47 protein-coding genes (1 of these 47 cut by a window edge) are annotated in these 57,671 nt (G+C 60.8%); 33 read left to right on the top strand and 14 right to left on the bottom strand.

What is annotated here, in order from left to right; all coding sequences use genetic code 11:
* The 9 genes from recG to O2N64_RS11235 all read left to right on the top strand — a co-directional run.
* Positions 1-534: the final stretch of an ATP-dependent DNA helicase RecG gene (gene recG / locus O2N64_RS11195; RefSeq protein WP_271077676.1), read on the top strand. It extends 1,536 nt beyond the left edge of the window; the window shows 534 of its 2,070 coding nt (coding positions 1,537-2,070); its start codon lies beyond the left edge, outside the window; the stop codon is at positions 532-534.
* 72 nt (positions 535-606) lie between these two features.
* Positions 607-1,305 (top strand): hypothetical protein, encoded by a 699-nt coding sequence (locus O2N64_RS11200; protein ID WP_271077677.1) that lies wholly within the window; start codon positions 607-609, stop codon positions 1,303-1,305.
* 64 nt (positions 1,306-1,369) lie between these two features.
* Positions 1,370-3,139: a DUF885 domain-containing protein gene (locus O2N64_RS11205; RefSeq protein ID WP_271077678.1), complete on the top strand. Its 1,770-nt coding sequence runs from the start codon at positions 1,370-1,372 to the stop codon at positions 3,137-3,139.
* Positions 3,140-3,401: 262 nt separating this feature from the next.
* Entirely contained in the window at positions 3,402-4,643 is a 1,242-nt protein-coding gene (locus tag O2N64_RS11210) for a lipoprotein-releasing ABC transporter permease subunit (protein ID WP_271077679.1), read from the top strand.
* Complete coding sequence (locus O2N64_RS11215) at positions 4,636-5,310, top strand: ABC transporter ATP-binding protein (RefSeq protein WP_271077680.1); 675 nt, start codon at positions 4,636-4,638, stop codon at positions 5,308-5,310. The genes O2N64_RS11210 and O2N64_RS11215 overlap by 8 nt, the downstream gene beginning before the upstream one ends.
* 11 nt (positions 5,311-5,321) lie before the next feature.
* Positions 5,322-5,858, top strand: a complete 537-nt coding sequence (locus tag O2N64_RS11220; protein ID WP_271077681.1) for a hypothetical protein — start codon at positions 5,322-5,324, stop codon at positions 5,856-5,858.
* A gap of 48 nt (positions 5,859-5,906) precedes the next feature.
* Entirely contained in the window at positions 5,907-6,248 is a 342-nt protein-coding gene (locus O2N64_RS11225; RefSeq protein WP_271077682.1) for a hypothetical protein, read from the top strand.
* 61 nt (positions 6,249-6,309) lie between these two features.
* A complete protein-coding gene (dnaE, locus tag O2N64_RS11230; protein ID WP_271077683.1) occupies positions 6,310-9,777 on the top strand; it encodes a DNA polymerase III subunit alpha in 3,468 nt (1,155 codons plus the stop codon).
* Positions 9,778-9,785: 8 nt separating this feature from the next.
* Entirely contained in the window at positions 9,786-10,622 is an 837-nt protein-coding gene (locus O2N64_RS11235; RefSeq protein WP_271077684.1) for a helix-turn-helix domain-containing protein, read from the top strand.
* Positions 10,623-10,722: 100 nt separating this feature from the next.
* Here O2N64_RS11235 and O2N64_RS11240 read toward each other — a convergent pair whose 3' ends face one another.
* The 5 genes from O2N64_RS11240 to O2N64_RS11260 all read right to left on the bottom strand — a co-directional run bounded on the left by O2N64_RS11240 (position 10,723) and on the right by O2N64_RS11260 (position 16,386).
* Positions 10,723-11,850 carry an OmpA family protein gene (locus O2N64_RS11240; RefSeq protein ID WP_271077685.1) on the bottom strand — a complete coding sequence of 376 codons (1,128 nt, stop codon included), beginning with the start codon at positions 11,848-11,850 and terminating at the stop codon, positions 10,723-10,725.
* A gap of 123 nt (positions 11,851-11,973) precedes the next feature.
* Positions 11,974-13,053 (bottom strand): PA0069 family radical SAM protein, encoded by a 1,080-nt coding sequence (locus tag O2N64_RS11245; protein ID WP_271077686.1) that lies wholly within the window; start codon positions 13,051-13,053, stop codon positions 11,974-11,976.
* A 75-nt stretch (positions 13,054-13,128) separates the two neighbouring features.
* Positions 13,129-13,656, bottom strand: coding sequence for a molybdenum cofactor biosynthesis protein B (moaB, locus tag O2N64_RS11250; RefSeq protein WP_271077687.1), 528 nt, complete (start codon positions 13,654-13,656; stop codon positions 13,129-13,131).
* Positions 13,656-15,404: a transglycosylase SLT domain-containing protein gene (locus O2N64_RS11255; RefSeq protein WP_271077688.1), complete on the bottom strand. Its 1,749-nt coding sequence runs from the start codon at positions 15,402-15,404 to the stop codon at positions 13,656-13,658. The genes moaB and O2N64_RS11255 overlap by 1 nt, the downstream gene beginning before the upstream one ends.
* A gap of 22 nt (positions 15,405-15,426) precedes the next feature.
* On the bottom strand, positions 15,427-16,386 hold the full coding sequence (locus O2N64_RS11260; protein ID WP_271079696.1) for a uracil-DNA glycosylase family protein: 960 nt from the start codon (positions 16,384-16,386) through the stop codon (positions 15,427-15,429).
* On the opposite strand from O2N64_RS11260, the gene O2N64_RS11265 reads away from it, so the two are divergent.
* The 7 genes from O2N64_RS11265 to O2N64_RS11295 all read left to right on the top strand — a co-directional run bounded on the left by O2N64_RS11265 (position 16,292) and on the right by O2N64_RS11295 (position 24,304).
* Positions 16,292-17,887 (top strand): electron transfer flavoprotein-ubiquinone oxidoreductase, encoded by a 1,596-nt coding sequence (locus O2N64_RS11265; RefSeq protein WP_271079652.1) that lies wholly within the window; start codon positions 16,292-16,294, stop codon positions 17,885-17,887. The two genes, O2N64_RS11260 and O2N64_RS11265, sit on opposite strands and share 95 nt — an antisense overlap.
* A gap of 4 nt (positions 17,888-17,891) precedes the next feature.
* Positions 17,892-18,704, top strand: coding sequence for a 4-(cytidine 5'-diphospho)-2-C-methyl-D-erythritol kinase (locus O2N64_RS11270; protein WP_271077689.1), 813 nt, complete (start codon positions 17,892-17,894; stop codon positions 18,702-18,704).
* The gene (locus O2N64_RS11275) at positions 18,701-19,429 is read left to right on the top strand and encodes an N-formylglutamate amidohydrolase (RefSeq protein ID WP_271077690.1); all 729 of its coding nucleotides are present in this window, start codon (positions 18,701-18,703) and stop codon (positions 19,427-19,429) included. The genes O2N64_RS11270 and O2N64_RS11275 overlap by 4 nt, the downstream gene beginning before the upstream one ends.
* A gap of 96 nt (positions 19,430-19,525) precedes the next feature.
* A complete protein-coding gene (ilvD, locus tag O2N64_RS11280) occupies positions 19,526-21,388 on the top strand; it encodes a dihydroxy-acid dehydratase (protein WP_271077691.1) in 1,863 nt (620 codons plus the stop codon).
* The gene (locus tag O2N64_RS11285; RefSeq protein WP_271077692.1) at positions 21,385-21,714 is read left to right on the top strand and encodes a hypothetical protein; all 330 of its coding nucleotides are present in this window, start codon (positions 21,385-21,387) and stop codon (positions 21,712-21,714) included. Before ilvD ends, O2N64_RS11285 begins: the two co-directional genes overlap by 4 nt.
* A 2-nt stretch (positions 21,715-21,716) precedes the next feature.
* Positions 21,717-23,111, top strand: coding sequence for an NAD(P)H-hydrate dehydratase (locus O2N64_RS11290; RefSeq protein WP_271077693.1), 1,395 nt, complete (start codon positions 21,717-21,719; stop codon positions 23,109-23,111).
* Positions 23,108-24,304: a class I SAM-dependent RNA methyltransferase gene (locus O2N64_RS11295; protein ID WP_271077694.1), complete on the top strand. Its 1,197-nt coding sequence runs from the start codon at positions 23,108-23,110 to the stop codon at positions 24,302-24,304. The genes O2N64_RS11290 and O2N64_RS11295 overlap by 4 nt, the downstream gene beginning before the upstream one ends.
* Here the strand turns inward: O2N64_RS11295 and O2N64_RS11300 are convergent.
* Genes O2N64_RS11300 through O2N64_RS11315 form a run of 4 tightly spaced genes read right to left on the bottom strand, consistent with a single transcriptional unit; the run spans position 24,301 to position 27,064 of the window.
* Positions 24,301-25,083 (bottom strand): hydrolase 1, exosortase A system-associated, encoded by a 783-nt coding sequence (locus O2N64_RS11300; protein ID WP_271077695.1) that lies wholly within the window; start codon positions 25,081-25,083, stop codon positions 24,301-24,303. The two genes, O2N64_RS11295 and O2N64_RS11300, sit on opposite strands and share 4 nt — an antisense overlap.
* Entirely contained in the window at positions 25,080-25,730 is a 651-nt protein-coding gene (locus tag O2N64_RS11305) for a hypothetical protein (RefSeq protein ID WP_271077696.1), read from the bottom strand. Before O2N64_RS11305 ends, O2N64_RS11300 begins: the two co-directional genes overlap by 4 nt.
* A 5-nt stretch (positions 25,731-25,735) precedes the next feature.
* Complete coding sequence (locus tag O2N64_RS11310) at positions 25,736-26,065, bottom strand: acyl carrier protein (RefSeq protein WP_271077697.1); 330 nt, start codon at positions 26,063-26,065, stop codon at positions 25,736-25,738.
* 12 nt (positions 26,066-26,077) lie between these two features.
* Positions 26,078-27,064, bottom strand: coding sequence for a GNAT family N-acetyltransferase (locus tag O2N64_RS11315; protein ID WP_271077698.1), 987 nt, complete (start codon positions 27,062-27,064; stop codon positions 26,078-26,080).
* A gap of 25 nt (positions 27,065-27,089) precedes the next feature.
* Between O2N64_RS11315 and O2N64_RS11320 the strand changes: the two genes are divergently transcribed.
* The 12 genes from O2N64_RS11320 to O2N64_RS11375 all read left to right on the top strand — a co-directional run bounded on the left by O2N64_RS11320 (position 27,090) and on the right by O2N64_RS11375 (position 42,714).
* Positions 27,090-28,592 (top strand): acyl-CoA ligase (AMP-forming), exosortase A system-associated, encoded by a 1,503-nt coding sequence (locus O2N64_RS11320; protein WP_271077699.1) that lies wholly within the window; start codon positions 27,090-27,092, stop codon positions 28,590-28,592.
* On the top strand, positions 28,589-29,815 hold the full coding sequence (locus O2N64_RS11325; protein WP_271077700.1) for a pyridoxal-dependent decarboxylase, exosortase A system-associated: 1,227 nt from the start codon (positions 28,589-28,591) through the stop codon (positions 29,813-29,815). The genes O2N64_RS11320 and O2N64_RS11325 overlap by 4 nt, the downstream gene beginning before the upstream one ends.
* A 196-nt stretch (positions 29,816-30,011) precedes the next feature.
* Entirely contained in the window at positions 30,012-30,656 is a 645-nt protein-coding gene (locus O2N64_RS11330; RefSeq protein ID WP_271077701.1) for an XrtA/PEP-CTERM system exopolysaccharide export protein, read from the top strand.
* A 13-nt stretch (positions 30,657-30,669) separates the two neighbouring features.
* On the top strand, positions 30,670-32,187 hold the full coding sequence (locus O2N64_RS11335; RefSeq protein ID WP_271077702.1) for an XrtA system polysaccharide chain length determinant: 1,518 nt from the start codon (positions 30,670-30,672) through the stop codon (positions 32,185-32,187).
* 10 nt (positions 32,188-32,197) lie between these two features.
* Positions 32,198-33,223 (top strand): AAA family ATPase, encoded by a 1,026-nt coding sequence (locus O2N64_RS11340; RefSeq protein WP_271077703.1) that lies wholly within the window; start codon positions 32,198-32,200, stop codon positions 33,221-33,223.
* Positions 33,223-34,860 (top strand): preprotein translocase subunit YajC, encoded by a 1,638-nt coding sequence (locus O2N64_RS11345; RefSeq protein ID WP_271077704.1) that lies wholly within the window; start codon positions 33,223-33,225, stop codon positions 34,858-34,860. The genes O2N64_RS11340 and O2N64_RS11345 overlap by 1 nt, the downstream gene beginning before the upstream one ends.
* Positions 34,861-34,882: 22 nt before the next feature.
* Positions 34,883-36,037, top strand: coding sequence for an XrtA/PEP-CTERM system-associated ATPase (locus O2N64_RS11350; RefSeq protein ID WP_271077705.1), 1,155 nt, complete (start codon positions 34,883-34,885; stop codon positions 36,035-36,037).
* A 13-nt stretch (positions 36,038-36,050) separates the two neighbouring features.
* Positions 36,051-36,971, top strand: a complete 921-nt coding sequence (locus O2N64_RS11355; protein WP_271077706.1) for an XrtA system polysaccharide deacetylase — start codon at positions 36,051-36,053, stop codon at positions 36,969-36,971.
* A complete protein-coding gene (locus O2N64_RS11360) occupies positions 36,968-38,026 on the top strand; it encodes a FemAB family XrtA/PEP-CTERM system-associated protein (RefSeq protein WP_271077707.1) in 1,059 nt (352 codons plus the stop codon). Before O2N64_RS11355 ends, O2N64_RS11360 begins: the two co-directional genes overlap by 4 nt.
* Positions 38,023-39,261, top strand: a complete 1,239-nt coding sequence (locus O2N64_RS11365) for a TIGR03087 family PEP-CTERM/XrtA system glycosyltransferase (protein WP_271077708.1) — start codon at positions 38,023-38,025, stop codon at positions 39,259-39,261. The genes O2N64_RS11360 and O2N64_RS11365 overlap by 4 nt, the downstream gene beginning before the upstream one ends.
* Positions 39,251-40,807: an exosortase A gene (gene xrtA, locus O2N64_RS11370; protein WP_271077709.1), complete on the top strand. Its 1,557-nt coding sequence runs from the start codon at positions 39,251-39,253 to the stop codon at positions 40,805-40,807. Before O2N64_RS11365 ends, xrtA begins: the two co-directional genes overlap by 11 nt.
* Before the next feature lie 11 nt (positions 40,808-40,818).
* Positions 40,819-42,714, top strand: coding sequence for an XrtA/PEP-CTERM system amidotransferase (locus O2N64_RS11375; RefSeq protein WP_271079653.1), 1,896 nt, complete (start codon positions 40,819-40,821; stop codon positions 42,712-42,714).
* Here O2N64_RS11375 and zapE read toward each other — a convergent pair.
* Positions 42,711-43,817 carry a cell division protein ZapE gene (zapE, locus tag O2N64_RS11380; RefSeq protein ID WP_271077710.1) on the bottom strand — a complete coding sequence of 369 codons (1,107 nt, stop codon included), beginning with the start codon at positions 43,815-43,817 and terminating at the stop codon, positions 42,711-42,713. The genes O2N64_RS11375 and zapE overlap by 4 nt on opposite strands.
* 4 nt (positions 43,818-43,821) lie before the next feature.
* Positions 43,822-44,604 (bottom strand): succinate dehydrogenase iron-sulfur subunit, encoded by a 783-nt coding sequence (locus O2N64_RS11385; RefSeq protein WP_271077711.1) that lies wholly within the window; start codon positions 44,602-44,604, stop codon positions 43,822-43,824.
* Between the two features lie 264 nt (positions 44,605-44,868).
* On the opposite strand from O2N64_RS11385, the gene O2N64_RS11390 reads away from it, so the two are divergent.
* The gene (locus O2N64_RS11390) at positions 44,869-45,588 is read left to right on the top strand and encodes an SDR family NAD(P)-dependent oxidoreductase (protein WP_442866732.1); all 720 of its coding nucleotides are present in this window, start codon (positions 44,869-44,871) and stop codon (positions 45,586-45,588) included.
* An 87-nt stretch (positions 45,589-45,675) separates the two neighbouring features.
* On the opposite strand, the gene O2N64_RS11395 is transcribed toward O2N64_RS11390, so the two are convergent.
* From O2N64_RS11395 to O2N64_RS11405, 3 genes are all read right to left on the bottom strand, one after another.
* Entirely contained in the window at positions 45,676-46,695 is a 1,020-nt protein-coding gene (locus O2N64_RS11395) for a D-alanine--D-alanine ligase family protein (RefSeq protein WP_271077712.1), read from the bottom strand.
* 68 nt (positions 46,696-46,763) lie between these two features.
* Entirely contained in the window at positions 46,764-47,594 is an 831-nt protein-coding gene (locus tag O2N64_RS11400; protein ID WP_271077713.1) for an NTP transferase domain-containing protein, read from the bottom strand.
* Between the two features lie 26 nt (positions 47,595-47,620).
* Positions 47,621-50,284 carry an Rne/Rng family ribonuclease gene (locus tag O2N64_RS11405; RefSeq protein WP_271077714.1) on the bottom strand — a complete coding sequence of 888 codons (2,664 nt, stop codon included), beginning with the start codon at positions 50,282-50,284 and terminating at the stop codon, positions 47,621-47,623.
* Between the two features lie 480 nt (positions 50,285-50,764).
* Between O2N64_RS11405 and O2N64_RS11410 the strand changes: the two genes are divergently transcribed.
* From O2N64_RS11410 to O2N64_RS11425, 4 genes are all read left to right on the top strand, one after another.
* Positions 50,765-51,637 (top strand): N-acetylmuramoyl-L-alanine amidase family protein, encoded by an 873-nt coding sequence (locus tag O2N64_RS11410; RefSeq protein WP_271077715.1) that lies wholly within the window; start codon positions 50,765-50,767, stop codon positions 51,635-51,637.
* Positions 51,638-51,738: 101 nt separating this feature from the next.
* Complete coding sequence (locus O2N64_RS11415) at positions 51,739-54,276, top strand: penicillin-binding protein 1A (protein WP_271077716.1); 2,538 nt, start codon at positions 51,739-51,741, stop codon at positions 54,274-54,276.
* Positions 54,277-54,378: 102 nt separating this feature from the next.
* Complete coding sequence (gene prfB / locus O2N64_RS11420; RefSeq protein WP_271077717.1) at positions 54,379-55,506, top strand: peptide chain release factor 2; 1,128 nt, start codon at positions 54,379-54,381, stop codon at positions 55,504-55,506.
* A gap of 55 nt (positions 55,507-55,561) precedes the next feature.
* On the top strand, positions 55,562-57,658 hold the full coding sequence (locus tag O2N64_RS11425) for a beta-propeller domain-containing protein (RefSeq protein WP_271077718.1): 2,097 nt from the start codon (positions 55,562-55,564) through the stop codon (positions 57,656-57,658).
* The last annotated feature ends 13 nt before the right edge of the window (positions 57,659-57,671 follow it).

A 57,671-nucleotide genomic window follows, 5' to 3' on the forward strand; every position in this document is an offset into this window, starting at 1 on the left:
CAGCTCGCACCTGAATTGAAAGATGCCGGCATGGCGCGCTTTGCGAGCGGCGATGCGAGAATCCTTGTCGCGACCACGGTGATCGAGGTCGGCGTCGACGTGCCCAACGCCACGCTCATGGTGATCGAGCAGGCTGAGCGCTTCGGCCTTGCCCAGCTGCACCAGCTGCGCGGCCGGGTGGGGCGGGGCAGCGAGAAATCGACCTGCCTGCTCCTGCGCAGCAATGAACTCAGCGAGACCGGCAAGCAGCGCCTCGCCCTGATGCGCGAGAGCCAGGACGGTTTCCATCTCGCCGAGGAAGATCTGAAACTGCGCGGCGGCGGTGAACTGCTCGGCACCAAGCAGTCCGGCGAAGAAGGCTTCCGCATCGCCAGCCTCGAACAGGTGACCAAGTATATCGACATGGCAAACGCCGATGCAAAATTGTTGGTCGAACAGGAAGGCGGGCTTGAAAGCGCACGCGGGCAAGCGGCGAGGCTGGTTCTCTATTTGCTCGAACGCGATTGGGGTGTGCAGACATTGCGGTGCGGATGATGGCCCCAGTTTTGAGCCTTACGCACGCTGTGGTATCAGAACGCTTTCGGGCATTTGCATTGGGGGGAATGCATGAACGATATCAGGCTATTCGCACCGGATCCGATCGATTTTTCTGATCCTTCGCCTTACAGCTTGCTGGAATATCAGGGTCACATCATAATCGGTGTGATCTGGTTTGTCGCAGCGATTGTCGCCTTCTTTGCGCGCAAGGGAAGCACGCTGCACATTCGTGCAGGGCAGATTTGTATTGTCGGCGTATTCATTGTCGCGATAACCGCGATCATTATGCTTGTGGCTGAGTTTGTTCCTCCGCTCGCTCTTAATGCTATCACTTCCAGCTATGCTGTGGCGACTGCCTGGCTCGCGCTGCAACCGGCGAGCGGGCGCGTGCGCGGGGCCGAGTATGCGCTGACGGCGTTTGAAATCGCTGCGGTCGGTATTTTCATCCTGGCCTCCCTTCCAAATGTGCTGTCAGGCGTCGTCCCGATAATCGGCCCGGGGATCGTGCTGCTCGTGCCACTCATCCTGCTGGCTGGAGACATCAATTGGTACCTGAAGCCAGACCAGCGCAAGCGCCTGCGCATTGCGCGGCATCTGGCGCGAATGGTTTGGGCCTTTGTAATCGTGCTTCGCGCGCCGCTGGTGGAATTTGAAACCGCCGGGTTCTACGATCTGCCCGATCCGTTGCTCGTCGCTGGGCCAGTGCTGCTCGGTGTTGTGATGCTGCTTTACTTCCGCAATAAATACCCGGCACGCGCGCCCACCTGATCGCTTGCGTTCACCGCCCACAAGCCTAGTCTCTCGCGAAACCAATTTTTCGGGAGACCCCACAATGACCCGCACATTCCTCGCCACCACTGCAATCGCTTTGGCTGTAGCTATGCCGCAGGCTGCTTTCTCTCAGGATGCGGAGGCGCAATTCGTCCAGCTGCGCGAGGATGTGTGGCAGAATGCCCTCGACCAGTCGCCATGGCTTTCCGAAGGTGTGGGGGACCGGCGCAATGATGGGTCGTTGGGCGACCCCTCTATGGACGGCTACGACAGATCGCTGATGCAGACGCGCGAATTCAACGTGCGATTGCAATCGATCGATGTCGACATGCTGCCGGAAAATCTGCGCATCGATTACGCCCTGCTGGCGCGCAGCTTCAACGATCAGCTCGAAGCGGCCGAGCACGATCACAGCCGCTACATCACTTTCACCAATCGCGGTGGCCCCCAAAGCGCGATCGCGAGCCTGCCGTATTCAAGCCCGCTTTTCACCGCCGCTGATTATGATAGCTATCTGACCCGGTTGGAAAGCTTTCCCGATTACATTCAGGCCTTTATCGATCGGAGCGAAGGCGCAATCGAGCGTGGCCTGACGCAGCCTTGCGAGCCAATGCAAGGGTATGAGAACTCGATCAGCGGCTTCATCACCGACAGCCCTGAGGAATCGGTCTGGTGGCAGGCTTTCGACGAACGTCCGGCCACTATTTCGGAAGAGGACTGGGCAGCTATCGAGGATCGTGGACGAACCGCCATCACCGAAGGCGCTTTCGCCGGTCTCCAGGCCTTCCGCGACTATTATGTGCAGGATTTCGCTCCGGCATGCCGCGCCGATGAGGCACCGGGTATCGGCGGGACGCCTGGCGGTGAGGCATATTACGCCTATCGCGTGCGCAGCTTCACAACTACCGACATGACGCCGCAGCAGGTGCACGATCTTGGTCTCTCAGAAGTCGCGCGCATTCGGGCCGAGATGGAGGCCGTCGCGGCCGAAGGTGGCTTCGACACGCGCGAAGCCTTTATCGAGCATCTGCGCACCGACCCGCAATATTATCCCGAAGATGAAGAGAGCTATCTCGAATATACGCGCGCGCTCGCCAAGGAAATCGACGGGTGGATGCCGCGCCTGTTCGGCCGCCTGCCTCGCCTGCCATATTCGGTTGAGCCGATCCCCGCAGCTGTCGCTCCCGGCAATACCACCGCCTATTACGAGCGCGGATCGATGGCCACCGGGCAACCCGGCATCTATCGCCTGAACCTGACCGAACTCGATCAGCGCCCGCTGTGGGAATTGCCCGCGCTTGGCGTTCACGAGGCGGTGCCGGGGCATCATCATCAGATCGCGCTGCAGCAGGAACTCGACATGCATCCGCTGCGTGCCAACGGCAGCTTCTTCACGGCTTTTGTGGAAGGATGGGGCCTCTATTCCGAACGGCTCGGCATCGAGATGGGCCTTTACGATACGCCAGCCAAGGAAATGGGGCGTCTGAGCTATGAAATGTGGCGCGCGACCCGTCTGGTCGTCGATACCGGTATTCATGCGATGGGCTGGACCCGCGACGAAGCGGTTGCCTACATGCTGGACAATACCGCGCTTTCAGAAGGCAATATCAACGCCGAGGTCAATCGCTACATCACCTGGCCGGGGCAGGCGGTTGCCTACAAGATCGGCGAGCTTAAAATTCGCGAATTGCGAACCCGTGCAGAGGAGGCGCTGGGGGCCGATTTCGACCTGCGCGACTTCCATGACACGGTGCTCGAAAACGGTGCAGTTCCGCTGAACGTGCTGGAAGCGCATGTCGATGCGTGGATTGCGAGGGAACTGGCCGAATAGGCTTTCCTACAAAACTATGGATACAAGATGAGGCGGGGATGATTTCCTCGCCTCGACTTTTTCTGCAGCGCCAGATGTTTAGAGGCCATTCGTGGGCACGGGAGTTTTTGCTCCAGAACACTGTCACACCTGTCACACCCTCGCTGCTTCGGCGCGCGAGAATCGGGGGTGAACGCGCCTTTTGGGCTTGCGATCACGCTTCATCGCAGCGAAAGGAGGGCGCACCTAGTGCAGCCATGAACCAATCCGGAAAACCGCTCTCGTGATCCTCACTCCCTTCGAATGGTCCATCGCCAAACGCTACATGCTGCCCGGGCGCAGCGAAGCCGTGATTGCGCTGGTGGCCGGTATCTCGATCACCGTGGTCGCACTCTCGGTCGCCATGCTCGTGATCGTCATGAGCGTGATGAACGGCTTTCGCGGTGAGCTGATCGACCGCATCACCAATCTGAACGGCCATGCCGTGGTGCAGGCCTACGGCGGCAGGCTGGAGAATTGGGAAGAGGTGCTCGCCGAGATCGAGTCCGCCGAGGGTGTGACGGCCGCGTCTCCGCTGATCGAACAGCCGCTGCTCGCCACCTATAACGGCCGCGCAGAAGCGGTGTTCGTTCGCGGGAATACGGCTGAGGATATCGACCGCTATCAGGACAAGATGGTGGCGGGTGATCTCAGCACTATCACGCCTGGCGAGAAAAATGTCGCCATCGGTGCGGCCTTGCAGCAGAACCTCGGCATTCGCCTGGGGGATACGATCACGATTATCAACCCGCAGGGACGCACGACGCCCTTCGGCACCGTCCCGCGCCAGGTCGGCTACACGGTCACTGCGGTGTTCTCCGTCGGCCTCATCGACTTTGACGAGCGCTTCGTGGTGATGCCGATCCCGACGGCGCAAACGCTCACCATGACGGGTGAATCCATCAGCATGATCGAAGTTCAGGTGGAGGATCCGGAGCGGGTGAACGAGATACTCGAGCCCGTCGCGCGCAAGCTCGATGGCCGGGCTGTCGTCACCAGCTGGCAGAGCATGAACGCATCGCTGTTCGAGGCATTGCAGGTGGAGCGCGTCGCCATGTTCTTCGCCCTTTCCATCATCGTGCTGGTGGCCGCGTTCAACATCCTCTCCTCACTGGTGATGCTGGTGCGCAGCAAGACCCGCGATATCGCCATCGTCCGCACAATGGGAGCAACGCGCCGGAGCCTGATGAAGATCTTCGTCACCACCGGCTCGGTTGTCGGGCTTGTCGGCACGCTGACCGGACTTGCGCTGGGCTTCCTTGTGCTGTTCTTCCGCGGCCCCATTGTCACCGGGCTCAGCACCGCATTCGGCGTCGAGCTGTGGGACCCTCAGGTCCGCTTCCTTACCGAATTGCCATCGCGCACCGATCCGGTGGAAGTGCTGGCGATTGCCGGAATGGCGCTGGGTCTCAGCTTCCTCGCGACGCTGTATCCCGCCTATCGCGCCTCCAATACCGATCCTGTCGAGGTCCTGCGCTATGAGTAGTCCGGTCGTCCGCCTTGCCGGCCTCGCCCGCAGTTTCGAGCAGGGTGATGTCACCATCGAAGTGCTGCGCGGCGTAAACATGGAGATAGCGCCCGGAGAGATCGTGGCGCTGCTCGGTCCGTCGGGGTCGGGCAAGTCCACTCTGCTGCAAGCGGTCGGCCTGCTCGAAGGCGGGTTCGAAGGCACCATCGAAATCGCCGGACAGGACGCGAGCGCGCTCAACTCTGCTGAGCGCACGACTCTGCGCCGCGATCATCTGGGCTTCGTCTACCAGTTCCATCACCTGCTGCCGGATTTCACCGCGATGGAGAATGTGATCCTGCCGCAGCTCCTGCTCAACGTGTCGCGCGCCGATGCGAAGGTGCGGGCGGAGCATCTGCTCGGCGCGCTTGGCCTATCGCATCGCCTCGAACACCGCCCGAGCAAGCTGTCCGGCGGTGAACAGCAACGTGTGGCGGTGGCCCGCGCGCTCGCCAACAAGCCACAACTCGTTCTGGCTGATGAGCCTACCGGCAATCTCGACGAGAAGACCTCGGAGCGGGTGTTGGGCGAGTTCCTCGAGCTGGTGCGCGGGCAGGGCAGCGCGGCGCTTGTCGCAACGCATAACGAACGTCTGGCCGCCCGCATGGACCGCGTGGTACGCCTGCATGAGGGACGGATAGAATAGGGGAATTGCCGATGGCTTTGCTGGCCACATCGCTCGCTGCGCTCATGCTGTTGCAGGAGGGCGCGGCGGATTTGCCGATGCCCGCGGAGGCGGAACAGCCCGCAGCGCCGTGTTCGGGCGAGGAGTTCGCCGCTTTCGACTTCTGGGTCGGCGAGTGGACTGTCGCGCCCAATGGCACGGAAGCGCCCATAGCCTACAGCCGGATTGAGCGCGTCGCAGGCGGGTGCGCCATTCGCGAGACATGGATGCCCTTTCGCGGCGGCGACGGGGTGAGCCTTACCACCCTCGATCCGCGTACCAGCACGTGGCACCAGCTGTGGATCGGCAGCAATCCGCAGCGCATCACCTTCGAAGGCGGACCAGCCGGCGATGCGATGGTATTGAGCGGGTACTGGGGCACCGATGATGACGACGCGCCGCAGCTTGTCCGGATGACCTATGCGCCGCGCGAAGACGGGACCGTTCGCCAGCACGGCGAGATGAGCACCGATCATGGCGCGAGCTGGAGCGACAGCTTCGACCTCATCTACAGCCCGCGCGAAGAGTAACCAAAGCGCGCGCACCGGCGAAGGTACCGGTCAAAAGGAGATACTCGCATGCTCGAGTCCATATCAGACTGGTTCCTCTCACTTGGCGCGACCTACGGGGTTAATCCGTGGATCTTCGGCGCAATCTACGTCGGCGCGATCCCCTTCTTTCTCGCCTCCGTCGGGTGGATCGTGAAGAATGCACGGGCGGGCAAATCGACATTGCTGCCCACCATGCTGGCAGGCTTCTTCTTCGTATCCGCCTACCTCTACCTGGCGATCGTGGGGCAAAATATCCCGGTGTGGGTGTGGATCTTCCTCGCGGTGCTGGTGATCTACGGCGCGATTTCGCAAGTCCGCCAGACCCGCCGCAAGATTGCAGAGGCGCAGTTGGAAACGTCAGGCGAATAACCCACCGGCTTTTCCCCAGCGCAGGCTTTGCGAATCTGCGCGCGATCACCATAGTGAAAGCATGGCCTACGCACCTTTCGTTCCGCTCCGTGTGATCTCGAGCTACTCGATGCTCGAGGGAGCGATTGACCCGAAGGCGCTGGCCAAACTGGCGAAAGAACGCGGTTTTCCCGCCATCGCCATTTGCGATCGTAACGGGCTGTACGGCTCGACCATGTTCTCCGGCGCTTGCGTGGGCGAAGGTGTGCAGCCCATCATCGGAACCCTTCTCGGCGTGCGGCGTGGTGAGGGCGAACCCGTCGACTTCCTGCCGCTCTATGCGCAGGATGAAGATGGCTGGAACAACCTTTGCTATCTCGTCAGCCGCGCCCATCTGGACAGGCCGCTGGAGCTTGAACCCCATGTCACCTGGGAGGACTTCGCAGGTCACACCGCTGGGCTGATCGCTCTTACTGGGGCCAGTGGCGGAACGGTCACGCGGCTGCTGGCTGACGGGAAAGAACGCCGCGCCCATGAAGTGGCGGAGCGGCTGTCCGCCCTGTTCCCGGATCGACTCTATGTGGAACTGGCGCGGCGCGGTAATCCGATCGAGGAAGCGGCGGAAGAGGGCTTGCTCAATCTCGCCTATGCGGAAAACCTGCCGCTGGTTGCGACCAATCCAGCCAACTTCGCCGAGCCGCATCAGCACAGCGCGCACGACGCCATGCTGTGCATCGCCAATTCCTCACAGATCGACAGTGCGGACCGCCCGACATCCAATCCACAAGCCTATGTCAAATCCGCCGCGGCGATGGAGGAACTGTTCGCCGATCTGCCTGAAGCGACCGCCAACAGCCTCGTGATCGCCCAGCGCACCGCCTTCGCTCCGCCGCGCCGCGCGCCGATCCTGCCCAGCCTTGCAGGCGATCAGGAAGGCGAGGCGCGTATGCTGGAAGAGGATGCGAAGCGCGGTCTCGCCGCACGGCTTGAGCTCTATGACGAGCTCTCCGATGAAGAGCTGAAAGTCTATATGGAGCGCCTCGATTACGAGGTCGGCATCATCAAGAACATGGGCTTCCCCGGCTACTTCCTGATCGTTGCCGACTTCATCAAATGGGCGAAATCGCAGGGGATACCGGTGGGGCCGGGGCGTGGCTCGGGTGCGGGTTCGCTCGTTGCCTGGGCGCTGACCATTACCGATCTCGATCCCATTCGCTTGGGCTTGCTGTTCGAACGGTTCCTCAACCCGGAACGCGTTTCCATGCCCGACTTCGATATCGACTTCTGCGAAACGCGTCGCGGCGAAGTCATCCGTTATGTGCAGGAGCGATACGGTCACGACAAAGTCGCGCAGATCATCACCTTCGGTAAGCTGAAAGCGCGCGCCGTGCTGCGCGATACGGGCCGCATTCTGCAAATGCCCTATGGGCAGGTGGACCGGCTCACCAAAATGGTGCCCAACCATCCGACCGATCCGTGGACTCTGCCCCGCGCCCTCAATGGCGTTGCCGAATTCAAGCGCGAATATGACAACGACAATGAGGTGAAGCGCCTCGTCGATCTGGCGATGCAATTGGAAGGCTTCCCACGCAATTCCTCCACCCACGCCGCCGGTGTTGTGATTGGAGACAGGCCGCTTAGCCAGCTTGTACCTCTGTTCCGCGATCCGCGCTCTGACATGCCGGTCACTCAGTTTGACATGAAACATGTCGAGGATACGGGTCTTGTGAAGTTCGACTTCCTCGGCCTGAAAACGCTCAGCGTGCTACGCAAGGCGGTGGACCTGCTTGGCAGACGCGGCATCACCGTCGATCTCGATACTCTGCCGTGGGACGATACTGGCGTATTCGATCTGCTCAAGCGCGGTGATACGGTCGGCGTGTTCCAACTTGAATCCGAAGGAATGCGGCGCACGCTGACAGCGGTGAAGCCGACGAAGTTCGAGGACATTATCGCGCTCGTCTCGCTCTACAGGCCGGGCCCGATGGACAACATCCCGCTGTTCGGCAAGCGCAAGGCGGGTGAGGCGCCGATCGAATACCCGCACGAAAAGCTCAAAGGCATTCTCGAAGAGACCTACGGCATTTTCGTCTATCAGGAGCAGGTGATGCTCGCCGCGCAGATCCTCGCCGGATATTCGCTCGGCGATGCCGATTTGCTTCGCCGCGCCATGGGTAAGAAGAACCAGGCGGAAATGGACAAGCAGCGTGCGCGCTTCTGCGATGGCTGTCTGGAAGTGTCGGGCATCGAGAAAGCGGAAGCCAACGCGCTGTTCGACTTGATCGACAAATTCGCCGGATACGGTTTCAACAAATCGCACGCCGCCGCCTACGCTTTGCTCAGCTACCAGACGGCGTGGCTAAAAACGCATTATCCCGAAGAGTTCTACGCTGCGTCCATGTGCTTCGACATGCACCAGTCGGAGAAGCTGGCAGTGTTTGTCGATGATGCCCGGCGCAATGGCATCGACCTGCTTGGGCCTGACATAAATGCGTCGGAGGCCGAATTCGTGGTCGAGGAGACTGACGAGGGCTGGGCGGTGCGTTACGCGCTCGCAGGGATACGCAATGTCGGCGAGAGGGCGATGGAGCAGGTCTTTGCCGAGCGCATGGCGCATGGACCATTCGAAAGCCTTGAGGATGTGTTCAAGCGTCTGCCCGCTGGCTCGATGAATCGGAAGCAGCTGGAAGGCCTTGCGGGCGCGGGAGCTTTCGACTCGCTGGAGCCGAACCGCGCCAAAGTGCTCGCCAATGCAGACATGCTGCTGGCGGTGGCTGATGCGGCGAACCGTGAAAAGGCGAGCGGTCAGGCTGCGCTTTTTGGCGGGCAGGATCACGCCGAACCATCACTCAAGCTGGCCGAGGCTGAACCATGGAGCCGTGGCGAGCAGATGGCTGTCGAACGCGACACTTTCGGTTTCTATTTCGCCGCGCATCCGGTTGCGGAATTCAAGATGATCGCATCCGCGAATGGCGCGCGTAGCTACGCCTCGCTCATGGAAAGCGGCGCTGAAGGTGGTCGCCAGAAGGCGGTGATGGCGGCCATGGTCGAGAGCGTGAACAAGGGTCGCACGAAGCGCGGTGCGGAGTTCATCCGCGCGGACTTCTCCGACAGCTCCGGGCAGTTCAGCGCCGCCTGCTTTGAAGAAACGCTGGTCGACAGTTTCCAAAAATGGGCAGAGGACGGCACGTGTCTTTTGCTCAATGTCGAGCTGGACTCGCCCAATCCCGATGATCCGCCGCGGGTCACTGTCCGCGGGGCGCGGCCACTATCTGAGGTCACGAGTTTTGCGCGCATGCAATTGACGGCTGATGTGCATGACGTCGCTGCGATTGCGACGCTTCAGGACGTGCTCGAACTGGGCAAGGCGGGACATGGCGAGGTGCAGATCACTCTGCATATAGACGGCGATGTCGCGCCCACTCTCCTGTTGGGGCGCGACTTCGCTCTATCGGGTGAAGTGGTCGACGCCCTTACCGGGGTCCCCGGCCTCTCGAATGTCCAGATGAGCCCCATTCGCGGCGTTGGACATCTCAGGCTGGTGGCTTAAAACGGGGCATGGCGGATGCGCTTGGTGATCTGACGGAGAAAGAGAAGGAGGCGCTGCGTCTGCTGCTTTCTGGCCATGACGCCAAATCGAGTGCGCGCGAACTCGACATTTCCGTCCACACAATCAACGATCGTCTCCGGAACGCCCGCCGCAAATTGGATGTGTCGAGCAGCCGCGAGGCCGCAAGAATTTTGGGGGATGCCGAGGACGCGACACCCCAAAACCATGCGCGCAACGATTTGGGGAGTGCCAACGGCGACATCGGACGCGATCCTTCTTTCCACGCCATCAGTGAGAGTTCCGGATCCTCCGGCTCGGATTGGCGTATGAAAGGACTTGTGATCATGACTTGCACCATTGCAATCGCAGCGCTTGCTGTTGCCATCACTAATGCCGGTTTAGATACCACCCCTGAAACAACTCATTCTGAAGACAATTTGGCCGAGGCGTCTGACTTCGAAGCCTCTCCTCCGATTCAGAGGGCCGAATCTGAGGAGGCCGCCCGCGAATGGCTCGCCCTGTTGGGGGCAGGCGATGCCCAAGCAGCTCGCGAACGCGCTGCCGAAAATAGTGAGCTTTTGCGACCCTCCGATGATTGGTGGGAATTGGGTGTGGCCTTGCATCGAAACAACCACGGTGTGCTGATCCGCCGCGAGCTACTTACAGTTGAGCAAATCCCAGCGCCGCAGGGCTCGGGCGCAGATGCGGCAGAACTGCTCACGTTTTATGTAGATTATCAGAAAACGCCGAACGCTATCGAGCAATTGGCGATGTATCGCGTTGACGGTGAATGGCGACCCGCAAATTATGACCTCGAGGCGCCCGAAGAAGACGGCTGCGAATAGATATCTACCGTAAGTTCGCACGCGCCCGATCGCAGATGACAAAAAAGAAGGGCCGGGAGATCGCTCTCCCGGCCCGTTCTGTTTGCCTTGATGGCGTGACTTACATGCCCGAGTTCGGACCGTAAGTGATTTCCACACGACGGTTCTGCAGTTCGCGAACACCGTTTGCGGTCGGCACGCGGAGATCACTTTCACCGAAAGCTTCGCTCATGATGCGGCTAGCCGGGATACCACGCGAGGTAAGGTATGCCTGGACCGATTCGTTGCGACGCTCAGACAGGCCGACGTTGTAGTCAGCCGGGCCCGAAGTATCGGTGTGACCGGCGAGCATGATGCGCGCGGTACCGCAATCGCCATAAGCGGTGACAGCCGAGTTGAGTACGGTTGCTGCTTCCGGCGTGATGTCGCTCTCATCCCAATCGAAGAACACGATGTAGGGGCCCGTGTTGCACTCAACGACCGGCGGCGGAGGCGGCGGCGGAGGAGGCGGGGGCGGAGGAGGCGGCGGAGGCGGCGGCGGGGGCGGAGGAGGCGGCGGAGCCGCTTCTTCGCCGCCGAAGTTGAAGATGAACGTGCCGAGCAGCGAGTGCGAGGACACGTCTGCATCGAAGGTACGACCAACGGTGTCGATGTACTGAACATCAGTCACCTTGTGGTACTTGTACTTCAGCGAAACGTCGATGCTGTCGGTCAGCGGAGCGTAAAGCTGGCCGATCGCCTGCCATGCGAAGTTCGCGTCATCATCGTCCAGGAAGCCCGGGCCGGTGGAGTAGGTGCGGACATCGTTGAAGCCAGCGTTGGTGATGCCTACACCGCCGCCGATTGCGACGCCGATGCCATCATTGCCGCCAAGGTCGAGCAGGGCATTGAACATACCGCTCCACTGCGAGCCATTACCGCCGACCGGGGTCTGGAAACCACCGACGAGGTTCGAAGCGGCATCAACGGGAACACCCACGAATGCAGCATCGACCGCATCGATGTCGAATTCGCGATAGGCGCCTTCGACTTCGAAACGCACCGGACCAGCATCGTAGCCGAGAACCAGTTCACCTTCCCAACCATGGTCAAGCTCAAGGATGATTTCATCCAGGCCATCATCGAGGTCGATATCTTCCGGCGAAACGACACCGAAGCCGGCGCCGAAGTAGAATTCGCCATCCCGCGCCGCAGCAGGCGTGGCGATGCACGCTGTCCCGGCGAGGAGGGCGATGGTAACTTTTTTCATCAGGTATTCCCCCAATTAACACGAATTACGAATCGATGCGCAGTAACTGCCAATCGAACCGGACTGACAATGCCACACACTTGCGGGGGGTGTTAACCCAAAACCGCACGCGAAGCCAATGTTTCACAACAGTTGTAGCTGTCCGTCCACACTTGGGCGCCGAAAATTACCCGTTTCGAGGTAAAAATTTTGTTTTTTTACACAATTTTTGCGGCAGGCGACCCGGAATCGGGTCCGAAAAAGCTCTGCCCAGACCCCGCTTGGCCTCAGTCGGCTGAAAAATTCGGGGTCATTATCGCGCCCGTTGCGGATCGATCGCACGATGCTCATCACCTTTGATGCGCGATCCGGAAAGTGAACGTCCAGCCATTCGCGAAACAAGGGCGCGACTTCATGCGGTAGGCGCAAGGGTATCCAGCCAATGCTCCCAACGCCCGAGGATGCAGCTTCCGCAATAATCTCTTCCATGAAGGAATCGGTGATCGCCGGTATGATCGGCGCAATTGAGCAATGCGTTGGAACGCCCTGATCAGCCAGCACTTTGAGCGCCGTCATGCGCTTGGCCGGGGCGGCTGCCCGCGGTTCCAGCTTGCCGGACAAGACGGGATCGAGGCTCGTCACGGATATCGCCACGGCGACGAGCTGATGCCGCGCCATCTTCGTAAGCAGCTCCAGATCCTGAAGGACCCGGTCGGACTTGGTGGTAATGGTCACCGGATGGCGGCAGTCGAGGCAGATTTCGAGCAGCTGGCGGGTGATGCGGTAGCGCTTTTCGATCGGCTGATAGGGATCGGTGTTGGTCCCCATTGCGATGGGTTTCGGAACATATTTGGGCCGCGCAAGCGTTTCTCGCAGCAAGCGAGGGGCATCGGGCTTGGCGAAAAGCTTCGTTTCAAAATCCAGGCCAGGCGAAAGATCGTGATAGGCATGGGTGGGGCGCGCAAAACAATAGACGCACCCATGTTCGCATCCACGGTAGGCGTTGATCGAACGATCGAAGAAGATGTCTGGCGATTGGTTGAACGAAAGGATTGTTTTTGGATGCTCTTCAGTCACCTGCGTCTGGAGTTTTAGCGGCGGACCATCGAGTTGCTCCATCGCGTCGCGCCAGTCGCCATCCGCATCCCGTTGTGCAAGTCCAAAGCGATCCGGCACGACCGCTGACTGGGCACCGCGCCCCTTTATGGTCTCATGCTTGAGCATGGAACATAAATAGAACAAAGGTGGATTGTGGGCAAGCCTTGATGTGGCTCAGGCCCGTTGCCGCTTCGTGGCCCCTTAGCGCTCGTTCAACCGCGGCATCAGTTGCACAAAATTGCAGGGCCGGTTTCGGCTATCCAATTGCTCTCGCAAGATGCGATCCCAACCGTCCTTGACCGCACCATTCGATCCGGGAAGCGCAAAGATATAGGTCCCGCCCGCGAGCACGGCGCAGGCGCGCGACTGGATGGTCGATGTGCCGATCAGATCGAAGCTGATCCAGCGGAAAAGCTCCCCGAAGCCCGGGATATCCTTGTCTTTCACCAAATCGAGCGCTTCGGGCGTGACATCGCGGCCGGTCAGACCTGTGCCGCCGGTTGTGATCACCGCATCGACGTCGGAATTCTTGATCCATTCCCGCAGCTGGTCGGCGATTATCTCCGCGTCGTCTCTGACGATCGCTCGCTCAGCCAAGCGATGTCCGCTGTCGGTAATTCGCTTTGCCAAAATGTCGCCGGAAGTATCGTCTTCAGGCGTGCGTGTGTCCGAAATGGTAAGCAGTGCGATTGTGATCGGCACGAATTCGCGCGTCTCGTCAATCGCCATCAGCGCTCTCCGGCGGACATATACACGCGCCCATCACTTCCTGTGCCGTCGGGGAACATAGGCCAGTCATTTTGTGCAAGGGCGCTACGCGTGGGCGAGGCAGCATTGGCCTGCCGCTCATACATCCAGTAATTACGCATCACGATCGCGACATAGCCGCGCGTCTCCCAATAGGGGATCGACTCCATATAAAGCAGCGGGTCACCCTGATCGTTCACTTCGGAAACCCAGCGCGTGATCGGAGTGAGCCCGGCATTATAGGCAGCCATGATTTGCGGAAGGCGTCCTTGAGTCGCCGAATTGCGCGCGACCATCTGCAAATTGCATTGCCCGAGCGCCAGGTTCATAGAGGGCTCGAAGACATTGATCGAACTGGCGGATCGGCCCACGCAACCTGCATGCTGCCGCAAAGTCGGCGGAGTGATCTGCATCAATCCCTGCGCGTTCGCCGGGCTGACTGCATCGGCGCGGAAGACAGACTCCTGCAAGATATGTGCGAAAGCCAGAGCGGGATCGACTTGCCATCCGTTGAACGGCGCAATGCGCGGCGCGGGGAAGTGCGATGCCGGATCAGCCTCCGTGCCGCTGGGAGCGTTGAGCGCCATGTAGATCTGCGTGCGCGGGAAGCCGAGCGCGCGAGCGAGCCTCGAAAGCGGCGCATATTCCTCCGTTCGACCAATGCGCGCCTGATGCAGCAGCACCTGGCTACCCAAAATGTCGCGCCCGATCTCGGTCAAGGCCACGGCAATGCGCACATTTTCGATATTGCCGATGCTCTGCCAATCTTCCTGGCTGAGATCAGCGCTTTCGACCCGGTCCGGCAATTGGCGGCCCAATTGCTCGGCCGCGAGCATGCCATACATCACCCGGTCATCGACCGCGGCATTGTTGAGCATCTGGGTGCTCAAATCAGGCTGGCGACATCGCAGGGCCGCGCGCGATCCCCAATAAAGCGCCGCAGCGCGCAGATTGGGGCTGTCTGCTCCGGCAGCAGAGCGCTGGAAATAATCGAGCGCGTTCTGGCAATCGCCAAGCCGCCAGGAAGCGAGGCCCGCTACCCAATCGCCTTCGGCAACCCATGGACCGGAACCTGCGCCAACGGTTTGGGCCAGGGCGAGCGCTTCTGCATCGCGGTTCTCGATGTAATAGCTCCATGCGACGCGCTGGCGCCATTCGGCACGCGCTGCTGAGCTGAGCGAGGCATCTACGCCATCCAGAAGCAACCGCGCGCCATCGGGATCATCATTGGAAATGTGACTGAGAATGGATGTCCGCACGCTATCGGGCATGGTGCCATCGTTGATTGTGCGCGGACGGTTGCGTCTTGGCATCTCGCCGCGCCTGCTGAATTGACGCGCGTAGGGGAGGTCGGGCTCTCTCTCGAGCCCGCGGGTGACGCCAAGCCGACCCAGCTGTTCGGCCTGTGGCAAATGCGCTCCGCTATCCAGCACATCGAGGATTTCATAGAGCTCTGCGCGCGGAGAGCTTGCGTGCAAATAGTATTCCGCCCGCGCGACATCGTGCAGCAGTCCGTCGGATCTCTGGTCGAGCAGTCGCTCGACCTCATCCCAACGCTCGGCGTCGATGGCGCGGAACAACTGACCGTAATATTCCCGCTCTTCGGCATTCAATTGCTGCGGCACCTGCGGGTTGGCGATCCGAGCCGTAAAGTAGGTGCGAGTATCCTGTGCAGCTGCGCCCGGTGCAGAGAGTGCACATGCGGCGGAAACTGTGGCAAGAGTTGCCATCAAGGTTCTGAAAGATCTCATGTTATGAAGTCCAGTGAAGCAATCTTTTCCAAAGTCGGGCACTCTGGCGCGGATGGTCTAGCAATCGTTCAGGGGCAAAAGTGGCGAGGGCAGGAATGCCCCCGCAATCGGAAAATTCTTCGGGCAGGGCTGCAGCATCATGGCCGAGAAGTGCGGGCAATTTGCTGCCCATCACAAGCACCCGTCGCGGCGATACCAAGGCGATATGTCTCTTCAGAACTTCACCCAGCCCCGACGCGCCAAAACCATCCCAGTCGGGCAAAGGCATGTGCGCGGGCAAGGCGCTCGCGAAATAGGCCGAGTTGGTCTCGATCGACAGGCTCTTGAGAATATTGCCGAGCAGAACACCGTCGCGGTTGCTGAAAAGTGTCTCTCGATCCTGCGCCTCCGGCATGGTGCCCAAAATCATGAGCTCCGCATTTGGAACGCCGCGCGGCGCAACGCGCGGGCCGCTGCCGGCGGGCAGGGCAGTATCCGGTGACATCCACCAGCTCTGGAATGCAGCAAGATCGGTCGGAATATCGGCGGTCGCGATTGCCGGGGCGGCGGGCGCTTGGGCTTCTTCGCTGGCCGGAGCCGAGGGCTTCGTAACCTTGGGCCGTTCGGGCTCTGCTGCGGCGAGCCAATTCTGCGGTTCGTCTTCAAAATGACCATCGACCCCGGCATCGCGCCACCAGTTGAGCGCGGCCGCATAATCATCTGCGAGGGATTTTTCTGCGTGATTTTGCATATTCAGGCCAAAGGCGGTCTTGACCTGTGGCAGGGCGTCGATCAAGTCCCCTTGCAACGGAACATCGGTAAAACGGGATGAAATGATGGTTGAACGGGAATCAATGCCCGTAGACGTGGTAATCGTCGGCGGTGGTGTGGCTGGTTTGGCTGCTGCCATCCGACTGAAACAGGTGAATGAAGAGCTCGAAGTAGTGGTCCTTGAGAAGGGCTCCGAAATCGGTGCGCACATCCTGTCTGGCGCAGTAGTCGATCCGAAGTCTCTGGACGAGTTGTTGCCTGAATGGCGCGATATGGACTGCCCGATGGCCGAAACGCCGGTCACCGACAATTGGCACTGGATGCTGTCCAAAGGCGGCAACGTCTCAATTCCGCATCTCGCCATGCCGCCTTTTATGTCGAACGACGGCTGTTACACGGGTTCGCTTGGCAATCTGACGCGTTGGCTGGGCGAACAGGCAGAAGCGCTCGGCGTGATGGTCTTCCCCGGTTTTCCGGCTGCAGAAGTGATCTTCAATGAAGATGGCTCGGTCGGCGGCGTGATCACGCAGGACATGGGTGTGGCCGCTGATGGCAGCCACAAGCCCGACTTCCAGCCCGGCATGGAAATCCAGGCCAAATACACCCTCTTCGCAGAGGGCGCGCGCGGCAATCTGACCAAGATGATGAAAGAGCGCTTCGATCTGGAGGCGAATTGCCAGCCGCAGGTTTATGGCCTCGGCATCAAGGAATTGTGGGATATCGATCCCGACAAGCACGTGCCCGGCCGCGTGATCCACACGCAGGGCTGGCCGCTTTCCGAAAGCGATACCTGGGGCGGCGGCTTCCTCTACCATCAGGCGAACGGTCAGGTTGCAATCGGCTTCGTGACTGCGCTCGATTACAAGAACCCCTATGTTTCGCCCTTCCAGGAATTCCAGCGCTGGAAGCACCACCCCGCCATTCTGGAATATCTCGAAGGCGGGACGCGTGTCGCTTATGGTGCGCGCGCTATCAACGAGGGCGGTTGGCAGAGCGTGCCCAAGCTCGCGTTCCCCGGCGGCGCGCTGATTGGTTGTGCTGCGGGCTTCGTGAACGTGCCCCGCATCAAGGGCAGCCACACCGCTATGAAAAGCGGCATGCTCGCAGCCGAAAGCGTGGCCGCTGCCATCGCTGCGGAACGTGAGCACGACGAGGTTGCTGATTACGATTCCAACTTGCGCGAGAGCTGGATCGCCACGGAGCTGAAGAAAGTACAGAACGCACAGCCGATGGTCGCCAAGTTCGGCGGCGATGTCGGAACTGTGTTGGCCGGCATCGACATGTGGATGCGCCAGCTCAAGATCGGCGTGATCCCGGCGATGAAGCATCATCGCGATCACGAGGAACTGCAGCGGGCCGATCTGCATAAGCCGATCGACTATCCCAAGCCGGACGGCAAGATCAGCTTCGATCGCCTCACAAGCGTATCTTACAGCTTCACAAACCACGCCGAGGACCAGCCCAATCACCTCAAAGTGGCGGACCTTGAATTGCAGCGTGAGAGCGAGCTCGAAGTCTTCGCCGGACCCTCGACGCGCTATTGCCCTGCAGGTGTCTATGAATGGGTGACCGAGGAGGGCGAGGAGCCCAAATTCGTGATCAATTCGCAGAACTGCGTCCACTGCAAGACCTGCGACATCAAGGATCCGAACCAGAACATCAATTGGACCACGCCCGAAGGCGGCGGCGGACCGAATTATCCGAACATGTGACGCCTTGCGGCTCCAAGAAACTGCCTACGCCAAGATCAACCTCGCGCTGCATGTTCGTAAGCGGCGCGAGGATGGCTATCATGAGCTGGAGACTTTGTTCGCCTTTGTCGATGCGGGTGACACGCTAGTGGCGACCTCCGCCGATGCCGACACTGTCACCGCGGTCGGCGAATTTGGCGGCGTTTTAGACAATCCCTTCGACAATATCGTCGCGAAGGCGTTCAACGCGCTTCCGCGTCCTGATGGTCTTGCGATTACGCTGGAGAAAAACCTTCCGGTCGCCGCGGGTCTTGGTGGTGGCTCGGCCGATGCGGGCGCTGTGTTCCGCATTATGCGCGACGCTTATGGCCTCCCGGATGACTGGCATGCCCGGGCAGCTAAGATTGGGGCAGACGTACCTGCCTGTGTTGAAAGCGTGACCTGCATCGGTCGCGGAACAGGCACCGAGCTGGAGCCTATCGACAATGATCTTGGCAGCACACCGGTTCTGCTCGTCAATCCGCGCGAGCCGCTCGCCACAGGACCTGTGTTCGCGGGATGGTGGGGCCATGATGATGGGCCGCTGCCCGAAGGAACCGCGCGCGACATCATGATGTACGGCAAGAATGGCTTGGAACAATCGGCCATCGATCTGTGTTTCCCGATAGCAGACGTTCTTGAACAATTGCGTGCGACTGATCCCATACTGGCGCGCATGTCCGGGTCTGGTGCGACATGTTTTGCGTTGTTCAACTCCCTGGAAGACCGTGACATGGCCAGTGATCGCATTGGCCAAAAACGCCCCGAATGGTGGCAGATGAAAGGAAAACTTCGATGAGTGATCCCGTGTTCCGCTTTATTGGCGAGGCGACCCGAGGGGGCATCGTCGCGGTATGCGATCACGCATCGAACCGGGTGCCCGAAGGCATCGAACTCGGCGTGTCTGCAGAAACTCTGGAAAAGCACATTGCCTATGACATCGGCGCCGCCGGCGTGGCAGAGCGCCTCGCGCGTCGTCACGGAATTGCCGCGATGCTTTCAGACGTTAGCCGCCTCGCGATCGATCATCACCGCGAAGAGGATTCGGACGGGCTTATCCCGACCACCAGCGACGGTATCCTCATCCCCGGCAATATCGGCGCCAATCGCGAGAAACGGCTCGATGATTATTATCGTCCCTATCACAAGGCGATGGAGACCTGGCTGGAACAGGTCAATCCGGGGCTGATCCTCTCGATCCATAGCTTTACACCTGAGCTGGAGAGCAAGCCCGGCGAGGAACGGCCTTGGGAAATCGGCCTGCTTTACAACAATGATGACAGTGCCGCGCTGCACGCGATCCGCCTGTTCGGAGAGCTGGGTGTCACGGTCGGCGATAACGAGCCCTATTCGGGCAAGGAACTGAACGCGACGATGAACCGCCATGCGGAAGCCATGGGCCGGCCCTATTGCGCCATCGAAATTCGCAACGATTTGATCACGCAGGAACGCGGTCAGGCGCGCTGGGCAGCAATCATTGCCGACGTTGCAGGTCGCGTGAAGCTGGCACTCGAAAGCGCCTAAATCGCGCTTCGCACCCGAAAAGCTTTTCCTCTTGGGGATTGGGCACCGCTTCCGTTACGTTAGGAGCATTGACGCTAGCCGGACTTAGGATACCGCATGCCCGCTTACCGATCCCGAACAACAACCCACGGCCGCAACATGGCGGGCGCGCGCGGCTTGTGGCGCGCCACGGGGATGAAGGACGGCGATTTCGGCAAGCCGATCATCGCGGTCGTCAATTCCTTTACGCAGTTTGTGCCGGGACATGTGCACCTCAAAGACCTCGGCCAGCTCGTCGCGCGCCAGATCGAGGCCGCTGGCGGTGTAGCGAAAGAGTTCAACACGATCGCTGTCGATGACGGCATCGCCATGGGGCATGACGGCATGCTCTATTCGCTGCCGAGCCGCGACCTGATTGCCGATAGCGTCGAATATATGGTCAACGCCCATTGCGCCGATGCGATGGTGTGCATTTCCAATTGCGATAAGATCACGCCCGGCATGCTGATGGCAGCGATGCGGCTGAATGTGCCCTGCGTCTTTGTCAGCGGTGGCCCGATGGAGGCCGGCAAGGTTGTCGTGAAGGGCAAGGAAGTCGCGCTCGATCTCGTCGATGCGATGGTCGCCGCAGCGGACGAGAGCTATTCCGACGAGGAAGTGGCGGACATCGAACGCTCTGCCTGCCCGACCTGCGGCAGCTGCTCGGGCATGTTCACTGCCAACTCGATGAATTGCCTGACCGAAGCGCTCGGCCTTTCGCTTCCCGGAAACGGCTCGCAGCTTGCCACCCATTCGGACCGGCAGGGCCTGTTTGAGCGCGCCGGCCGCCTCGTCGTCGCTCTGGCCAAACGCTATTACGAAGAGGACGACGCAAGCGTTCTCCCGCGCTCCATTGCGACCTTCGAGGCATTTGAAAATGCGATGAGCCTCGACATCGCCATGGGCGGATCGACCAACACCGTGCTTCACCTGCTTGCCGCCGCGCATGAAGCGGGTGTCGATTTTACCATGCAGGATATCGACCGGCTGAGCCGCACCGTGCCGTGCCTGTCCAAAGTCGCGCCAGCCAAGAGCGATGTGCATATGGAGGACGTGCACCGCGCCGGCGGGATCATGGCGATCCTTGGCGAGCTAGACCGGGCGGGGCTCCTGCACACGGCATTGCCCACCGTGCACTCTCCAACCATGGGTGACGCGCTTGATGATTGGGACATTGCTCGCAATGCGAATCCCGTGGTCCACGATTTCTATAAAGCCGCACCGGGCGGCGTGCCAACACAGACGGCTTTCAGCCAATCGCGCCGGTGGGATGCGCTCGATCTTGACCGCGAACAAGGAGTAATCCGCTCCGCCGATCACGCCTTCAGCAAGGATGGCGGACTGGCCGTACTTTACGGCAATATCGCCCGCGATGGCTGTATCGTGAAAACGGCGGGGGTCGATGAAAGCATTTTGACATTCTCCGGCCCTGCCAAGGTCTATGAAAGCCAGGATGCGGCCGTGGAAGCTATCCTTGCAGACGAAGTGGTGGCGGGCGACGTGGTCGTGATCCGCTACGAAGGACCCAAGGGCGGGCCGGGGATGCAGGAAATGCTCTATCCCACCAGCTATCTCAAATCGAAGGGACTCGGTGCCGAGTGTGCCTTGCTGACTGATGGGCGCTTCTCCGGCGGCACATCGGGCTTGTCGATCGGCCACGCTTCGCCAGAGGCAGGCGAGGGGGGAGCAATCGCTTTGGTTGAGCCGGGCGACCGGATCGAAATCGACATTCCCAACCGTACTATCAATCTCGCAATCGGCGACGATGAACTGGCCGCGCGTCGTGAAGCGATGGAGGCGAAGGGGGAAGAAGCATGGCAGCCCGCAGAGGAGCGCCCGCGCCGTGTCACCCCCGCTTTGCAGGCTTATGCTGCGATGACAACCAGCGCTGCAAAAGGCGCCATTCGCGATGTTTCGCAAGTGACCGGGCGACATAAATGATCCGCTCCGCTCTCGCCTGCGCTACGATACTTCTGGTCGGGTGCTCTGAAACTGAAGACCAGCCCGCAGGGACTCCGGTGTCTTGCGCCATCGGCGGCGCACCGAATTTCGCTGACGACTGCACGATGGAACGCGCGGATCGCGAGGGCGAGCGGCTCGTGATCGTGCGCCACCCGGACGGGGTGTTTCGTCGCTTCGAAATCGGTGTGCCAGAACGTGGCCTGATCACAGCGGACGGAATGGAACAGGCTGCAGTCGAGCGCCGTGATGGCTTTGTCGAAGTGCGCGTCGGTGCCGATCGCTATCGCCTGCCGATCACGGACTGACTGTGCGCGCGCCGGAGCAAATCCTCACCGCTGAGCAGATGCAGGCCGCCGAGCAGCGGCTGATCGATGGCGGGACGACGGTCGAAAGTCTGATGGAGACGGCCGGAGCAGGGGCGGCTGAGTACGTTTATCGTGCCTGCGGCACCCGTTCTGTCACCGTGCTTTGCGGCCCCGGCAATAATGGCGGCGACGGCTATGTCATCGCGCGCCATCTGCAAACCCGCGGGGTCGAGGTGCAGGTGGTCGCTCCGCTCGATCCGGCGACCGATGCCGCGAAAGCTGCCCGTGCAGCCTGGGGCGGAAACCCCGTCGAGTCAGCGAGTGGAGCGGTCTTTGTCGACTGTCTGTTCGGGACTGGTCTGGGGCGCCCTCTCGACGATGATCTCCTCGGCCTGCTGCATGAGCTGGCAGATGCGCATGAGTACCGGATCGCCGTCGATCTGCCGAGCGGTGTCGATAGCGACAGCGGCGAATTGTTGAATGACACCCTGCCGGAATATGATTGCACAATCGCGCTTGGCGCGTGGAAGTTTTCGCATTGGCTGATGCCAGCGATGGATCAGATGGGCACGCGCAAGCTGGTCGATATCGGGGTGGAGGCTGTGTCCTCTGCCGCACACCTGTCGCGAGCGCCCCAACTCACGGCGCCGCCGCGCGATGCTCATAAATACAGCCGCGGCCTGTTGTGCGTGATCGCAGGCGACATGCCCGGCGCATCGGTGCTGGCCGCCAGCGCCGCACGCCATGGCGGGGCGGGCTATGTCAAAATCCTTGCCGCCGAGGATTCCCAATATTTCACTGCACCCCACGATGTCGTGATCGAGCGTGGATCGCTCTACGATCTCGTCAGCGACCGCCGGATCGATGCCTTTCTGATCGGACCGGGCCTTGGCCTCAGCGATCAGGCCCGCGCGCGCCTCGACTGGGTGCTCGCCTGCGACATACCGACGGTTTGCGATGCCGATGCGCTGACGCTGCTTGAGCCCAGCATGATCGAAGGGCGCGACTGCCCGATCATCGCCACTCCCCACGCGGGCGAGCTTGACCGGCTTGCAAACGCTTTCGAAGCGACCGGCATGGACCGTGTGGAGATGATCAGCGAGCTGGCGGAAGATATCGAAGGCGTGCTCGTGGCGAAGGGGCCGGACACTTTGATAGGGTCGGCAGGTTCAGCCCCCGTTATCATGCCGCCCGCTCCAAGCTGGCTCAGCACCGCGGGAACTGGCGATATTCTGGCGGGCCTGATTGCCAGCAGACTGGCGACCGGTGTGTATTCGCGAAAGGCAGCGGAACAGGGATGCTGGCTGCATCGCGAGGCGGCGAGGATAGCAGCGCCAGCTTTCAGCGCAGACCAGCTTGTTGAAGCGGTTCCGGCGGCTTACAGCGCCTTTCTGTGAGTGAATTTCAGACAATTGAACGCATTGCCGCACTGGGCGACGGCGTAACCGCAGATGGCGAGCACGTCCCACTGACTGCGCCCGGCGACCGGGTGTTTCTCGACGGACGCGTGGATCGTGGCGACCATTACGTTGAACCCGTATGCCGGCATTTCGCCAAATGCGGTGGGTGCCAGCTCCAGCATTGCGATGAAGCTGCACTCGCGCAATTCGTGAGCGAGCGGGTGACATTCGCCGCCCGTTCGCGCGGTCTCGATCCGGTGCATGTCGCACCGCCCGCAATGTCTCCGCCACACAGTCGACGACGTGCGAGCCTGCGGGCGATAAACGGTGGCGGGAGGCCGCTGATCGGCTTCAACGAGGCGGGTTCGCACCGCGTTATCGACCTTCGCGAATGCCACGTGCTGGAGCCCCGGCTTTTCGCGCTGCTCGAACCGCTTCGCCGCTATTTCGCACGTCTGAAGGGCAAATATTCGATCACGATCGAGCTGACGCTGGTCGATCAGGGCGTGGATTGCGGTATCGGGAATTTTACGCCCGAGGGGCTGGAGCAGACCGAAGAACTGCTAGATTTCTGCCGCGATCATGGCCTGGCGCGCCTGACGTTGGATCATGGATACGGCGCCGAAAGCTTTTGGGAGCCGGAGCCGGTGACCGTCACACTCGGCGGGCATCCGGTTGCTTTCCCGCCCGGTGCCTTCCTTCAGGCGACCAGGCACGGCGAGGATACGCTGGTGTCAGCTGCGCTCGAATGGCTGGAGCCGTGCGAGCATGTCGCGGACCTGTTTTCCGGCCTCGGCACTTTCGCGCTGGCGCTTGCTGTAAAGCGGAAGGTGCTGGCGGCGGAGGCTGACAGGGCGGCCATGCTCGCGTGCTGCACAACCGCCAATCTTGCGCGGCTTCCGTTGGAATGCGCGCATCGCGATCTCTTTCGCAATCCCTTGCAAGCGACCGAATTGGCGCAGTTCGATGGAGTGCTGCTGGATCCGCCACGCGCGGGCGCGCGCACGCAGATCGAGCAAATTGCCAAAAGCGATGTTTCCCGCGTCGTCTACATCAGCTGCAATCCATCGAGCTGGGCGCGCGATTGCGAGATGCTGAAAGATGCCGGCTTCACACTCGCCGAATTGCGCCCTGTTGGCCAATTCCGCTGGTCGACCCATGTCGAACTGGCGAGCCTGTTTACGCGCTAGGCCCGCAAAATGGCGAGTATCTGCTCGTCCAGCCATTCACGAGCGTGGTCTTCGACATAGGCATGGCTTGCGCCCTGGCAATGTCTGACGGGTGCCTCGTCTCCGGCCCATGCTGAGGCAAAGGCCCGACCGGTACGATCATTGTCCGCGATCAGAAAGCTGCGGGCCACTGCACTGTCACGCATCGCTGCCTGCATCTGCGTGGGAAGATCGCTGAGGCCTTCTGAAGGTGCCAGTGCAGCCTTGATGCCGGTACGCAGCGAAGCGAAATTCACCTTTCCGGTGAGCAGACGCAGCACTTGGCGTGGATCCCGCAATCTTTGCGCATAGCGCTCCCTGATCGCATCCGGCGGGGGCATGGCGGCGTCATCGGCCTCGTCCTCGAATGTCCATGGGTTGGACAGGATCAGGTGATCGAAACCCTCTCCGCCCATCAGCATCAAGGCGCTGGCGGCATCGCAATTGCCGAAAGCGACGATCCGGGTGAGCGATGGGCACTGTCGGCGAAATTCGCTCTGCGCCGCGCGAATATCCTCGGCACTCCCGCGAAAGCCAGAGTTCTCGCCTTCACTGTCACCGATACCGCGCCGATCAAACCGCATCACTGCGAAACCACGCGCGGCCATTCGCGCTGCCAGAGCCGCTTGTCCGCCAAAAGCCCCGCTTCGTATTTCATTCCCGCCGCTAACGATCATGAGCCCGACCGATGCGTCTCCGCCGTCGATCGTCCCGACCAACTTGTCGCCCTCGCAGTCGAAGCTGACGTGCCGGCGGCTCATGACATCAAGGCTTCAATACGCGCCGCTAGAGCTTCGCTCTGATCAGCATCGTGGTCCGGTTCCGCGCGCAGCCACAGCGGGGCACCACCGATCTCCGCCTGCGCAATTGTGGAGGCATTGACCTCTGAGACAGAGGCATTCTGCAGCGCGCGAACCATATCTGCGCTGAGTTCGTAACCGGCGACAGTGATGCCCTCGCGCTCTGCCTCAGCAAGCAGCTCCTCGCGAGACACCTCGCGTCCGGCTTCCCGCTCGCTCAGCACGCGCGCCCGGATCATGCTGCGCAATTGACTGGCAGGAGAATGCGGCGCGTAAAATAGGCAGGGCAGGGAGGTGGAAACGCACGCTGCTCCCGCGCGGATGGCCAGAATGTGCGTTGCTCTAAACGCCTTGCTGAATTCCTCTACCGCGCGAATCCAACTCTCAAGTGACTGCTCCCGAAGCGGGGCAAGACTCTCATTGGTCCCCGGGAGGTCGATTAAAGCGCTGTCGATCGCCGCAACATCAAGCGCGCGCATCGTCTCCACGATCAGGTGGCGCAGCTTGTTGGCTTCATCGAATAGCGGATGAACAACCAGCAGGCGCTTGCCGCGATCAGCGTCGAAGCGCACGGAATAGGCATCTGAGGGCCAGGTGCCCACCAGCATATGCCTTAGCTGTCCTGGGTCGCCTGCGCGGCCTTTTCGCTGCGTTTGGCAACGAGAAAGTCGAGCAACCCACCAAAGGTGCCGAGCATGTCGCCATCGACCTCATCATCTTCGATCAGGATGTCGAGACGATCTTCGAGCTCTGTGAGGAGGCCGGCCACCGCCATGGAGTCCAGTTCCGGCAAATCCCCGAACAGGCCGGAATCCTCGTCCAGTTCGCTCACGCGCTCGTCCGAAAGACCCAGAACGTCCTGCAGCACCTGTCGCAGCACCAGCTCGGTTTCGACGGGGAGTTCGCCAGCTTCGTCGGCCGGCACGGGAAGATTGCTCGCCATAGTGATTTCGCCCTAGCCAGCGGTTTCACGGCTGACAAGCTTGCGGGTCATCGCCTTGCCGATGCGCAGCCAATTGCGCGGCGAGCTTCGCCGATAACAGGTAAGCCGCCAGCGAAGCCGCTTTTGCTCCATCCAGTCGCGTTTGTAGGGATCGTCACCCGTGCCGAAATCGACCTGCTGAACCCGGTCCATATCAATCACATGTTGAAAGAGAGCGGCGGTGAGGGTGGTGCCCGGTGACAGCGCCTTCGCGTCCTTCCGGTGTGCTAGTTTGTGAATATAGGCAGTGCCGCCGTCTACGGTCCAGAACTGCGCGGCTATTGCTCTGCCTTCATGGCGCGCGATTGCAAAGCGATAGCGACCGGCGGTGCTTTCCTGCTCGGCAAAGGCGCGTAATACCTCAGGCGCGCCTTCTTCGGGCTTCCAGCTATCGGTGTAAATATCCTCGTAGGCCTCCCACTCGCTCTCATCGAAGCGGGTGGAGAGTGTGACATCGACTTTCTTCGCCTTGCGTTTCAGCGTCGTGCGCAATTGCCCTGGGCGATCGGCGAGAAACGCAGCGTAGTCCCGCGTGCCAAGGTCGAGGTAATGATTCACATCGCAAGGCTCGCGGGAAACGAACCATCCTGCTCGGCGGAAAGCCCCTTCGCACGCCGTGGCGTCGCCGGTTTCGTCCGGTAATTTATCGAGCATGACGCGGTCTGCGCGGCGGGAAATATCTTTTGCCAAGGCTTCAAGCATTGGCCGTGAAGGCGGCGCAGAGGTTCCGAGGGGAGCCCAGGTGAAGGCGTACCAATTGCTCAGTATCTCGAGCCCACCGTTCGTCTTGCGTTGCGGCAGGGCCACCGCGTCATGCCCGTCCTGGGCCAGAGCGAACAGCGCATTTTCAGCATTGCTTTCAAGCAGGCGAAACCACTCAAGACGTGCAAAAGGGCCATCCGCGAGCCAATCAAACTCTTGCAGATCGTTAACCGTGTCGTGATAGCTGACTGCCGTCACCGAAATTGTCTTCCCTCGAGGCCCAATGTCCACCACGCCCGATCCCGTGCCCAAGCCGCTCGATCACCTTACCGAATGCGGTGAGGATGGCGACCCGGCACTGGTCCTGCGCGGCGAAACGCTTAGCTGGAAGGACTTAAGAAGCCGTGTTGGCCGGATGGCTGCATGGCTGGCGGAGCAGGTCCCGGAAAAGGGCGCGCGGGTCGCGACCTGGGACTCGAAGGGTGAGCTCACGTGCCTGATGCCGCTCGCTGCGGCGCGGGCGGGCTTGGTCCACGTGCCGATCAATCCGCTGCTGAAGCGCGCGCAGGTTAAGCATATTCTCGAGGACAGCGGGGCGACCCTGCTGATCGCGAACAAGGCGCGCTTTGCTTCGCTGGAGGATGGCGATGTGCCGGCGGACTGTCATACGTTCGAAGAGCGGACGATGTTGGCTCAAGTTGCGGAGCTGGGCAATGCATTGGCGCTTTCCGAGGCTGATCCCGGCGATCTGTCGGCGATCCTCTACACCAGCGGTTCCACGGGCAGACCCAAGGGCGTGATGCTGAGCCATGCGAATTTGTGGCTCGGCGCAGTGAGTGTCGCGCACTATCTCGGCATAGCAGCCGATGATGTCACGCTCGCTGTGCTGCCGCTCAGCTTCGATTACGGCCAGAACCAGCTCCTTTCGACCTGGTATGCTGGCGGAAGCGTCGTTCCGCTCGATTATCTGACGCCGCGCGATGTGATCAAAGCGTGTGCGAAGCATTCCATCACGACGTTGGCCGCGGTGCCGCCTTTGTGGGTGCAACTGACCGAACAGGATTGGCCCGCCGAAGCCGTGCAGCCGATGCGCCGCATGACGAACAGTGGGGGCGCGTTGACGGAAGATCTGGTTCGAGACCTGCGACAGATTTTCCCCGATGCGCGACTGTTTCCGATGTATGGGCTCACCGAAGCTTTTCGCTCGACTTATCTCGATCCCGAATTGGTCGATGAGCACCCTACATCGATGGGGCAGGCCATTCCCTTTGCAGAGATCCTGGTCATCGACGAAGCTGGCGAAGTCGCTTCTAAAGGCGAACTGGTTCATTGCGGTCCGCTCGTGGCACAAGGGTATTGGCAGGATGCCGAACGGACAGCGCAGCGCTTCAAACCCGCGCCTGCTGCCTCGCAATATGGCGGCACAGCAGTCTGGTCGGGTGACAATGTAAGGCGCGCGGAGAATGGCCTCCTATATTTCGTGGGCCGCGACGACGCGATGATCAAAAGCCAAGGCAACCGCATCAGTCCGCAGGAGATCGAAGACGCCGCGCGCGCGACAGGTCTGGCTGAGGAAGCAGTCGCTTTTGGTATTGCTGATGAGCGGCAGGGGCACGCCATCCATCTTGTGGTTCGAGGCGAGGGTGATGAGGATGCATTGCGGGCTGCTCTACGCCGCGAATTGCCCAATTTCATGCAGCCGGCGGTTGTGCGGTGGGTCGATGCCATGCCACTCAATCCCAATGGCAAAATCGATCGCACGAAATTGAAGAGAGAAGCGGCATGAAGCCGACTGGACCTATTCCGCCATATTTCGAGACCAAGGACGGCGAGCTGGCGATCGGCGGGCTGACGGCGAGTGCGCTTGTAAAGAAGGCCGGGGATACGCCGCTCTTCGTTTACTCGAAGGAAGCGATTGCCGCGCGTATGCACGAGCTTCGCAAGGCATTGCCCGAGAAGGTACGCCTTCATTATGCAATGAAAGCAAACCCCTACGGCCCACTTCTCGAGATGATGGCAGATCTGGTGGATGGCCTGGATATCGCATCTGGCGGTGAATTGGCGCAGGCGCGGGATGCAGGATACTTGCCTCGCGAGATCAGCTTTGCAGGGCCGGGTAAGCGCGATGACGAGTTGCTCGCCGCGATCCGTGCCGGTGTAACCATCAATCTCGAATCGGAAAACGAGGCGCGGCGCGCTCTCGACATTGGCCGCACGCTTGACGTCGCACCGCGTCTTGCGATCCGGGTCAATCCGGAATTCGAACTGCGCGGTTCCGGTATGAAAATGGGCGGCGGCGCGAAGCCCTTTGGCGTGGATGCAGATCGCGTTCCGGCGCTGGCTCGTGAATTGGTGGATAGCGGCGCGCATTGGCGCGGTTTTCACATCTATAGTGGCAGCCAGTCGCTCGATGCTGAGGCCATCGTCGAGAGTCAGGCGAACGTCATTGCACTGTCCTCGCAGTTGGCGAAGGACGCGGGCGTCGACGTTCCGCACCTCAATATGGGTGGCGGGTTTGGGATCCCGTATTTCGACAAGGACAGTCCGCTCGATCTGACCATTATCGGAAATGGTCTGGCGGAGCAGCTCGCCAATTTGCCAGCCAACCTGATCGAAACAGCCTTCGCGCTGGAACTCGGGCGCTTCCTCGTCGGCGAAGCGGGGGTCTATCTGACTCGCATTGTCGATCGCAAGGTGAGCCACGGAACCACCTATCTCATCACCGATGGCGGCTTGCATCACCAGCTTGCAGCATCAGGAAATTTCGGCACCGTCGTCCGGCGCAATTACCCGATCGCAGTCGCGAACCGCTGGGATGAGGACGCAGCCGAGACTGTCAATGTCGTCGGTTGCCTGTGCACCCCGCTCGATCGCCTAGGCGACCAGGTCCATCTGCCAATGGCCGAAATTGGCGATTTGATCGCTGTTTTTTGTGCCGGCGCCTATGGTGCAAGCGCGAGCCCCGCCGAATTCTTGGGGCAGGGTCCAGCGCTGGAAATGCTGGTGTAACAGCACCTTCCACCATCGTCCCGTCCCGGGACACCACTCCAGAAAACCCGAGAAACCTGCGGTTTGGGACCGCAAGGCTAACGTAATGTTCACCCTTTTTCGCGAGAAGGCGTCGCGTATACCAAAGGGCGAAATGCGTGCGGGGCAATAGAGGCCTCGTCAGCTGATCGTCCAACATTCGCGAAGGACGCATCTGATGCGCACCAAAAATCTGGCCCGTAACCTCCTTGCTTCTGCTGGCTTTGCCATTGCGCTTGGTGGCTGTGGCGGCGGCGCAACCGGCCCAAGCCTCGAGCCCGCCCGCTTTGTTTCCATGCAGGAAGGCCCGGGCGAAGAATATGTTATCGGCCCGCTCGACAAGCTGACGATCCACGTTTGGCGCAATGACGAGCTTGGCGCCGAAGTACAGGTCCGCCCTGACGGTCGCATTACTACGCCACTGATCGCTGACATGCCTGCGGTGGGCAAGACGCCCACCATGCTCGCCGAAGACATTCGCCTGCAGCTCTCGCAATACATCGAAGAGCCGCTCGTGACCGTGATCGTGAACGAATTCGCGGGCACGTTCAGCCAGCAGGTTCGCATTGTCGGCGCGACTGCGGAGCCGGCCTCCATTCCTTACCGCGCAAATATGACGCTGCTCGATGCGATGATCTCGGTCGGCGGTCTCAGCGAATATGCTGCGGGTAACCGCGCGCGCCTCATCCGGTTCGACCGTGAAAGCGGAGAGCAGCGCGAGTACAATCTGCGTCTGTCCGACCTGCTTCGTCGCGGCGAAAGCGATGCCAATGTCATGCTGATGCCGGGCGATGTGATCATCATCCCGGAAAGCATGTTCTGAGGGGGCAGGGCGGTTGAACCAGCTTCTCGAAGAATTGCGCGCCGGGCTCTGGGCAGTCTGGAACCGTCGCTGGCTGGCCCTGGGCATTGCCTGGGGCATCTGCCTGCTCGGGTGGCTGGCAATCGCGCTGATCCCGAACACCTACGAATCCGAAACGCGCATCTTCGTGCAATTGGATGACGTGCTGGCCGAGCAGATCGGCATCGGTGCCAATGCGCGTGAGCGGGACATCGATCGTATCCGCCAGACACTGGTCAGTTCGGTCAATCTGGAAACCGTCGTGCGCTCTACTTCCATCGGCGATACCGTCACCGATGGTACGCAGATGGAAGCCGCCATCGCGCGTCTGGAAGAGGATATCGAGGTCGTCAGCGAAGGCGACAATATTTTTGAAATTTCGGCGCAAAGCGGTCGCAGCGATCTGAGCGATGCGCAGAATGCTGACCTAGCGCAGACCATCGCACAGCGCATGATCGACATCTTCCGTGAGGAAAACCTCGGCGGCGCGCGCGGGGAAATGGCCGATTCCATCGAGTTCCTGAACGAGCAGCTGGCCGATCGTGAAGAAGATCTGGCCGCTGCTGAAGAGCGCCGCCTCGCATTCGAAGCGGAATATCCCGATCTCATCGGTGGCGCTCAGGCGATTGCTTCCCAGCTTAGCGCGACGCGTGCCGAGCTGCGCAGCGTCGAGGCCGATCTCGCCGCAGCGCAGGCAGCGCTCGCCGGGCTCGAAGGGCAGCTCGCCAGCACGCCGCGCACCATCATCATGCCGGGTTCGAGCAGCCCGCAGTCCTCGCTAGCTCAGGCAGAGGCCAACCTCGCCGCGATGCGTGCGCGTGGCCTGACCGATGAGCATCCCGATGTCGTAGCCGCGCAGCGCACCGTCGCTGGTCTACGCGAACAGGCGCAAGCGTCGGGCGGCGGAGGCGGCATGCCCAATCCGACTTACACTTCGCTGGTCAGCCAGCGGGTGGAGCGGCAGTCCAACGTCATGTCGCTGCAGTCGCGCGCTGCCGCCCTGCGTTCGGAAATTGCCTCGATTAACGCCAGCCAAGCCCGTGAGCCCGGTGTTGCCGCAGAAGCTCAGCGCATCAGCCGCGATTACGAAGTTCTGCGCGAACAATATGACGAACTTCTCGAAGATCGTGAGCAGCTTCGCCTTTCTGACCAGCTGGCAACGCAAAACAGTGCTATGCGATTCGAAGTCGTCGATCCGCCCACCACTCCGCGTTCACCTGCTGCTCCCAACCGTCCACTGCTGCTGCTCGGGGTGTTGATTCTGGGTGTCGGCGGCGGCGTTGGCACCGCTTATGCGCTGAGCAAGCTGGGTTCGACTTTCGCGACAGCCAGCCAGCTTGAGCGCACATTCGCTTTGCCGGTCATCGGCACGATTTCACACACTTTCACCGAGGCGGGGCGCGAATTGCGCCGCAAGCGCTTCAAGTATTTCGCTGCCGCATCGAGCGGCCTCGGCGTGCTCTTCGTCGTCCTGCTGGGCGTCGAAGTGATCCAGCGCAGCACGATGGCATGAGGATTGAGCAATGACTGAACATCGCAAGATCCCCGAACCTTCTAAGTCGCTGTTTGAGCGGGCCGAGAACTTCTTTGGCCTTGGCGGCGATTTCAGGCCCGCGCCTGTGCCGAAGGAGCTCAAGAAGCCGGTCAATCGCCGGATTGAGAAGAAGCGCCCACCGGCAGCGCCTCAAACCGGTGAGCAGGTCGTTCAGGATCGGCCCGCAGAGCAGTCAGCGCCTGTCACCCAGGTACCAACTCCAGCTCCCGTGGCTGAGCCCGTGCCAGAGCCCGTCTACGAAGATGTGACCTTCTCCGAAGAGGTTCATACGATCGATCGCGAAGCTCTCGTCGCGCATGGTCTGATCCAGCCCGAAGGGCCGGTGACCGCGCTCCTCGAGGAATTCCGGATTGTTAAGCGGCAGGTCCTGCAATCGGTACGCGATGCCCGCGCCAAGGGATCGACCAAACGCGCCCAGCGTGTCCTCGTCTGCTCGCCGCTACCCAATGAGGGCAAGAGCTATTGTGCGGCCAATCTGGCGATCGCGCTCGCTGCAGAGAAAGACAGCGAAGTCCTGCTGGTCGATGCCGATTTTGGTAAGCCGTCCGTCCTGTCGATGTTCGGGCTGCCGCGCGGTCCCGGCTTCATGGATGTGCTGGCGCGCGATGACATGAAGGTGGAGGACTGCGTTCTTGCCACGGATATCGAAGGGTTCATGATCCTTCCTGCGGGCAATCACACAACGTCGGACAGCGAATTCCTGTCCAGCGAGCGCACCGCTGAGGTTCTCGATCGTCTGACCCGTGCAGCACCCAAGCGGATCATCATTTTCGACAGCCCGCCAGCGCTCGCCGCATCGCCCGCTGCCGAGCTCGCCAATCATGTCGGGCAAGCGATTGTCGTCGCGCGGGCAGACCGCACCGGACAGACGTCGTTGGAGGATGCGTTGACGCTCCTCTCGGCCTGTCCCGACCTCAAACTATTGCTGAATGCCGCGCATTTCAGCCCGAGTGGCCGACGTTTCGGCGACTATTACGGGAAGGAGACCTTCTGATGCGCACTACGATGACGCTTGCCCTGCTGCTGACCGCTTTCCCCGCCACAGCCATGGCTCAAGAGCGCGAAGAAGGCTCCGAGGAAACCCGCTCGACCGAACGCGGCGTGGATATCGCGCCCTATATCGAAGCGGCGCAAGTCGTGACGGCTGAGCTGCAGCCGGGTGACGATGTCGTGACCTACAGCCGCGTTGCTGCCGGCGTCGATGCGGGCTTTGGCGGACGTTACAGCTCGGGCTCCGTATCGCTGCGCTACGAGCGCCGCTTTGGCTGGAGCGACGACGTCTCCGACGCAGATACGATTTCGGGCATCGCGCGCACCTCGCTGGCGGTTGCTGGACCTGACCTGACCTTTGAAGCAGGCGCGCTCGCATCGCGCACGCGCCTTGATGGCAATGGCGGCACGTCCATCGGTGGCTTTGGCGCAGATGACGATTTCACAACGCAGATTTACTCGGTCTACGCCGGACCTGCCGTCCGCACGCAGATTGGCCAGGCCGAAGTAACCGGCGCCTATCGCCTCGGCTACACGCGCGCAGAATCGCTCGACGTGCCGCAGGTCACGGCCGATGGCGACACGATCGACACTTTCGATGAATCCGTCACGCATAACGCGGGAGCGCGCATCGGTCTGGCACCCGATACCGTCCTGCCGGTTGGTGTGGGCGTTGGCGCGGGTTGGAATCGCCAGGACGTTTCGAACCTCGATCAGCGCATCGATGATGTCTACGTCCGCGCAGATGTGACTGTGCCGGTCTCGCCCAATGTCGCTCTGGTTGGCGGTGTGGGGTATGAGAATGTGGAGGTGTCGAGCCGCGATGCTCTGCGCGACGCAAATGATGATCCGGTAATCGGGCCTGACGGCCGCTTCGTCACCGATACCAGCGCGCCGCGCGAAATCGCTTACGAAACCGATGGCCTTATCTGGGATGTCGGCGTGATGTGGCGACCCAGCCGCCGGACTTCGCTGAGTGCGGGCGTGGGTCGTCGTTACGGCTCCATGACCTATTACGGCAATCTCTCGTACCAACCCAATGCCAACAGCAGCCTTGGGGTGTCGGTCTATGACAACATCAATAGCTTCGGCGGCCAGCTGGTCGGGACGCTGGATGAGCTTGGCACCGATTTCCAGGCGTTCCGCAATCCGGTGACGGGAGACCTTGGTGGCTGCGTGATCGGTGTGGAAGGCAACAATTGTGCCCTTGCACGTCTCGGTTCGCTGCGTTCGGGCGTGTTCCGCAGCCGCGGCGTTTCGATCGGCTATGGGGGCCAGCAAGGCCGCTGGTCCTACAGCATTGGCGCCGGATATGACCGCCGCACCTTTATCGCCGGTGAGAATACGATCCTCGCTGCGACCGATGGAATTGCAGACGAAACTTTCTGGCTCGCCAGCGGCGTGGGTCATCAGCTCGATCGCAATTCCGATCTCTCATTCGGCGCTTCCGGCTCGCTATTCGAAAGCGGCGTCGCCGATGCTGGCTATACCTATGGCTACAGCATCAACGCCGCCTACAATCGCTCATTCATCGAAGGTCTGACCGGCACCGCTGCCGTGGGTCTTGATGGCATTACCCGTGAAAACCTGCCGGACTTCCAGGGCGCTTCGGCGCTGGTTGGTCTGCGCTACACTTTCTGACGGGCTCAAGGGGAACACTTACATGTTCGACAATTTCTACGGCCTCACCGGCAAGCCATTCCAACTGACGCCCGATCCGGAATTCTATTTCCGCTCGATTACGCATCGCAAGGCGCTGTCATATCTTGGATATGGCCTGGCGCAGGGCGAGGGCTTCATTGTCATCACCGGCGAAGTGGGATCGGGTAAGTCGACGCTTGTCGCGCATATGCTCGAAAGCCTCGACACGCAGCAGGTGACGGTCGCGCAGATCGTGACCAGCAAGCTGGATGAAGAGGAAATCGTGCATGTCGTTGCTGCATCGATGGGCCTTGATATCGAAGGGCATGACAAGGCATCCGCGCTCACCGAAATCGAAGGCTTCCTTCATGCAGAGGCGCGCGCAGGCCGCCGCTGCCTGCTGATTGTCGACGAATCGCAGAACCTTTCGGTTCCTGCGCTCGAAGAGCTGCGCATGCTCTCGAATTTCCAGCTCGGCAATCACCCGCTGTTACAGACCTTGCTGCTCGGTCAGCCGGAATTCCGCGCGACGCTGCAAAACGATGGCGGGCTCGAACAGCTGCGCCAGCGCGTGATCGCGGCGCATCACCTTGAGCCGATGCAGAAGAGCGAGATCGAGCCGTATATCATCCACCGCCTCAAGAAGGTTGGCTGGGATGGTAATCCGGCGTTCGATCAGCGGGTTTATGCCGAACTGTTCGAAGCATCGGGCGGTATTCCGCGCCGGGTCAACCAGATTGCCAATCGCCTGCTTTTGCTTGGCGCAGTCGAAGAACGCTCTCGCATCGATGCCGCCATGCTACAATCGGTGCTGCAGGAGATGGAGGCCGAGCGCGCATTCCCGTCCGCCGCTCCATCCGCGCTCAAGCAAAAGGATCCCGAGTTTGAGCCGGTGAAGGCCATGCCGACCGTGCCGCGCGTGGATGTCGAGCAGTTCGAAGCTGCACTGGCAGAACGCGATGCGCAGATTGCCGAATTGCAGCAGGCGATTGTCGAACTGGCCAACCAGACCGATGAGGCTGCGGCCAATATCGTCAACCCTGAAATCGAAATCATGCGCGAACAGATCGCCCGTATCGAAGCCAAGTGTTTCGAGCAGGAGCGTTCCATTCGCCAGACGCTGACGATGCTGATCGAATGGATCGAAAGCGAAATGGATTCGAGCAAGGCCGCTTGAGGAGTGCCTCGCGGTGAACGCGATCAATCTCGATGGGGAACACGCTGACCGGGTCATCACCAATGGCCTGTCGGTCGATGTCGAAGACTGGTTTCAGGTCGGCGCGTTCGAAGATGTGATCGAGCGCGACCAATGGGCGACGCTTGACGACCGTGTCGAGCGCAATGTGCACGAGATTCTCGACCTGTTCGATGAAGCCAATGCCAGCGCGACGTTCTTCACGCTTGGCTGGGTTGCTGAGCGGCAGAAGAACCTGTTGCGCGAAATTGTGGCGCGTGGTCACGAAATTGCGAGCCATGGCTGGGATCATGAGCGGGTGTTCCGCATGGACCGACAGACCTTTGCCCGAGATATCGAGAAGACCCGCAAGACGATCGAGGATTGCTGCGGGGAGCGCGTGATCGGATATCGCGCGCCCAGTTTCTCGATCGATCAGCGCACCCCCTGGGCTTTCATGGAGCTGGCCGAACAGGGCTATCTCTATTCCTCCAGTGTCGCACCAGTTGCGCACGATCATTATGGTTGGGCCGAGGCGCCGCGGTTTGCGTTCAATCCCTTGCCATGGGACCAGTTGGTTGAGCTTCCCGTCACCACTGCAGAATTTCGCGGAAAGCGTCTGGCGGCAGGCGGGGGAGGATTCTTTCGGGTGCTCCCCTATGCGTTCAGCCGCTGGGCGATCCGTCAGGTCAATCGCGAGGCCGAGAAGCCGGCGATATTCTACTTCCACCCGTGGGAAATCGATCCCGGCCAACCACGCGTTTCCGGCGCGCCAATCAAATCGCGGCTTCGGCATTACACCAATTTGCATCGCATGGCGGACAAGCTGCGCCAGCTGATTGAAGAATTCTCATGGGGCCGGATCGACGTGATTGCCCACCGTGAGGCAGCGCGTTTGCAGGCGGAGAAGGCTGCTCAAAACTCGGTGGCGCTGTGAATGCGCCCTTCGCCCTTAATGCCCTGACGGTTCGCGCGGCTGATTTTCGCGACCCGGAGGAGATTACGCGGATTGAAGCTTTTGTCGCGCGGCAAGGCGGGTCGATATTTTATCGTCCGGCGTGGCTTGATGCAATCGAGGCGGGCACGGGCAATTGCGCACGTGGTTTGGTGGCGGAGCAGGGCGGCGAGCTGACAGGCTGGTTACCGCTGACCGAAGTTCATTCACCGATCTTCGGCCGAGCTCTAACATCGAGCGGTTTTGCCGTCGAAGGTGGAATACTCGCTGAGGATGAGCGCGCGGTCAGTGCGCTTGGCTTGGCGGCGCAAGAGCTGGCCGTTCGCCTTTGCTGCCCCACAATTGAATTGCGCGGCGGAGAAGTTGGCGAAGGCTGGGACATCCAGACCGAGAGCCATTGCGGTTTCGTCCAGCCCCTCGCCGAAGACGATGACGCGCAATTGCTGCAGATCCCGCGCAAACAACGGGCAGAGGTTCGCAAAGGTCTGAAGAACGATTTGACGGTAACGATTGGCAAGACGCCGCGCGATCGCGACGCGCATTATGCAGTGTATGCCGAGAGCGTTCGCAACCTTGGTACACCCGTCTTGCCGCGCTCGCTCTTCGATGCGGTTCTGGACACGCTCGATGCCGATATCCTGACCGTCTGGAGCGATAAAACGCCCGTCGCCAGTGTTCTGTCGCTTTACCACGATGGGGCCGTGCTGCCCTATTGGGGTGGCGGGATCTGGGCCGCGCGGGCGCTCCGGGCGAATGATCGCATGTATTATGCACTCATGCTGCACGCCCGGGAGCGCGGCTGCGATCGTTTCGATTTCGGGCGCAGCAAAACGAACAGCGGTGCCTATGCCTTCAAGAAAAACTGGGGTTTCGAGCCGGAGCCTCTGTCCTACGCGCGCTGGATAGCGCCGGGCCACGAAGCCCGCGATGCAGATCCGACCAGCGCCAAACACCAGTCCCGGATTGCGCTTTGGAAGAAGCTACCGCTGCCCATCGCCAACCGCCTTGGTCCGATCATTGCGAGGGGGCTGGGGTGAGCGGCGACATCCTGTTTCTTGCCCATCGCCTGCCGTTTCCGCCCGATCGCGGCGATAAAATCCGCTCGCACCATATTTTGAAGGCGCTGGCAGAGATCGCGCCCGTGCATGTCGGATGCCTCGCCGAGGATGAGCGCGAATTTGCACATGAGCATGAGCTGGCAGAGCTGACAGCCAGCCATTGCATGCCGCGCCGTTCAAAGTCGCTGCCGCTCGCCGGATGCGAAGCGATTTTGCGCCGCGAGCCGGTTAGCTTTTCCGCCTTTCGTTCTACGAAATTGCACGACTGGGTTCGTCAGGCGCTGGAGCGCGAAAACATCGGGGCGATCTACGTTTTCTCAGGTCAGATGGCGCAATATGCGCCGGATGATTGGACGGGCCGCTTGGTTGTCGATCTCGTCGATGTCGATTCCGCCAAGTTTGAGGCTTATGCAGCTGACTGCTCTGGACCGCGCGCTTGGGTGGATGCGCGAGAGGGCCGACTGTTGCGCACGATCGAAGCTGATTTGGCCGGCCGCGCCGATGCAACCCTGCTGGTAAGCGAAGCCGAGGCCGATTTGCTCCGCAACCGCGCGCCAGCAGGCCGGAACATCCGCTCACTTTCCAACGGCATCGATTGCAATCACTTCGATCCGGCGATCGTGCCTACCGAGCCTCTTCTCGCAAGCGTCGGGCCGCATTACGTCTTCACCGGCCAGATGGACTACGCGCCTAATGTCGATGCGGTCACGCGCATGGCTCATGTGATCATGCCCGAGGTGCGCCGCTTCCTGCCAGACGCCCAATTCCACATTGTGGGCCGTGCGCCGAACCGCGCTGTACAAGCTCTGCACGGGCAGAACGGTAACAGCGTCATTGGGGAAGTCTCCGATACGCGGTCTTGGCTCGCTGGAGCGGATGTCGTCGTGGCGCCGCTCACGATCGCGCGCGGGGTGCAGAACAAGGTTCTCGAAGCCATGGCCATGGCGCGCCCGGTGGTGGTTTCGCCCGATGCGGCAACGGGTATTCCCGCGCGCAGCAATCAGCATTTTGTGATCGCTGAAGATGACAGCGCTTTTATCGCGAACCTTTTGCGCCTCGCCAAAGAGACCGCGGTAGCCGAAGCGATGGGCACGGCAGCGCGCCAATTTGTGATCGATCACATGAGCTGGCCCGCCATGCTCGCGGATTTACCGGAGCTGGTGGGGATGGGCACAGCCACGCCGGGCGAGCGGAGCGCGCGCGATGCCGCTTGATCTTGCCTCTCCCCAACGCGCGGCGCTGACGGACCGGATTGCGCCGCAATGGCGCGTGCCTCTGGTCTATCTTGCTTTGGCGTGGGCGGTTCTTTTCGCATTGTTCGCCACAGCCTGGTCCGAAATGGCGCTGCAATGGTGGGATAGCTCAACCTACAACCACGTGCTGTTCGTTCCGCTGATCCTCGCCTGGCTCGTGTGGCAGCGCGCGCCTGAACTTGCGAAACTCACTCCCCGCGCATGGTGGCCCGGCCTCGTGGCATTCGTTGGCGCGCTATTCATATGGCTGCTCGGCGATATTTCCGGTCTTGCGACCGCAAGCCATTTGGGCGCGGTGCTGGCGTTGCAAGCGATTACCGTAGCGCTGCTGGGCCCGCGCGTGTCCTGGGCGCTTCTTTTCCCGCTCTGCTACGCCATATTCCTTTTGCCGATTGGCGAGGAATTGGTCCCGGCGCTGCAGATGATCACCGCCGATATCACCATCGCGCTGACGCAGGCGAGCGGCATTCCGGCGCGAATCGATGGCGTCTTTATCGACACGCCCGCGGGACTTTTCGAGGTCGCGGAAGCGTGTTCGGGCGTCAAATTCCTTATCGCCATGATTGCGCTCGGCACCCTGGTGGCACATGTCTGCTTCAACAGCTGGCCGCGCCGCATCGGCTTCATGGCGGTTGCCATCGCCTTGCCGATCGTTGCGAATGGCGTGCGAGCGTGGGGCACGATCTACATCGCGCAGTCGCAGGGGATCAGTTTTGCTGCTGGCTTCGATCACATTTTCTACGGATGGATTTTCTTCGCTCTGGTGATGGGCGCGTTGCTGGCGATGGGCTGGAAGTTCTTCGATCGCAGCGTGGAAGACCCTTTTATCGACGGTGCGGCAATCGCTCAAAACGATGCGTTCAACTGGGCAGAGCGTTTTCTGACCGCGCGGCGCACGATGCTGGTAGGTGCGCTTGCAATCGCGGTTATTGCACTCGCATGGGCATCGGCAGCGCGCTCGCTGGAGGCGGATCTCCCCGTTCAGGTGAATCTGGCTGATGTGCCGGGTTGGACGCGTGTGGACACTGCGCAGTCATACCCCTGGCGCCCGCGTGCCAGTGGCGCGGATCGCAGGCTGTCTGCGAGTTATCGCGACGGCGAAGGCCGAGTGATTGAGGTGGTTCTCGCTCTATATGCCGCGCAGAGCGACGGGCGGGAGGCCGGCGGTTTTGGCGATGGTGCCTTGCCACCCGACACTGAATGGCGCTGGCTCTCCGCCACTCAATCCAGTGACGGGGTTCATGGAGACCGTCTACAGGCGCTCGGCCTGCATCAGCGTGTCGCGGAGACGTGGTATCGCAGGGGTGATTGGGTGGGTGGCAGCAAGATCATGCTCAAGCTCAACACCATGCGCGACAAGCTTTTTCTGCAGCCGCGACCCACCGCGATGCTGATACTCTCCACCGAGCAGCGCGCGGGCGAGGATGCGGCGCAGACCATCGCGGATTTCCGCTCATCCACCGCTGGCCTCGGCGAATGGATAGACCGCGCGGCGAACACCGATTAACGCAACTGCCCATGTGCGGGATCGCTGGACTATTTCACCTCGGAACGATCAAGCCCGTCGACCCGCAACGGGTTGAACGGATGTGCGACGTGCTGGCTCATCGTGGGCCGGACGGGTCGGGCGTTTGGACGGCGCCGGGAGTAGGGCTGGGCCACAGGCGGCTCTCGATCATCGACATCGAAGGGTCACCGCAGCCGATGCAATCGGCGGATGAGCGGGCAATGATCGTCTTCAATGGCGAGATCTACAACTTCCGCGCCGTGCGTAAGGAGTTGGAAGAGCGGGGCGCTCAGTTCCAAACAGAGGGCGATACGGAAGTCATCCTCGCGGCGTGGCAGCAATGGGGCGAAAACTGCGTCAAACATCTCGACGGCATGTTCGCCTTTGCGATTTACGACCGGGCAAACCGTACGCTTTTCCTCGCACGTGACCGTCTCGGTGTGAAGCCGCTGTTCTTTACCGAGCTTTCCGATGGATCGCTCGCCTTTGCGTCGGAATTGAAAGGCCTTCTCGCGCACCCGCTGCTGCGCCGTGATGTCGATCCGCGCGCGATCGAGGATTACATGACCTGGGGTTATGTGCCGGATCATCGCTCGATCCTTTACGGCGTTCACAAGCTGCCGGCAGGGCATACCCTTCTGCTCAAGCACGATTCGCCATTGCCGAAACCGCAGCAATACTGGGACGTCAGCTTTGAGCGTCGTCACAAAGCAAAGCCGCGCGATCTTGAGGCGGAACTACTCCACCATCTCCAGCAGGCGGTCGAAAGCCGCATGGTGGCCGATGTACCGCTCGGCGCGTTTCTCTCTGGCGGGGTGGATAGCTCTACGGTCGTCGCTTTCATGGCGGAGGCCAGTCGCGGCAAGGTGAAGACCTGCTCGATCGGTTTCGATGTCGAGAGCGTGGACGAAAGCTCCTACGCAGAACAGGTCGCGCAGCTGTTCAACACCGATCATGCAAGCCGCACCGTTAGCTCCGACCAATTCGATGCCATCGAGACTATTGCCGGCATGTTCGATGAACCCTTCGCCGATGCAAGCGCTTTGCCGACATGGCGCGTATGCCAATTGGCGCGGGAGAGCGTGACGGTTGCGCTTTCGGGAGACGGCGCGGACGAGGCCTTTGCCGGTTATCGCAGGCAGGTGTTTCACGCGCATGAGGAGCGCATTCGATCATACCTTCCCGATGGCCTGCGGCACCGGGTGATGAAACCACTGGGGGACGCTTTCCCCAAGCTCGATTGGGCACCGCGCCCGCTGCGAGCCAAGACCACACTGCAATCGCTCGCCGGAAACGGGCCGGAGGCCTATGCCCGCGCGCTGTCCGTCACTCCGCCGGAGATCCGCATGCAGGTCTTCAGCGAAGACCAGATCGGCCTGATGCGAGGCTATCGTGCGGAGCATCCGTTCATGGATCTGATGGCCAATGCGCCGGTTCGCAGCGGGCTGGATGCGGCGCAATATGCTGATCTCAAGTTCTGGTTGCCGGGAGACATTCTCACCAAGGTCGATCGCACCAGTATGGCGGTGAGCCTCGAAGCGCGCGAGCCGCTGCTCGATCACCGGCTTGTCGAGTTCGCCGCCGGTCTGCCCGAAGGGCTCCGCGTGAAGGGCGGGCAGGGCAAGTATATGCTCAAGAAGGCGATGGAGCGCTATCTGCCGAAGGACATTCTCTATCGTCCGAAGCAAGGCTTTGTAACGCCGATCGCCGAATGGCTGCGCGGTCCACTCGCTGGCAAGGCGCGAGGCATCGCCAAGAGCGCGATGCTGGCGCGCACGGGGTGGTTCGACAATGAGAAGCTGGCGCAGCTGGCCGAGGCACATATCGCGGGTAAGTCGGACCATTCGCGCCTGCTGTGGCAACTCATTATGCTCGACCGATCGCTTGCCCGCCTGGGGATCGTCTAGCCCGCTTTGCCGTGGCCCTGCGCCATGTAATCGGCGCTTTGCATTTCCTTAAGGCGGCTGACTGTCCGCTCGAATTCGAACGCTCCATCGCCCTGCTGGTAGAGCTCTTCGGGTCCCGCCGCTGCGGTGACGAAGAGCTTAACCCGGTGTTCGTAGAGCGCATCGATCAGCTTGGTGAAGCGGATGGCCTCATTGCGGTTCTCCGGCCCCATGCGCGGGATGCCGACGACGATCACCGTGTGGTATTCGCGGGCTATTGCGAGGTAGTCCGACGCGCCGCGGTCCTCTTCACACAGGCGCTTGAAGCTGAACACGGCGACGCCTTTCAGGCTCTTTGGCACGAATAGAGTGCGCCCTCCGCCGAGGTCCAGTTCGCCGCTGGGGACATGCGCTGCGTCCTCAGGTTCGTAATCGGTCAGGCGGAAGAAGGCTTCGCGCACTTGCGCTGTGGCATCATCGCCCATCGGAGCATGCCAGGTGTCGATATCGCCAAGCCGATCGAGCCGGTAGTCGGTCGGACCGTTGAGCGGGACGACGTCAAGCTTGGCTTCAACCAGATCGATGAAGGGCAGGAAGAGCGAGCGGTTGAGACCGTCCTTGTACAGGTCCTGCGGCGGACGGTTGCTGGTGGCGACTACCGTTACGCCTTCATCCTCGATCAGCGCGGTGAAGAGGCGCGCCATAATCGCGGCATCGGCGGTGTTGGTCACCACCATCTCGTCAAAAGCGAGGACGCGCAGATCTTTCGCCAATCGCTTGGCTACGCGGCGCACCGGACCTTCGGTCTGCTTCTCACGCTCTTCACGCAGCAAGGCGTCGACTTCGAGCATGAACTCATGGAAGTGTACGCGGCGCTTGCGCTCGATGCCAAGCGAGGCGTGGAACAGGTCCATCAGCATGGACTTCCCGCGCCCGACACCGCCCCACATGTACACACCGCGCGGAGGCGGCGGTTTGCGGCTGAAGAGCTGGCCCAGCAAGCCACCCGGCTGCTCCGCTTCCAGTTCCTTTTGCAGCTGGTTGAGCCTTACGGCAGCGCGGCGCTGGTCCGGATCGGGCCTCAGCTCGCCAGCAGCAATCAGCTTCTCGTAGCGAGCAAGCACCAGACTAGATGGCGCGCTCGGCCTGCATCTTCTTGATCTCGGCAATGGCGCGCGCGGGGCTCAGGCCCTTGGGGCACACATTGGCGCAGTTCATGATCGTGTGGCAGCGATATAGGCGGAAGGGGTCTTCCAGATCGTCCAATCGTTCACCGGTCATCTCGTCACGGCTGTCAGCGAGCCAGCGATAGGCCTGCAACAGGATGGCGGGGCCGAGAAACTTGTCTGAATTCCACCAATAGCTGGGACACGCCGTCGAGCAGCAGGCACACAGAATGCACTCATACAGGCCATCGAGCTGTTCGCGCTGTTCCGGCGTCTGCAGGCGTTCCTTGCCGCTCGGCGTATTGGAGACGGTTTGCAGCCACGGGCGAATGCTGGCGTATTGCGCGTAGAAATGGGTGAAATCCGGCACCAGGTCCTTCACCACTTCCATATGCGGCAGAGGGGTGATGCGGATATCGCCCTTCATGTCTTCGATGGCGGTGGTGCAGGCGAGGCCGTTCTTGCCGTTCATATTCATCGAGCACGAACCGCAGATCCCTTCACGGCAGGAGCGGCGGAAAGTCAGCGTCGGATCGATCTCGTTCTTAATCTTGAACAGAGCATCCAGGACCATCGGGCCGCAATCGTCCAGGTCGACTTCAAACGTGTCGTAGCTGGGGTTCTTCCCGCTGTCAGGATCGTAGCGGTAGATCTGGAACGTCTTGGTCCGGCTTGCGCCTTCAGCTTTGTGAACCGCGCCGTTCTTGTTGATCTTGCTGTTCTTGGGAAGAGTGAAGGTTGCCATGCGTTTTTCCGCGTTACGTATCGATGTGGGACCCATTTAACCTCTCACACGCTGAGGGCAAGGCAGACCTTGGTCCGAATATGCCGATTTCCTCAGGATTCCGCGGTGTTTGCGGGAGGGGTGTGACAGGTGTGACAGTGTTCTGATGCAAAATTGCCCGGCTACCATTGGACGGCGCAGAATTACCATCGCTACGGCAGCTTGGCGGGGTTACGCAGGTCATGCCGCGCGCCTAGGTCGATTGTGGTTTTGTAGGAAAGGGCAATGATGGCTTGGACACGGGCAGCAATCTTCGGCGCGAGTGGCGGAATTGGCGGAGCAATGGCGCTGGCGTTGGCCGAAAGGGGTGTCGAAGTGCTCGCCGGATCGCGCAATGGCGATACGCCCGAGCACGCCAAGATCACGCCATTCACCTTCGACCTTACCGATGAAGCCAGTATCGAGGCTGCAGTCACTGCGTGGAAGGACAATCCGCCTGACCTCGCGGTCGTTTCCAGCGGAGTGCTGACCCTGCCGGACGGCACCGGGCCTGAGCGCAGCTTTGCCCATGTCGATAAGGCAGCGATGGAGCAGGTTTTTCGCCTGAACACGATTGGTCCGGCTCTGATCGCAAAGCATGTGCTCAAACTGTTTCCCCGTGATGGCCAATCGACCTTCGCAGCACTCTCCGCCCGCGTCGGCTCGATCGGCGATAACGGCATCGGCGGATGGCATTCCTACCGTGCAAGCAAGGCGGCGCTCAACATGCTGATCCGCAATTACGCGATCGAGATGGGACGGACGCATAAGCAGTCGATCATCGTGGGCCTGCACCCGGGCACAGTGGACACCGCTCTGTCCGAACCGTTTCAGAAGAACCTGCCCGATGGCCAGCTGACCGCGCGCGACGAAGCTGCGGCCAATCTGCTTAGAGTGCTGGAAGGGCTTAAGCCGGAAAATTCAGGCGATGTATTCGACTGGAAAGGTGAGCGCGTACCTGAATAGCCCACCCCGCTGCGACTAGCCTCACCTTCGGCGCGGTTAGTCTCGCTCCCCTCCCGCTTGCGGGAGGGGTTGGGGGTGGGTCCTCGATTAGACCGCCGCAATCAGCCCTTCGCGCCGCCAGCATTCTGCCAGCAGCGTTTCGAGCAGGTCGGCATGGCTGAAGCCAGCTTCGGCAGCAGCCTTCGCCATCACCTTTTCGGACCAGAGATTGCAGTTGAGATTGATCTCGATGAAATTGATTTCCCCGGTCTTCAAATCGACGCGGAATTCGATGCGGCCGTAGTCGAAAGGCAGCAGCTCACGCGCATATTTGCGGGCATATTCCTCGATCCTGGGAGCGAGCTCTGCATGATCGAACCGCTTGAGCGAGGCCTTTTCGGTGTTTGCGACCAGATCGCGCTTCTCGTAATAGGTCCACAGCTTCTGCGTGTTCTCGCGCTCGTACCACAGCATGGGGAGGGCGGTCGGCTCGTTATTGAGCGTGATGAAGGCGCATTGCACATCATAGCCATCGAGATAGGGTTCCACGATGGCATCGTGACCCTGTCCGTGGATATCGGCGACGGCGTTGGTCACGCCGTTCCAGTCGAATGCATCGGAAATGCCCCAGCTGGCAGAGGAGGCATTGGGCTTGATCACCCAGCGGCCATCGGGCGATGGCGGCAGATCGCTTTCGAGCACGGGCGCACCGCGGCGATAGCAGAACCACGGAGCGGTCGGCACACCGGCATTGGTCGCAACCAATTTCGACACCGATTTGTCATCGCCCAAACCGCGCAGGAACGGCATCGCACCCAGATAGGGAATGCGGTGCATGTTGCAGAGCACGGGGATCAGCATTTCGCTGTTCACGAAACCGCCGCGGTTGAGCAGCGGAAAGACGAAATCCACCTCGGGCCGGGTGAACAGCACGTCATAACTGTTCGCGAATTGCAGGTTCAGGCCAAGGTTTTCGAGCGTCGTGCGCACTTCGTGATGGTAGATGGCGTGATTGCCATCTTCCGGGTGCATGCCGCCGCCCCACAATGCGTGCTTCGCCATGAAGAGCATGCGCACACGCTCCTTGGCTGCATCGGAAATACGCAGGGGTTCGATCGCGGCGCTCATAGGCTTGCCCTTGTGGAAGTGGAAATTGCCCGCGCGTTTACGCTGCCGCCATTGCCCGCGCAATGGGTTCACTTCATGTCGGCGGGAATTTCCGGCTTAGGAATGTCCATGCCGAGGCGCTGGCCAAGGATCCATTCGGCAATCAGGAAGGTACGTTCATTGTCGACGTCGATTGCCAATGAACCGTCTTCATAGATGACGGGCCTGATATCGAGCCCGAAGCGCTTGCTGATCCGTTTGAGGCCGTGGGGCAGGGTGATCAGCTTCAGACCCATCAGAATTATGTTGAACAGGCCGAAGGCGCGGACCATGCGGCCCTTGTTCGACATGAACTGTCCGCCTTCGCGAAACACTTCCGCCGCGCGCAAACTCTTCTGCCCGTTCAGGCCGAACAGATTGCAGCTGGCGTAACCTGCATCCTTGAAGTCGTAAAAGCCGCGTTGGCCCTGGCGATGCACCGCCCATACGCGTTCGCGCGTCGTGAGAGAGATGATGCCGTCGCACTGGACCAGTGTCTCTCGCGCCTGCTCAAAGCCAGCGTGGGTGAGCAGGACATTGTCCGCCGTGGTCACGATGAACGGGCGATCTTCTCCCTGCATCGCGCCGATCACGCTTTCGACGATATTCGCGTCGGAATTGTGCAGGGTAATTGGGATGCCGCGCTGGCGAAATTGCCCAAGCGCCGGATCGACAGTCACCTGGCCCTCCGGCTCCAGCACCACGCGGATTTCCTGGACATCGGGCGACGTCGTCAGGACTTCCATCACATGTTCGATAAGCGGCCTTCCGCAAATCGGGACGAGCGCCTTGTGGCTCACTCCCGCGCGCGCAGCGAGGGGGTTGGTGACCCCCGTTCGCTGCGCGGCGAGAACGATGACTGTTACCGGCGTTTGCGACATTTCAGCTTAGCCTGAGCGCGCGGCGATCAGTTGCCGAATGTGCGTTGCCACCATCCACGGCGCGGTGTGCCGTCTTCATTGGTGGCATTGCTGTCGCCTTCGGCCTGTGTGCTGGCCGCTTCGGCGCCCGCATCGTCCGCTTTGGCAGCGGCCTTGGGCTGCGCCTTCTTGCGCGGAGCACGCTTGGGCTTGGGCTTTTCCTCAGCCTCGGCGCTTGCCTCTTCAGCCGGTGCCTCGATTTCAGCCTTTTTCTTGCGTGGCGCGCGCTTGCGCTTCGGCTTTTCCTCAGTCGCTTCAGCCGGAGTTTCTGCTTCGGCTTCTGGCGCAGGCTCTTCCTTTTTCTTGCGAGGAGCGCGCTTTGCCTTTGGCTTGGGCTTGGGCTTTTCCTCCGCCTGCTCTTCGGCTTCCGGAGCTACGTCTGCTTCGGGCGAGTCCTTGGCGTTTTCGTCAGATGAGCTTTCCGAACCGGTATCAGCAGCCTTGGCCGCACCACCGCGTCCGCGACCACCGCGACGGCGACGCTTGGGCTTGTCGCTATCGTCGGAATCGCTTTCGTCAGCTTTGCCGGCTTCGGACTGATCACCATGGTCGGATTCGCTGCCATCCGAATCATTGTCGTCATTTTGCTGACGGTTCTTGTTGCGGCCACGTCCACCACGGCGACGGCGACGGCGCTTTTTCTTGTGCGCGCCATCATCATCGTCGTTCTGATTGTCGTTGTCGCTGTCATCATCGGAGGAGGTGTCATCTTCCTCTTCGTCGTCGACGATCGGTTCGAACTTCGGGGCTTCGCTGGGCTTAGGCCCGGAAGACTGAACGCGCATTTTCGCGCCTTCATCCTCGCCCTCGGGCTTCACTTCTACCGTCACGCCGTAGCGGCTTTCGATCTCGGCGAGATCGGCGCGCTTGGCGTTGAGCAGATACACCGCCGCTTCGGTCGAAGCGTAGAGGGTGATCGTCGTGCCTTTGCCCTTGGCGGCTTCGTCCTCGATGACGCGCAGAGCGGAAAGGCCCGCGCTGGAGGCGGTGCGGACAAGGCCGGTGCCATCGCAATGCGGACATTCGCGGGTGGAGGCTTCGAGCACGCCGGTGCGCAGGCGTTGGCGGCTCATTTCCATCAGGCCAAAGCCCGAGATACGACCGACCTGAATGCGAGCGCGGTCATTCTTGAGCGCATCCTTCATCGCGCGCTCGACCTTGCGGACATTGCCGCTGCGATCCATGTCGATGAAGTCGATCACCACGAGGCCCGCCATGTCGCGCAGGCGCAGCTGGCGAGCGATTTCCTTGGCGGCCTCAAGGTTGGTGTGAAGCGCGGTCGCCTCGATCCCGTGCTCCTTTGTGGAACGACCTGAGTTGATGTCGATGCTGACCAGGGCTTCCGTCGGGTTGATGACCAGATAGCCACCCGATTTCAGCTGAACTTCCGGCGCATACATGGCGGAAAGTTGGTCCTCCGCGCCGTAGCGCTGGAACAACGGAACTGGGTCATTATACGCCTTCACACGCCGTGCGTGGCTGGGCATGAGCAGTTTCATGAAGGCCTTGGCGGACTTGTAGCCCTGCTCGCCCTCGACGATCACTTCTTCGATCTCGCGATTGTAGATGTCGCGGATGGCGCGCTTGATCAGGTCCGAATCCGAATGGATCATCGCCGGCGCGCTCGAAGACATCGTGCGCTCGCGGATCTCATCCCACAGGCGGGCGAGATAGTCGAAGTCGCGCTTGATCTCTGTCTTGGTACGCGAGAGACCTGCGGTGCGAACGATCAGGCCCATGGTCTTGGGCAGCGACAGATCGTTCACGATGCTTTTCAGACGCTTGCGATCGGAGCCACTGTTGATCTTGCGCGAAATCCCGCCACCGTGGCTAGAATTCGGCATGAGCACGCAATAGCGGCCTGCAAGGCTGAGGTAAGTGGTGAGGGCAGCGCCCTTATTGCCACGCTCTTCCTTTACGACCTGGACGAGAAGCACCTGGCGGCGCTGGATCACGTCCTGGATCTTGTAGCGGCGACGCAGTGCCTGGCGCTTGGCGCGGGCTTCGTCGATTTCCTTCGCGCGGCTGCCACGGCCACCCTTGCGGCCCTGCTGGCGACGACCGCGCTGCTGGCGACCACGGCCCCGGCCGCGTCCACGCTTGCCTTTGCCGCCATTGTCATCCTCATCGGATTCGTCGTCCGAGTCATCGTCTTCGTCGGAATCATCGTCATCTTCATCATCGTCTTCGTCGGAATCATCTCCTTCGAGATGACCTTCTTCGATGGTGGCGACGTGTTCCTTGTCGCTGGTGTCGATTTCTTCGAGGGCGACATCGTCCTCGGCCACTTCTTCCTCTTCGGGAGAAGATGTGCCGTCTTCCTCGTCATCCTCTTCGGCGCGAAGCTTTGCTTCTTCCTCGGCAGCGGCCTGTTCTTCAGCGAGCAGGGCTGCGCGATCTTCCGAAGGGATCTGATAATAATCGGGATGGATTTCGCTGAAAGCGAGGAAACCGTGGCGATTGCCGCCAAAATCCACGAACGCCGCCTGCAAGGACGGTTCTACGCGGGTAACTTTGGCTAGATAGATATTGCCTTTGATCTGCTTGTGTTCAGCAGATTCGAAATCGAACTCCTCAATCCGGTTTCCCTTGAGCACCGCCACCCGGGTTTCTTCCGAGTGGCGCGCATCGATAAGCATGCGCGTTGCCATTAAATATTCTCCAGGCAATTCGTGATGCAGCGACCGGGCCGGTTGAAGCCGGGTCGCTGGAAGAGAATTGCCGATACGTGTGAGCCCCGGCGCCAGTGCGCACGGGAATGATGATCGCTCCGCCGCCGTTCTTCATTGATGAAGTCGGGGTGGCGGGCTTGCGAATTGTGTCTGACGCGATGCGAAGGCGCAGGGATTTTTGCTGCGCATGGCCAGTTGCAGCCACCATGCACCCTTTGGTGCTTGGTGTGGCAAACTGGTGTGTGCTTTGCATTGCGGCATCAACCTGTAAAACATTCCGGAGATCGGCAGGATGCCTTTCCGGTGTGGCCGGAGTGCATTCGCATCCGGTGTAGGATTTCGCTAGCATCCGGGGAAAGGCTCGGCAACCTTGTTGCGCGTCTTGGTAAAAATCCGTTTGCATATTTGCGAAGGTTCGCCCCTCTTGGGGCCAAGGGGAAGAAAGGCGGCGCAAGGTCAATGGGCTATCGCATCCAGATCGGATTGCTGTTCGCCTTCCCGTTGCTGGTGATCGGCGCGCTATGGGTGCTGGGCCAGTCAATCCCGGTGCCTGTGCTCGGCCGCGCCTATGTGATCGACTTCGACTTGCCGGAACCGGGCGAGACAATCGGCTTGCCGGACGTGCAGGGACCTGACGATCTGACACGCCCTCTGGTGGTGATCGATGCGGGCCACGGCGGACCTGACCCGGGCACTGTGGGCGAGGACTATTACGAGAAAACCATTGTGCTGGGTCTTGCCCGCGCGCTTCGCGACAGGCTCATCGAAGAAGGCGGTATTCGTGTCGCCATGACGCGTGAGGATGACAGCTTCATCGTCCTGGGAGAGCGCGCAGAGATTGCCCGCGCGATGAATGCCGATCTGTTCATTTCGATCCATGCCGATTCGGCAGGCGACCAGGAAGGCGTCGAGGGCGCAAGCATCTACACGCTTTCGGAAACGGCATCGTCAGAGGCGGCCGCACGTTTTGCGGAGCGGGAGAACGATGCCGATATCGTGAACGGCGTAGACCTTTCCTCTACCGATGAGGCGGTGAACGCCATTCTTGTCGAGCTTTCGCAGCGGCGCACATCGGAGAATTCCGCGCAATTTGCATCACTGATCGAGCGTGAGGGCACCGGTGTGCTGCGCTTCCATCCACAGACACGGCGATCGGCGGCGCTTGCGGTCCTCCGCGCGCCCGATGTGCCTGCTGTGTTGTTTGAGGCAGGCTTTGTGTCCAACCCGGAGGAGGCGCGCACGCTCGCTTCGGCTGAGGGGCAGGAGCAATTCGCCGAAGTGCTTGCCCGCGCCATCCGCATCTACTTCGCACGGCAATCGGGCTCAGAGTAAGTTGAGCTGGGACTCGTCGCTGAGCAAAAACACGGTGAAACGCAGTCCAGCGCGCGCATTCACTGTGGCGAAAGCGCAAATCGGCATGCTAAAGCGCAATCATGAGTGACGATTTCGACGCCGATCCCGCAACCGGGACTGCCAGCTTTTCCCGCCGTCTGTCGCGCGGGGGGCAGGGCGCATGGGCAAATATTGCGGAGGCGTGGCGCACACGCAAATGGCTGCGCCTGCTGTTCTATGCGCTGGGCGGCGGTTTGCTGCTGGCGGTCGTTGGGTGGTTTGTGCTCGCCTGGAACCTGCCGGACGCTGAGACCTTGCTCGATTACGAGCCCAACCTGCCAACGGTTGTGCGCGGGATCGATGGTGAGATCGTACACCGTTTCGAGCGCGAGCGGCGCGTTGAGCTGAATTACCGCGACCTGCCGGAGCAGTTGGTCAACGCCTATGTCTCCGCCGAAGACGAAACTTTCTGGTCGCATAATGGCATCGACGCGGGCGGCTTTGTCGGCGCCGTCATCGACTACGTATCGAAAATCGGTTCGGGGGAGCGCGCTGTCGGCGGCTCCACGATCACGCAGCAGGTCGCCAAGAACATTCTTGTCGGCAACGAATATTCGATCACCCGCAAGCTGAAGGAAATGATCCTCGCAACACGTATCGAAGGCGTGCTGGAAAAAGAGGAGATCATGACCCTCTACCTGAACGAAATCCCGCTCGGTCGCAGGTCCTACGGCGTGCAGGCTGCAGCGCTGGCGTATTTCGACAAGGATGCAGACGAGCTCGAACTGCATGAGATGGCTTATCTCGCCGCGCTGACTCCAGCGCCGGAACGTTACAGCCGGTCGGCCAATTTCGACATCGCCCGCGAGCGCCGCAATCTGGTTCTCCGCCAGATGGAAGACAATGGCTACATCACGGAAGACGAAATGCGCACCGCGCAGGCCATGCCGCTGGGTATTGTCGATGGGCAGCGCCAGTCGCGTTCTGCCGATGCTGGCTATTTCCTTGAAGAGGTACGCCGCGAACTCATCGCGCAGTTCGGTGAAGAGTCGGAAGATGGTCGTAACAGCGTTTACGCAGGCGGGCTGTGGGTGCGCACTTCGCTCGATACCGAAGTTCAGGAAGCAGCGCGCAATTCGCTGCGTGGAGCATTGCTGCGCTATCACGGAAACCGCGGATATACCGGCCCGATCGCGACGCTGAATCCGGATAACGGCAGCCTGACCTCGCAGCTCGCAAGCTCCTACATCTCGATCAATTACGAAGATTGGCGCATCGGCGTTGTCACCGCGACCGATGGCGGCGCTCGGATTGGCTTTGCCAATGGCGATGAGAGCCCGCTTTCGGGCGCGCCCAATTCGATCAGCGTCGGGGACGTGGTCGCTGCTTCGCCGTCGGGCGATGGCTGGCGTCTGCGGGGTGTGCCGGAAGTTTCCGGTGGCTTCCTCGCGATGCAGCCCGATACCGGCCGAATTCTTGCGATGCAGGGCGGTTTTGACAGTCGTCTCGGTGATTTCAACCGCGCGGTGCAGGCCAACCGCCAGCCCGGATCGACTGTAAAGCCCTTCGTCTATGCCGCCGGTATCGATGCCGGGATGACGCCGGCAAGCATGATCCCCGATACGCAATATTGCTATTACCAGGGCAGCAATCTGGGCGAGAAATGCTTCACCAACTTCGGTGGTGGCCGTGGCGGCGGTGAGTATCCGATGCGCTACGGGCTCGAGCAGTCCAAGAACCTCATGACTGTGCATATCGCGATGGATGCGGGCATGGAAAATGTCATCCAGACGTTCCGCGATGTCGAGCTGGAACCGGAGGATATCCAGTACCAGCCCTATCCCGCCTATTCGCTTGGCTCGGGTGAGACCACGGTTGAACGCATCACCGCAGCCTATGCCGCGATGGTCAATCATGGCCGCCTGAACGATCCGACGGTGATCGACTATGTGCAGGACCGTGATGGCAATGTGATCTGGCGCGCGGATGAGCGCGAATGCACCGGCTGCAACATGGATGAATGGGATGGCGGCTCCATGCCTCGTTTCGGTCGCACCGGGCGTCAGGCAATGGATGCGCGCACTGCTTTCCAGACGGTCCACATGCTGACCGGCACCGTCCAGCGCGGTACGGCAACGCGACTTCGCGATCTCGACATTCCGATGTTCGGCAAGACCGGTACCAGCACTGGCCCGACCAATGCCTGGTTCGTCGGCGGTAGCCCGGACATCGTGGCGGGGACTTACATCGGCTTCGATACGCCGAGGAACATGGGTGGCTGGATTCAGGGCGGCAACACGGCCGTGCCGATTTTCCGCCAGTTCGTTGAGGAGACTCCCGGTCACTGGAGTGGCAGGCCGTTCTCGGCGCCAAACGGCGTTCGCATGGTCCGCATCGATCGGCGCACGGGCAGCCGTGTGTTTGATGCCTGGCCTAGCGACGATCCCTTGTCGACCGTGATCTGGGAAGCTTTCCAGCCCGACACCGAACCGCGACGAAGTGCGCGCCAGGATGAAATCGACGCCATGCGCGAACTCATCATCGCGCAATTGAGGCGGAGGGAGCGCGGCCCGAGTACCGACAGTGGCCCGACTGAGGAGCCGGAGAGCTTTGCCGAGGAGCAGGGCGGCATTTACTGACGCTTCGCACGGGATCGATCTGCCCCCGATCGATCGCAACCACTTCCCCTTCCATGCGAGCTGCGCTAGGCGCGGGCGCTTTCACAGTCGGAGAACAATGCCATGCGTGCCGAAGGGCAGGCCCATATCGACCGGATCGAAGCGGCGCTTGCGCTGGTCAAGAAGTCTCTCGACTGGGAGCATGCCCTGCGCCGTCTCGACGAGCTCGAGGCCCGCGTGCAGGATCCGGACCTCTGGAATGATCCGAAGCAGGCGCAGGCCATCAGCCGCGAGCACAAGCAGCTCAAGGACGCAGTGGAGACCGTGCAGGAAATCTCCACCGAGATGTCCGACGCCATGGAGTTCATCGAAATGGGCGAGGCCGAAGGTGATGATGATATCGTCGCCGACGGCATGAACAGCCTTGCCTCACTCGCCAAGCGAGCCGACCGGGACAAGGTCAATGCCCTGCTTTCGGGCGAGGCGGATGCCTATGACACCTACTTGCAGATCAACGCCGGCGCGGGCGGCACCGAAAGCCAGGACTGGGCGGACATGCTGCTGCGCATGTATGCGCGCTGGGCAGAGAAGCGCGGTTTCAAAGTCGAAACGGTCGAATATCAGGCGGGCGAGCAGGCCGGGATCAAGAGCGCGACGCTGCTGATCAAGGGCGAAAACGCCTACGGTTATGCCAAAACCGAAACGGGCGTGCATCGCCTCGTGCGCATCAGCCCTTATGACAGCTCGGCGCGGCGCCATACTTCTTTCAGCAGCGTTTGGGTCTATCCTGTCATCGATGACGACATCAATATCGAGATCAACGAAGGCGATCTGAAGATCGATACCTATCGTGCATCGGGCGCCGGCGGTCAGCACGTGAACACGACCGATTCCGCGGTTCGCATCACTCACCAACCGACCGGGATCGTCGTCGCCAGCCAGAACGATCGCAGCCAACACAAGAATCGCGCGACCGCGATGAACATGCTGAAAGCGCGCCTGTTCGAACGGGAAATGGCCGAGCGTGAAGCGGCGGCGGCGGGCGAGTATCAGGAAAAGACCGAGATCGGATGGGGCCACCAGATCCGCTCCTATGTCCTGCAGCCATACCAGATGGTGAAAGACCTGCGCACCGGCGTCACCAGCCCGACTCCCGATGACGTGCTCGATGGCGACCTCGACGATTTTATCGCCGCCGCTCTCGCCCAGCGCGTGACGGGTGAAAAGGTCGATGTGGAGGATGTGGAGTAGGCTTGTCGTCTACGCGCGTTTGACATAACCTCCTGAGAAAACAGGAGGGAATGCGATGCGCTTGGGACTGTTGGCTGCCACGTGTGCGCTCTTGCCGTTTTCTGCGGCTCAGGCGCAGGGGACATGGGATCATCCCTATCTTGAGGATCTGGCGACGCCGGAGCTTCAGACCTTCGAGAATGAGCGCGAATTTCGTCGCTGGGTACGCGATCTGCGTAGTGCACAACGCTACATCAGGGACAACGCCCGCGCCGAGCTTCCTCCGGAAATCTACGTCGCTGCGCTGCGGGTCGACAGGCAGGATCCCGACTGCAATCCTCTGTATGAGAACTGTCCAGCTACGGCTGAGGATGGGTCTGACAGGATCGTAGTCACAGGTTCGCGCGTCAGGCCAAGTACGATGTCTTCACCAATGGCCGTGACGGTGGCGGATGCGGAATCGATCACCAACAACCAGTCTTCCGGCGTAGATGAAGGCGACATCGTAAAGCGCATGGGCGACTATCTGCTCGTCCTGCAGGATGGCCGCATCTTCGTCGCTAATTTTCGTACGATGGAGCTGACCGATCGCATCGATGTCTACCGCACCGATGAAGATGGCGATCCCATAGGCGCGGACTGGTATGACGAAATGCTGGTGCAGGGCGATCACATCATCATCACCGCCTATTCCTACTATGACGATGCGAGTGAATTGTCGGTTTTCCGTCTGAACCGTGAGAATGGCACAGTCGAACGTCGCGGCGTCTTCCTGATCAGCAGCGAAGATTATTACGACGTCGACAATTACGCGACCCGCGTGATCGGCGATCAGCTGGTGATCTACACGCCCTATGACCCGACCGATCTCGTCAATCGGCGCAACAGGCCGAGCATCCGGCGCTGGGTCCCCTCGGATGACTTCGATGATGAGGATCGCGGCCGCGCCATTCTGGATGTGCGCGACATTTATCGCCCGGTCTTCGGCACGTTCGATCCCATCGTTCACACGATATCTCGCTGCGATCTCGGCGGCCTGGAGGAGGATAATCTCACTTGCGATTCCACCGCCTTCATCGCCGGTGAAGCGGCTGAGATGTTCGTCTCGCCCGAGAATATTTTCCTCGCCACCACGGCTGCAGGCTACAATGATATAAGCTCCTACCGGATTTGTCGTTCGCGATCCGCCGGTTTCGAGAACAACACGGAACCACCACCGGGCGCAGTCTTCCGCATTCCGATGCGCCGCCCGGATGAGGTCGATTTGCTCGCTGTGCGCGGAGTTGTCTTCGACCAGTTCTCGATGGACCAGCAGAATTCGCGCTTTCGCATGCTAACCAGCTGGCAGGATATCACCTGCACCGATTCCTGGTGGCGTAGCGAGAGGGAGCGCAGTGATATCGAGCTCGTCGACGTTCCGCTCGTCCGGTTTGGCACGCGCTACAGCGAGCCGGACGATGGGCGCTTTACGACCTTGCCGGAAGTGAATGAGGGCTTTTTCGAAAACCGCTTCGTCGGCGAGTGGCTGCTGTACGGAAGCCGTACCCGCTACGGTCGGCCGCCGGAAGCAGAAGAGGGCGATGTCTTCCAGAGCTCCGGCCTGATGGCAGTGCCGCTCGGTGAGCCGGACGATGCACAGCGCGTCCCGCTTTCGCACGAGATCACCCGGATCGAGTCACTCGGCGGGGACGCGATTGTGAACGGTTATCGTGACGATACCGGGCTCATTATCTCCTATCTTGATCTGGCAGAGACAGCGCAAGTGGCCGACGCCGCCTTGCTGCCGGGCCGGTTTGAAAGCGAGAGCCGCAGCCACGCTTTCAATGCGACGATCTATGCAGATGGCGATGGGCTGATGGGCCTGCCCACGGTTCGCTCCGAGCACGAATCCGGCCGCTACTACTGGCGATCGGACAATTCCGACATTTCATTCCTGCGGTTTTCTCCCAGCGGGCAATTGACGGACCTATCGGACGTTTCGCCCGCGCCGCAGGACGACAAAAGCGAAAGCGAGTATGAGTGCGAGGTGTCTTGTGTCGACTGGTACGGGAATGCGCGACCGATCTTCATTGGCGAAGGCGTCTATGCCCTGATGGGAACCGAACTCGTCGAGGCGCGCGCTCTGGAGGACCGGGTCGAAGTGCTGCGGCGGCTCGACCTGACTGCCGAATAAGCCGAAAAGCCGC

The sequence above is a fragment of the Aurantiacibacter sp. MUD61 genome, assembly GCF_027912455.1.
Taxonomy (GTDB): Bacteria; Pseudomonadota; Alphaproteobacteria; order Sphingomonadales; family Sphingomonadaceae; genus Alteraurantiacibacter.

What these genes read in the sequence shown, in the direction of transcription:
- O2N64_RS11340 (WP_271077703.1), top strand. Translation starts at nt 32,198, where the DNA reads ATGACTGAACATCGCAAGATCCCCGAACCTTCTAAGTCGCTGTTTGAG.
- O2N64_RS11310 (WP_271077697.1), bottom strand. Translation starts at nt 26,065, where the DNA reads ATGGCGAGCAATCTTCCCGTGCCGGCCGACGAAGCTGGCGAACTCCCC.
- O2N64_RS11240 (WP_271077685.1), bottom strand. Translation starts at nt 11,850, where the DNA reads ATGAAAAAAGTTACCATCGCCCTCCTCGCCGGGACAGCGTGCATCGCC.
- O2N64_RS11350 (WP_271077705.1), top strand. Translation starts at nt 34,883, where the DNA reads ATGTTCGACAATTTCTACGGCCTCACCGGCAAGCCATTCCAACTGACG.
- O2N64_RS11220 (WP_271077681.1), top strand. Translation starts at nt 5,322, where the DNA reads ATGGCTTTGCTGGCCACATCGCTCGCTGCGCTCATGCTGTTGCAGGAG.
- O2N64_RS11245 (WP_271077686.1), bottom strand. Translation starts at nt 13,053, where the DNA reads ATGCTCAAGCATGAGACCATAAAGGGGCGCGGTGCCCAGTCAGCGGTC.
- dnaE (WP_271077683.1), top strand. Translation starts at nt 6,310, where the DNA reads ATGGCCTACGCACCTTTCGTTCCGCTCCGTGTGATCTCGAGCTACTCG.
- O2N64_RS11300 (WP_271077695.1), bottom strand. Translation starts at nt 25,083, where the DNA reads ATGAGCCGCCGGCACGTCAGCTTCGACTGCGAGGGCGACAAGTTGGTC.
- O2N64_RS11200 (WP_271077677.1), top strand. Translation starts at nt 607, where the DNA reads ATGAACGATATCAGGCTATTCGCACCGGATCCGATCGATTTTTCTGAT.
- O2N64_RS11400 (WP_271077713.1), bottom strand. Translation starts at nt 47,594, where the DNA reads ATGTCGCAAACGCCGGTAACAGTCATCGTTCTCGCCGCGCAGCGAACG.
- O2N64_RS11255 (WP_271077688.1), bottom strand. Translation starts at nt 15,404, where the DNA reads ATGGCAACTCTTGCCACAGTTTCCGCCGCATGTGCACTCTCTGCACCG.
- O2N64_RS11405 (WP_271077714.1), bottom strand. Translation starts at nt 50,284, where the DNA reads ATGGCAACGCGCATGCTTATCGATGCGCGCCACTCGGAAGAAACCCGG.
- O2N64_RS11330 (WP_271077701.1), top strand. Translation starts at nt 30,012, where the DNA reads ATGCGCACCAAAAATCTGGCCCGTAACCTCCTTGCTTCTGCTGGCTTT.
- O2N64_RS11385 (WP_271077711.1), bottom strand. Translation starts at nt 44,604, where the DNA reads ATGGCAACCTTCACTCTTCCCAAGAACAGCAAGATCAACAAGAACGGC.
- O2N64_RS11225 (WP_271077682.1), top strand. Translation starts at nt 5,907, where the DNA reads ATGCTCGAGTCCATATCAGACTGGTTCCTCTCACTTGGCGCGACCTAC.
- O2N64_RS11395 (WP_271077712.1), bottom strand. Translation starts at nt 46,695, where the DNA reads ATGAGCGCCGCGATCGAACCCCTGCGTATTTCCGATGCAGCCAAGGAG.
- O2N64_RS11235 (WP_271077684.1), top strand. Translation starts at nt 9,786, where the DNA reads ATGGCGGATGCGCTTGGTGATCTGACGGAGAAAGAGAAGGAGGCGCTG.
- O2N64_RS11215 (WP_271077680.1), top strand. Translation starts at nt 4,636, where the DNA reads ATGAGTAGTCCGGTCGTCCGCCTTGCCGGCCTCGCCCGCAGTTTCGAG.
- O2N64_RS11425 (WP_271077718.1), top strand. Translation starts at nt 55,562, where the DNA reads ATGCGCTTGGGACTGTTGGCTGCCACGTGTGCGCTCTTGCCGTTTTCT.
- ilvD (WP_271077691.1), top strand. Translation starts at nt 19,526, where the DNA reads ATGCCCGCTTACCGATCCCGAACAACAACCCACGGCCGCAACATGGCG.
- O2N64_RS11275 (WP_271077690.1), top strand. Translation starts at nt 18,701, where the DNA reads ATGAGTGATCCCGTGTTCCGCTTTATTGGCGAGGCGACCCGAGGGGGC.
- O2N64_RS11415 (WP_271077716.1), top strand. Translation starts at nt 51,739, where the DNA reads ATGAGTGACGATTTCGACGCCGATCCCGCAACCGGGACTGCCAGCTTT.
- O2N64_RS11305 (WP_271077696.1), bottom strand. Translation starts at nt 25,730, where the DNA reads ATGCTGGTGGGCACCTGGCCCTCAGATGCCTATTCCGTGCGCTTCGAC.
- O2N64_RS11390 (WP_442866732.1), top strand. Translation starts at nt 44,869, where the DNA reads ATGATGGCTTGGACACGGGCAGCAATCTTCGGCGCGAGTGGCGGAATT.
- O2N64_RS11375 (WP_271079653.1), top strand. Translation starts at nt 40,819, where the DNA reads ATGTGCGGGATCGCTGGACTATTTCACCTCGGAACGATCAAGCCCGTC.
- O2N64_RS11325 (WP_271077700.1), top strand. Translation starts at nt 28,589, where the DNA reads ATGAAGCCGACTGGACCTATTCCGCCATATTTCGAGACCAAGGACGGC.
- xrtA (WP_271077709.1), top strand. Translation starts at nt 39,251, where the DNA reads ATGCCGCTTGATCTTGCCTCTCCCCAACGCGCGGCGCTGACGGACCGG.
- O2N64_RS11345 (WP_271077704.1), top strand. Translation starts at nt 33,223, where the DNA reads ATGCGCACTACGATGACGCTTGCCCTGCTGCTGACCGCTTTCCCCGCC.
- O2N64_RS11205 (WP_271077678.1), top strand. Translation starts at nt 1,370, where the DNA reads ATGACCCGCACATTCCTCGCCACCACTGCAATCGCTTTGGCTGTAGCT.
- O2N64_RS11410 (WP_271077715.1), top strand. Translation starts at nt 50,765, where the DNA reads ATGGGCTATCGCATCCAGATCGGATTGCTGTTCGCCTTCCCGTTGCTG.
- moaB (WP_271077687.1), bottom strand. Translation starts at nt 13,656, where the DNA reads ATGGCGATTGACGAGACGCGCGAATTCGTGCCGATCACAATCGCACTG.
- O2N64_RS11320 (WP_271077699.1), top strand. Translation starts at nt 27,090, where the DNA reads ATGTCCACCACGCCCGATCCCGTGCCCAAGCCGCTCGATCACCTTACC.
- prfB (WP_271077717.1), top strand. Translation starts at nt 54,379, where the DNA reads ATGCGTGCCGAAGGGCAGGCCCATATCGACCGGATCGAAGCGGCGCTT.
- O2N64_RS11285 (WP_271077692.1), top strand. Translation starts at nt 21,385, where the DNA reads ATGATCCGCTCCGCTCTCGCCTGCGCTACGATACTTCTGGTCGGGTGC.
- O2N64_RS11260 (WP_271079696.1), bottom strand. Translation starts at nt 16,386, where the DNA reads ATGTGCGCACCGATTTCGGAGCCCTTCTCAAGGACCACTACTTCGAGC.